The following is a 54115-nucleotide window of genomic DNA, read 5'->3' on the forward strand; positions in this document are numbered from 1 at the left end:
ACCGGAAGGTGCGGCTGGATCACCTCCTTTCTAAGGAGCACATGGCCGACTGCAGGCAAATGTTCTGCACGGTTGCTCATGGGTGGAACGTTGACTACTCGGCACACTTGACCGGCTTGAATTCCTAGTACTGCTTCGGCGTGGAACGGAAGGAAGAGCGGCGAGGGTGTCGGGCACGCTGTTGGGTATCTGAGGGTACGGCCGTTGGCCTGCTTTCAGTTGCCGGCCCCAGTGCACTCGGGATGTAGGTTCCGGGGTGATGGGTGGTTGGTCGTTGTTTGAGAACTGCACAGTGGACGCGAGCATCTGTGGCCAAGTTTTTAAGGGCGCACGGTGGATGCCTTGGCACCAGGAACCGATGAAGGACGTGGGAGGCCACGATAGGCCCCGGGGAGTCGTCAACCAGGCTTTGATCCGGGGGTGTCCGAATGGGGAAACCCGGCAGTCGTCATGGGCTGTCACCCGCTGCTGAACACATAGGCAGTGTGGAGGGAACGCGGGGAAGTGAAACATCTCAGTACCCGCAGGAAGAGAAAACAACCGTGATTCCGGGAGTAGTGGCGAGCGAAACCGGATGAGGCCAAACCGTATACGTGTGAGACCCGGCAGGGGTTGCGTGTGCGGGGTTGTGGGATCTCTCTTTTACGGTCTGCCGGCCGTGAGACGAGTCAGAAACCGTTGATGTAGGCGAAGGACATGCGAAAGGTCCGGCGTAGAGGGTAAGACCCCCGTAGTCGAAACATCAGCGGCTCGTTTGAGAGACACCCAAGTAGCACGGGGCCCGAGAAATCCCGTGTGAATCTGGCGGGACCACCCGTTAAGCCTAAATATTCCCTGGTGACCGATAGCGGATAGTACCGTGAGGGAATGGTGAAAAGTACCGCGGGAGCGGAGTGAAATAGTACCTGAAACCGTGTGCCTACAAGCCGTGGGAGCGTCGGGATGGAGCTTGCTCCATCCTCGTGACTGCGTGCCTTTTGAAGAATGAGCCTGCGAGTTTGCGGTGTGTTGCGAGGTTAACCCGGGTGGGGAAGCCGTAGCGAAAGCGAGTCCGAACAGGGCGATTTTAGTAGCACGCTCAAGACCCGAAGCGGAGTGATCTAGCCATGGGCAGGTTGAAGCGGCTGTAAGAGGTCGTGGAGGACCGAACCCACCAGGGTTGAAAACCTGGGGGATGACCTGTGGTTAGGGGTGAAAGGCCAATCAAACTCCGTGATAGCTGGTTCTCCCCGAAATGCATTTAGGTGCAGCGTCGTGTGTTTCTTGCCGGAGGTAGAGCACTGGATAGGCGATGGGCCCTACCGGGTTACTGACCTTAGCCAAACTCCGAATGCCGGTAAGTGAGAGCGCGGCAGTGAGACTGTGGGGGATAAGCTCCATGGTCGAGAGGGAAACAGCCCAGAGCATCGACTAAGGCCCCTAAGCGTACGCTAAGTGGGAAAGGATGTGGAGTCGCACAGACAACCAGGAGGTTGGCTTAGAAGCAGCCACCCTTGAAAGAGTGCGTAATAGCTCACTGGTCTAGTGATTCCGCGCCGACAATGTAGCGGGGCTCAAGCGTACCGCCGAAGTCGTGTCATTGCAGCATATACGGCCAACGCCGGCTGTGATGGGTAGGGGAGCGTCGTGTGCCGGGTGAAGCAGCCGCGGAAGCGAGTTGTGGACGGTTCACGAGTGAGAATGCAGGCATGAGTAGCGATACAAACGTGAGAAACGTTTGCGCCGATTGACTAAGGGTTCCTGGGTCAAGCTGATCTGCCCAGGGTAAGTCGGGACCTAAGGCGAGGCCGACAGGCGTAGTCGATGGATAACCGGTTGATATTCCGGTACCCGCTGTGAAGCGTCAAACATCGAGCATCGTGATGCTAAGGCCGTGAAGCCGCCCTGATCTCTTCGGAGTTGAGGGGAGTGGTGGAGCCGCCGAACCAAGCGGTTAGTAGGTGAGTGATGGGGTGACGCAGGAAGGTAGTCCATCCCGGGCGGTGGTTGTCCCGGGGTAAGGGTGTAGGCCGTGCGGTAGGTAAATCCGTCGCACACATGGCTGAGACCTGATGCCGAGCCGATTGTGGTGAAGTGGATGATCCTATGCTGTCGAGAAAAGCCTCTAGCGAGTTTCATGGCGGCCCGTACCCTAAACCGACTCAGGTGGTCAGGTAGAGAATACCGAGGCGTTCGGGTGAACTATGGTTAAGGAACTCGGCAAAATGCCCCCGTAACTTCGGGAGAAGGGGGGCCACACTCGGTGACCGGATTTACTCCGTGAGCTGGGGGTGGCCGCAGAGACCAGCGAGAAGCGACTGTTTACTAAAAACACAGGTCCGTGCGAAGCCGTAAGGCGATGTATACGGACTGACGCCTGCCCGGTGCTGGAACGTTAAGGGGACCGGTTAGCTCCATTTCGGTGGGGCGAAGCTGAGAACTTAAGCGCCAGTAAACGGCGGTGGTAACTATAACCATCCTAAGGTAGCGAAATTCCTTGTCGGGTAAGTTCCGACCTGCACGAATGGCGTAACGACTTCTCGACTGTCTCAACCATAGGCCCGGTGAAATTGCACTACGAGTAAAGATGCTCGTTTCGCGCAGCAGGACGGAAAGACCCCGGGACCTTTACTACAGTTTGATATTGGTGTTCGGTTCGGCTTGTGTAGGATAGCTGGGAGACTTTGAAGCTCGCACGCCAGTGTGGGTGGAGTCGTCGTTGAAATACCAGTCTGGTCGTGCTGGATGTCTAACCTGGGTCCGTGATCCGGATCAGGGACAGTGTCTGATGGGTAGTTTAACTGGGGCGGTTGCCTCCTAAAGAGTAACGGAGGCGCCCAAAGGTTCCCTCAGCCTGGTTGGCAATCAGGTGTTGAGTGTAAGTGCACAAGGGAGCTTGACTGTGAGACCGACGGGTCGAGCAGGGACGAAAGTCGGGACTAGTGATCCGGCGGTGGCTTGTGGAAGCGCCGTCGCTCAACGGATAAAAGGTACCCCGGGGATAACAGGCTGATCTTCCCCAAGAGTCCATATCGACGGGATGGTTTGGCACCTCGATGTCGGCTCGTCGCATCCTGGGGCTGGAGTCGGTCCCAAGGGTTGGGCTGTTCGCCCATTAAAGCGGTACGCGAGCTGGGTTTAGAACGTCGTGAGACAGTTCGGTCCCTATCCGCTGTGCGCGTAGGAGTCTTGAGAAGGGCTGTCCCTAGTACGAGAGGACCGGGACGGACGAACCTCTGGTGTGCCAGTTGTCCTGCCAAGGGCATGGCTGGTTGGCTACGTTCGGGAGGGATAACCGCTGAAAGCATCTAAGCGGGAAGCCTGCTTCGAGATGAGGACTCCCACCCCCTTGAGGGGTTAAGGCTCCCAGTAGACGACTGGGTTGATAGGCCGGATCTGGAAGCACCGTGAGGTGTGGAGGTGACCGGTACTAATAGGCCGAGGGCTTGTCCTCAGTTGCTCGCGTCCACTGTGTTGGTTCTGAAACCACGAACAACCCCACGTCCACAGCGTGGTGCGGTTGAGTGTTTCATAGTGTTTCGGTGGTCATAGCGTAGGGGAAACGCCCGGTTACATTTCGAACCCGGAAGCTAAGCCTTACAGCGCCGATGGTACTGCAGGGGGGACCCTGTGGGAGAGTAGGACGCCGCCGAACAATCATTGCGAGGAGACCCCGCACCGGGAACGGTGCGGGGTTTTCTGCGTTTTACCCCCGTTTTCTAGCCCACCAGCTTTGTGTCATAGGCCAGGATGACCGCCTGGACGCGGTCCCGCGAGCCCGTCTTGGCCAGGATCCGGCCCACGTGTGTTTTGACCGTGGACTCGGCGAGGTGGAGGCGCTCGGCTATCTCCGTGTTGGTCCAGCCCTGGCCCATCACCCGCAGGATCTCGGTTTCGCGTTCGGTGAGTGGGGCCAGGCGCGGATCGGGGGATCCGGGCGCATGGTCCGGTGCGGTGGTGGCCGGCAGGTGATGGACGTAGGCGTCGAGCAGACGGCGGGTCAGGCTCGGGGCGACCACCGCGTCGCCTGTGGCCACCGAGCGGATGCCGGAGAGGAGTTCCTCCGGCTGGGCGTCCTTGACCAGGAAGCCGGAGGCGCCGGCCCGCAGGCCGGAGTAGGCGTACTCGTCCAGGTCGAAGGTGGTGAGGATGAGGACGCGGCTGCGGCCGCCGCCCGCGACGATGCGTCGGGTCGCCTCGATGCCGTCCAGGCCGGGCATGCGGACGTCCATGAGGACGACGTCGGGGTGGAGTTCGGCCGCCATCCGGGTCGCTTCGGCGCCGTTGGACGCCTCGCCCACGACCGTCATGTCGTCCTGGCTCTCCAGGAGCATGCGGAAGCCGAAGCGCTGGAGGGGCTGGTCGTCGGCTATGAGGACGGTGGTCACTGCGGGGATTCCTCCGGTAGGTGCAGATGGACGCGCCAGCCCTGCTCGGGGGCGGGGCGCGGGCCGGCCTCAAGTGTGCCCCCGTACAGGGAGGTCCGTTCCCGCATTCCCGGCAGGCCGCGGCCGCCGGAGGGGGTGCGGGAGGGGAGCGGGGCGGGTCGGCCCGTGTCGGTGACGGTGAGGGTGGCTGCGCCGCCCGCACCGTAGGACAGCTCGATGTGGGCGGTGGCGTCGGGGCCGGCGTGTTTGAGGGTGTTGGTGAGGGCTTCCTGGATGACGCGGTAGAGCGTGAGCTGGCGGCCCTCGGGGAGGGCGGGCTCCCCCTTGACGGTGGTGCGGACGGGGAGACCGGCCCGGCGCACGCCGTCGAGGAGGCGGTCGAGGTCCGTGAGGGCGGGCTGCGGGGCCAGTTCGGGCGCCGGACCGGTGCCGTCCTGGTCGTCGTCGCGCAGGACGTCCAGGAGGCGGCGGAGTTCGCCGAGGGCCTGGCGGCTGGTGGTACCGATGGCGTCGAGGGCCTGGGCGGCGCGGTCGGGGGACTTGGCGGCGGCGTAGCGTCCGCCGTCGGCGAGGCCGGTGATGACGGAGAGGTTGTGGCCGATGATGTCGTGCATCTCCCTGGCTATGCGTGCGCGTTCGGCGGCGGCGGCGAGCCGGACCTGCTGGTCGCGTTCGGTCTCCAGGCGGCGGGCGCGGTCCTCCAGGGCTTCTGTGTAGTCGCGCCGGGTGCGCACGGTGATGCCGATGAGGGCGGCCACGCCGATGGCGACGAGCTGTGAGCCGAGCTGCTGGTTCCAGGAGCCCGCGCTGTCCCCGTAACGGGCGACCGAGACACAGGTCGGCGCGGTCACCACGGCCACCGCCCACCACAGATTGCGCAGCGGCAGGCGCAGGGCGATGTGGTGGACGAGGAGGAGCTGGAGCAGGGCGGCCTGGAGGGCGGCGCCCGACCACGTGCTCACCAGGGCCGCGGGCAGCGTGAGCAGAAGGGCGCCCCGGGGGTTGCTGCGGCGCCAGACGACCGGGACGGAGAGGGCGAGGCTGAGCACGACGACGAGACCGACGGGGACGCCGGGGTCGTGGGCGACGCTGCGCCAGCCGTCGCCGGTCCCGTCGATCAGGGCGGCCAGGACCCAGAAGCCGGTGAGGAGGAGGTCCCACAGGAGCGGATGGCGGCGGTCGAAGGCGCGGATCCGCCGGTTGACGCGCTGGACGTACTCGGTGAGGGGTTCGGCGGCTCGGTCTTCCGGCACCGGCTTCACGGGCTCCATCCGACCATGGTCGGGGGTCCGGGCGCGACGGGCGTCCGTCCGGGGGCCGTATATGAGATGAGGGGCGTAGTACCCGGGTATTACGGTGACCGGCATGAGTGCCTCGGTCCCCGGTGACTACGTGATCCGTTCCATACGCGCCGACGAGTGGCCCGCGGTGAAGGAGCTGCGGCTGCGTGCGCTGCGGGACCCGGTCGCGAATCTCGCGTACCTGGAGACGTACGAGGAAGCCGCCCTGCGGCCGGACTCCTTCTGGCGGGAGCGGGCGGCCGGAGGCGCCGAGGGGGCCTCCGGGGCGCGGCAGCTCGTTGCCGTGGGACCCGGCGGGCTGTGGCTCGGCACGCTGACCGTGCTCGTGGAGGAGGCCGGGACGACGGACTGGGCCGGGTTCCCGGTGGAGCGGCGGCAGGGACATGTCGTCGGGGTGTTCGTCCGGCCCGAGTGGCGCGGGAGCGGGCTGACCAAGGCGCTGTTCGACGCCGGTCTCGAGTGGGCGTGGGCGAACGGCGTCGAGCGGATGCGGCTAATCGTGCATCCCGACAACGGGCGGGCACAGGGGGCCTACCGGAAGGCGGGGTTCGCGCCGAGCGGGCGGACGGTGCCGCTGGAGGGCGGGCCCGGGGACCACGAGTTGGAGTACGTGCTCGAGCGCTGACCCGGTCTGGCGTCCTTCCGTCCTTTCCCGTCAGACGGGGAGCTCGTCGTGGGGCCAGCGGGCACGGCCCTGTTCGCGGGAGCGGAGCAGGGCCAGGGTCGGCAGGCCCACGTCCGTACCGTCGGCGAGCAGTTCCGGGAGCTGGGGCAGCGGGGCCACGGCCGCGACATCGTCCAGGACGAGCGTCAGTGGTGGGTCGAGGCGACCGGAGGATGACCGTTCGGCCATGCGCCGGCCGCGCTCGACCACGCTGGAGACGAGCGCCGTCAGCAGCGGCATCGCGCCCGGGCTCGTGCGGGGGTCCTCGATGGATTCACCCACCACGTAAAGGGTTCCCTGTTCGTGGACGAAGGAATCCAAGGCGAGGGCATCAGTTCGGTTGGGAGTGCACGCCTCGCGGATATTGACCGTGGAGAGCGCGGCGAGGGCCCGGGCGGTCAGCTGCTGGGCCATGTCCCGGCGCTCGGGGTGGGCGGTGAGGGACCCTTCGAGTTCGCCCGCGGAGCCGGGGGCGGCCTTGGGGTGGGTACGCAGGATGCGGACGGCGTCCTGGACCTGGAGGCCCTGGGACCAGCGGTGGACGTGGCGGATGGTGCGGCCGTCGATGGCGGCGGCGTGGAGGTAGCTGCGCAGCAGCAGTTCGGCGGTGTCGCCGAGCGCCTGGTCGAGGCGTGCGGTGGGGCGGACGGGTGTGAGCAGGGCGGCGGCTCTGGCGGTGGCGGTCTGTCTGTCCTCGCAGCCCGCGGTGGGGGACCAGTGGATGCGGGCGGGGGTGTCGCAGAGGTGGTTCGGGTCGTAGAGGTGGGTGGGGCCGAGTTTGGCGCGGGCGTCCTTGGTCTCGGACCAGAGGGCGGGGTTGGAGGTGATGACGAGGGCGGCGCCCTCCGCGTCCCGCAGGGCGCCGGTTGCGGTTTCGTGGCGGCTGGCCTTGGGGCCGTAGTGCACCGCGCCTTCGGCGCGGTGGGCATCCCACCCACCCACACGTTCGCCCTTGAGCAGAGAGGCTGAGGGGTGGTCGGTCGCCTGGGTCGGAGTGTGTGGAGTCACGGGGTCCTGCTGCGGCGCCCTCGGGGTGGGTACCTCGTGCACCGGCACGTCCTGGAGCAGGGTCTCCCGGACCGGCGTCTCCTGCGCCACCGGCGTCGGCACTGATGGCGGCGGCCCCTCGCGTCGTCGCTTCCGTACCGCTCGCCACCGCGCCAACGTGCCCATCACGAACACTGTCAGCACCACCAGCACCATCAGCTGGCCGATGAACAGCCCCCAGAACAGCCCGTACCCGGACAGCGCCCCCTCCGGGGCGTCCGGCCACGCGCCCGGGATGTCGTGGGGCTCGGCGATCAGTTGGCGCATGGCCTGCGGGGTGCCGGTGAAGCTGACGCCGGCGGGCCAGGAGCCGTGGGCGAACAGGGCGGACAGGCCGGTCGCCGTCCACACCAGCAGGGTCATACCGAGGATGAAGGCCAGTATGCCGATCAGCAGGCCGTCGGGGATGCCGCCCTGGGCCGGCCGCTGGTCGCGACGGTCGTCCGGTCTCATGCGTCCGGTGCCTCTCCGTGTCTCCTGCGCCGGGCCCCGCCCGACGTTCTACGCCACCGTCGATTCCGACGAGTCGCCGATGTGCTGCTCCATGAACGCCGCCGCCCGCTCCTCCGCCTCCAGCTCCGCGGCGCGCAGGGCGTCGTCGGTCAGGTGGTCGGAGGAGGACTCGGTCATCGCGCGGTCGGTGAAGACCAGGGGGCGTTCGGTCTCGGTGATCAGGTGCTTGACCACCTGGACGTTGCCGTTGACGTCCCAGACCGCGATGCCGGGGGTGAGGGAGGGGATGATCTCCACCGCCCAGCGCGGCAGGCCGAGGACGCGGCCGGTGGCCCGCGCCTCGTCGGCCTTCTGGGCGTAGATGGTGCGGGTGGAGGCCATCTTGAGGATGGCCGCGGCCTCTCTGGCCGCCGCCCCGTCGACGACGTCGGACAGGTGGTGGACCACCGCCACGAAGGACAGACCCAGCCGGCGTCCGAACTTCAGCAGCCGCTGGAACAGCTGTGCCACGAAGGGGCTGTTGATGATGTGCCAGGCCTCCTCGACCAGGAAGATGCGCTTCTTCCGGTCGGGGCGGATCCAGGTGTGCTCCAGCCAGACGCCCACGATGGCCATGAGGATCGGCATCGCGATGGAGTTGCGGTCGATGTGCGAGAGGTCGAAGACGATCAGCGGGGCGTCGAGGTCGATGCCGACGGTCGTCGGGCCGTCGAACATGCCCCGCAGGTCACCGTCGACGAGCCGGTCCAGGACGAGCGCGACGTCCAGGCCCCAGGCCCGTACGTCGTCTATGGCGACGTTCATCGCCTCGGCGGACTCCGGCTCGGGGTGGCGAAGCCGCTCGACGATGTCGGTGAGGACCGGCTGGCGTTCGACGATCGTCTCGTTGACGTAGGCGTGCGCGACCTTGAGGGCGAAGCCGGAGCGCTCGTCCAGGCCGTGGCCCATGGCGACCTCGATGATCGTGCGGAGCAGCGCCAGCTGCCCCGTCGTCGTGATCGCCGGGTCGAGCGGGTTGAGGCGGATGCCGTGGTCCAGGGCGGCCATCGGGTCGAGGCGGATGGGAGTTATGCCCAGCTCCTCGGCGATGAGGTTCCACTCGCCGACTCCGTCCTCGCCCTGGGCGTCCAGGACGACGACCTGACGGTCGCGGAAACGCAGCTGGCGCAGGACGTACGTCTTCTCCAGGGCCGACTTGCCGTTGCCGGACTCGCCGAGCACCAGCCAGTGCGGGGCGGGGAGCTGCTGGCCGTAGAGCTGGAAGGGGTCGTAGATGTAGCCCTTGCCGGAGTAGACCTCGCGGCCGATGATCACGCCGGAGTCGCCGAGGCCGGGGGCGGCCGTCGGCAGGTAGACGGCCTGGGCCTGGCCGGTGGACGTGCGGACGGGGAGGCGGGTCGTCTCCACCTTCCCGAACAGGAAGGACGTGAACGCGTCGGTGAGGACGGACAGCGGGTCCCGCATCAGGCTCAGCCCCTACCTTCGGATGCCGGTGGCGAACGGAAGAGTGTTCACGAAGGCGCGATGGTGCTCACGGTCGCACCACTCCAGTTTCAGGTACGACTTTCCGGCCGACGCCCTTATCGTCCGCTTGTCGCGGGCCAGGGCCTCGGGGGTGCGGGAGGAGACGGTGATGTAGCCGACCAGGTTGACGCCGGCCGCGCCGCTGGCGAGGTCCTCGCCGCGCTGGTCGAGGCGGCCGTGGGCGGCGATGTCGCGGGGGTCCACGGTCCGGTTCATCTTGGCGGCGCGGGACGCCTCGGCGTCGTCGTTCGTCTTCTCGGTCAGCATGCGCTCGATGGCGACCTCGGTGGGTTCGAGGTCCATCGTGACGGCGACGGTGCGGATCACGTCCGGGGTGTGGACGAGGAGGGGGGCCAGGAAGTTGACCCCGACCGGCGTCATCGGCCACTCCTTGACCCAGGCGGTGGCGTGGCACCAGGGGGCGCGGGTGGCGGACTCGCGGGTCTTGGCCTGGAGATAGGTGGGCTCCATGGCGTCCAGCTCGGCCGGCCAGGCGTTGCGCTTGGTCATCGCCTGGATGTGGTCGATGGGGTGGTCCGGGTCGTACATGGCGTGGATCAGGGAGGCGAGCCGGCCCTGGCCCAGCGGCTGGCGCACGCGGATGTCGGCTTCCTGGAGGCGGGAGCAGATGTCGGTCAGCTCGCGCGCCATGACGATCGCGAGTCCGGCGTCCCGGTCCAGCTTGCGTCCGGAGTGCGGGCGGGCGGCGCGGGCCATGGTGTGGGCCTCGGCGGCCAGCTCGCGGTTGTAGTGCATGCAGGCGATGAGATAGGCGCGGTGTTGCTCGCTGCTGGTGGACACCATCGACTGGAGCTGGTCGTACGACTGCCGCAGCCACGGCGGTGACTTGTCGTCGCCGCGCTGGGAGACGTCCTTGGCGTGCGCGTCGGGGTCGGCCGGGAGGGTGCGGGCGAGCATCTGGATGCGGGTGACGAAGCCGTCGCCGTTGGCCACGTGCTTGAGCAGGGTGCCGAACCGGTCGACGAGGGCTTCCTGGTCCTCGGAGTCGCGCAGGCCGACGCCGGGCCCCTCGATCTCGATGGCGGCCGTCACGGTCTTGCGGTCGGCGTGCAGCAGTACGGCGATCTCGTCGGGCCCGAAGGGCGCCGCCAGCCAGGAGATGCGGCCGATGCCGGGCGGCGGGCCGACCTCGATCTCGCGGCCGTCGATCCTGGTACCGGCCTCGATGGCGCCGGAGCGGTACGTGGTGCCCCTGCGGAGGGTGCGCTTGTAGCTGCGGTTGATCTCGAACCACCGGTAGAACGTCCGGTGGTTGTACGGCACGTAGACCGCCGCCAGGGCGAGCATCGGGAAGCCGCAGAGCAGCACGATGCGCAGGGTCAGGACGGGGACGAGGAGCCCGCACATCATGCCGAGGAACGCGCCCGCGACGATCAGCGCGATCTCACCGGTCTCGCGATTGCGGCCGACGATCGCGTTCGGCCGGGCGCGGCCGATCAGATACGTACGGCGGGGCGTGACCGTATGGGACATGTGGGACTCGGTCGTCAACGCCCGTCACCTCCTGTGCTCTTGCTGTTGCGGGTGTTGCTGGCGTGCGGCGTGTTCACCGGGCTGCCGGTGCGCGGTGCGGGTGCGGCGGAGGGGACATTTCCGCCGCCGCCGTTCGAGGGGCGCGAGCTGTGCGCGGCGACTCCGCCGGAGGCGGGGTTCGAGGGGCGGGGGGCGGCGGAGGACGAGGACTGTCCGCCGCCGCTGTCGCCGTTGCTGCGGCTGCTGTGGGTTCTGATTCCCTGGGCGACCAGGTTCGCCGGGGAGCTGATCACGGCGGCCGCCTTGCCCTCGGCGCCCTGCATGATGCGGTTGTTGCGGCCGTTGGCGATCTCGTCGCCGAAGCCGGGGACGAAGCGGTAGATCATCGCCGAGGCGAAGATCGCGAGCAGGATGATGGCCAGGCCGGACACGATGGCGGCCACGGAGTCGGGGCCTTCTTCCGTGGTCAGCGCACCGGCGAGGCCCAGCACGATCACGATCACCGGCTTCACCATGATCACGGCGATCATGATGCCGGCCCACCGGCGGACATGGCCCCACAGGTTCTTGTCGACCAGGCCGGCGTAGACGACGACGCCGAGCAGGGCGCCGACGTAGAGCAGGACGGCCCGCAGGTACAGCTCCAGGTAGAGGACGCCCGCGGCGATGATCGACACGAACGACACCAGGATCAGCATGATCGGGCCGCCGCCGATGTCGTTGCCCTGCTGCAGCGCCTGGGAGAACGTGCCGAAGAACGTGTCCGTCTGGTCTCCGGTGCCCTTGGCCAGGACGTCGGTGACGGCGTCGGTGGCCGACACGACCGTGTACAGGATCAGCGGCGTGAAGGCCGACGCCAGGACGGTGAGCCAGAGGAACCCGACGGCCTCGGACAGCGCGGTCGTGAGCGGGACGCCGCGGACGGCACGCTTGGCCACCGCGAGCAGCCACAGGATCAGGGTCAGGAACGCGGACGCTGCGAAGACGACGCCGTACTGCTTGAGGAACGTGTCGTTCGTGAAGTCCACGTCGGCGGTGTTCTTCACGGCGTCGCTGAGCGTGTCGACGGTCCAGGCGGCGGCGTCTGCACAGCCCTTGGCGAGGGAGGAGAGGGGGTCGAGGGTGGAGGGGAGCGTGTCGGGCGTGCCCCCACCACCCCCGGAGCCACCGCCTCGTTCGCAGTAGTCTTTGGCGGGGCCGTGGATCAGGTCGCAGGGGTCGTTGCTCGGCGAAGGCGTCGGGGCGGCGAAAGTGCGGGTGGCGAAGAGGAAGGCCGCCGTCTGCACGGCCGTGACGACAGCGGTCAGTTCGAATACGCGGCGGTTAGCGCGCATACGTGAACCCTCCGTACTCCTGGACGGCTTTGGCCATCTCGTCCGCGCTGGATGCCTTGTCGTCGCCGGGAATAGGCGCCGGGCCATCCTTCTGCGAGTGCGTCACGATCTTCCAGTCATCATTGACCCACGCAAGCTGCATGGTGATGGTGAACCAGCTGCTCGTGACCGGGACAGTGGAGTTCCGACCCGCGAGCCCGAGAAGGCCGCTGCACCACACCTCGACGGTCGTGCTGTCGGCCGAGCTCTGGGTGGCCTTGGTACCGACCGGGCTCGTGCGAGACACGAAGGTGTAGCCCTTGGGCGTCGAGCCGTCCTTGTTCAGGCCGACGTTCTGGTTGAACTCCGGGCTGTATGCCTTGTCCAGGGTGGCCTCGAAGTCTGCCACTCTGTCGGGAACGATGATCGCCTGCAGGATGGGGTCCCGCTTCGCCTTGTCGAACATCCCGTCAGACCCCAGCGCCACCGCGTAGTTCGCCGCCGCGCTCTGGGCCCCCTGCGCGTCATGGGCGAAGCCCGACTGCACCGGACGTGTCCCCGAAGGCGCCGTCGCCGAGGTCTTCGGGTTGTCTCCGTCCCCGCCCTCCCCGGACGCGGAATCGTCTCCTCCACGGTTCGCGAAGGCGATCGCGGCGATGAGGAGGACGACGACGCCGACCACGGTGACCAGGCTGCGCGAGGAGGAGCGGCCGCCGCGTCGGGGGCCGCCTTCGTCCTCGGGCAGCCGGAGCCGGGTCTGGCCGGCGCCGCCGTAATCGCCGGACGACTGGTGATCGTCTCCGAGACTCATGCCGCGTACGCCCCCTCGACGTCGGGTCGGCCGTGTACGTACGACGGTAGCCGTGCTGGGTCCCGCTCGGGCGCGGTGTTATGACTCGACATCAGGGAAACGCAACCTCAGCCGGTTGGCACGACGGGCGGGTGGGATGGAGGGGGAGGAACGGTTGCGTGCCGGGGCTACACGGCCATCCCGTACACGATGGTGAAGAGCGTGCCGAGTGAGCCGATGATGAACACGCCGGTCAGACCGGCGATGATCAGGCCCTTGCCCTGTTCCGCGCTGAAGGTGTCCCGGAGCGCGGTGGCACCGATGCGCTGCTTGGCGGCGCCCCAGATGGCGATGCCGAGGCAGAGCAGGATGGCTACGGCCATCACCACCTCGATCATCACCTTGGCCTCGTTGCCCAGGCTGCCGAAGGGGCCCCAGTCCGGAGCGATCCCCCCGATGATGGTGTTGATGTCTCCCTCGTCGGCCGCAAAGAGCATGTAAGTCACCGCCCCTGTTGGGTAGTTCCGCGCCCTCTGCGGGCATGCAGAGGTCAAGCCTCATTGTCGCCGACAATGGCACCGTCGCATGTCGACTTGGCGTCATTGGTTGGCGGGTTTCGTACCAATAGCTTGCCACCGGTCCGCACCGGCTCCTTGCCGGGTGGTGCGGATCGGTGCGTGAAGAGTCGTATGGTCACTCTGTGTATCACGTGAGGTTACGCCGGGCAATGATGCGGGGCGCAACCTGGCGCGTGGTTGCGTCGTTGGACCCCTCTCGGGTGTTCGTGGCCGTGGGGCCGGTCGAGGCGGGCGGTGCCGAGGTGAGGTGCCGTCAGGTCGGTGGCGACATGGCCGGGAAACGTCACTGAACGGTGCGGCCATGGGGGATGGTTGGACCATGCGCAAGATGTGGGTCGGTGCCGGTGTCACGGTTGCCCTGGGGATGGGCTTCGTGATGCTGCTCGTCGTGGGTGTCTACCTCGTCGCCGGGAACCTGGCCGGCGGTGCGGGCGGCGGCGGGGCCAAGAAGCTCGCGAAGGGGAGCGTGCCCGCGGTGTACCAGCCGCTCGTGCAGAAGTGGGGCAATCTCTGCCCGGCCATCAACCCCGCGCTGCTCGCCGCCCAGTTGTACCAGGAGAGCGGGTTCGACCCGAAGGCCCGGAGCGCGGCGACGGCGCAGGGGATAGCGCAGTTCATTCCCGGGACGTGGGCCGTCCACGGTGTCGACGGCGACGGGGACGGCGACCGGGACGTGTGGGATCCCGAGGACGCGATTCCGTCGGCGGCCTCGTACGACTGCTCTCTCGCCTCCTACGTGAAGAGCGTGCCCGGCAGTCCGACCGAGAACATGCTGGCCTCCTACAACGCGGGTCCCGACGCGGTGATCCGATACCAGGGCGTACCGCCGTACGCGGAGACCAGGAACTACGTCAAGACCATCACCACGCTGGAGAAGAGTTTCGCCGCGCCCACCACCCGGGTCGATCCGTCCGAGCAGGCCGCCGGTGCCATCGCCTACGCGCAGGAGAAGCTCGGGACGCCCTATCTGTGGGGTGGGAACGGGACCGCCGACCAGGGAGGTCGGTTCGACTGTTCGGGGCTGACCAAGGCGGCGTACGAGAACGTGGGGATCAAGCTGCCGCGGGTCGCCAACGACCAGTACAACGCGGGGCCCCACCCGGGGCGGGACGAACTGCTGCCGGGGGACCTGGTGTTCTTCTCGGACGACCTCACCAACTCGCGGGCCATCCGGCACGTGGGGATCTACGTGGGCGGCGGGTACATGATCGACGCGCCGCGGACGGGGGCCGTGATCCGGTTCGACCCGATCGACACCCCCGACTACTTCGGGGCCACCCGGGTGACCGAGGATGGCGCGAAAGCGCTGCCCACCACGGTGTGAATGGGAGGGTGTGAACCCAGCGTGAAACCCTGCCCTGAGCTGCGACGACGTGTCTCTCTTCGATAACGTCTGCGTGATCATTCAGTGGAGTGTGGAACGTATCAACGGGGACCGTGCGTTCCTGTTGACGTACAGCTGACCACGGGGGTGGCAGAAGAGGCGTGCGTTCGGCGCGCCGGAGGACATGACGAAGGGGCCGCAGCACCATGGCTGGACTCGCCGAATCCGGGTCGAACCCCGACGTCGAGCTGCTCTACGACATCAACGGCCTGGCCAAGGACGCGCCGCACTGGTTCGACCGGGTCATGGAGTTCGTCGGTGAGTACGGACTGCTGTTCGCGATCGTGCTGCTGGTGCTCTGGTGCTGGTGGGGTGTGCGGCGGCGGGGCGGCGAGGACGCGGCCCCGAGTGTGGCGGCCCTGGTGTGGGCGCCCCTCGCGGCCGGGGTCGCGGTGCTGGTCAACGTGCCGATACGGGGTTTCGTGGAGCGGCCCCGTCCCTTCAAGTCCCATGAGGGGCTCGAAGTGCTGGTGGAGGGGAAGAACGACTTCTCGTTCGTGAGCGACCACGCCACGCTCTGCATGGCCCTGGCGGTCGGACTGTTCGTCGCCAACCGGAAGTTCGGGATCGCCGCCATCGTGCTGGCGCTGTTCGGCGGCTTCGCCCGGGTCTACATGGGCGTGCACTATCCGACGGACGTCGTCGGCGGCTTCGCCCTCGGTACGGCCGTCGCGCTGCTGCTGTCGCCGGTGGCCATGGCCCTGCTGACGCCGCTGACCCGGGCCGTCGAACGTTCGCCCCGGGTGGGGTGGCTGGTCAGCGCGCGCGGCCGGGCGGGTGCCGCCGGGCGCGGCGCCGTGATTCCGGGTGCGCGCAACGGGAGTGCCTCCGAGGCGTCGGGCGAGCGGGACCTCGCCGCCTGACGCTCACAGTGCCTGGGGGTAGGTGAACACGCGGTCCGGGTCGTACTGGTGCTTCAGACGCGCCAGGCGCGGGGCCGCGTCTCCGTAGTAGGCGCTCCGCCAGTCCTTCAGGGCCGGGTCGGTGTAGTTCTGGTAGGCCGCCCCCGAGGCGTACGGGCGCATCGCGGCATGGGCGGAATCCAGCCAGGACCGGGCCGCCTCGCCGCTCGTACCCGGACGCCACGACGCGATGTACTGGGCCAGCGTCCGCGAACGCCGGTGCACGAACGCGGTGGCCGTGGGCGAGACACGGTTCACCGCTCCGCCGAGCGCCGTGAACGCGATGCTGCCGGCGCCACCGCGCACCGGGGTGAGCCGGGAGAGCAGCGCCTTGACGCCGGCCGGCGGGAGCGAGCGGTCGAAGAAGTCCGAGCGGGCCGCGTACGTCTCGCGGCCGAGCGAACCCTGGGGCGAGTGGCCGGGAGCGGGGCCCGGGAGGTGGCAGCGGCCGTCGGTCGAGAAGGACGAGCAGCCCGCGTACATCTCCATCGACTCCTCGTACGTACGGCGCTTGAGGGAGACGTGGCTCGCGGAGGCGCCGATGCGGTCGGCGAGACGGTCCACGGCGTTCTGGAGTTCGCCGTAGGTGCCGAGGGAGAAGGCGGCGACCGAGACGGTCGGGGTGCGGCCGGGGGCGGCGGCCAGGTGGAGGGAGGACCAGATCTCGTCGGGCTGGTCCGGGCCCCACTCCTGCCAGGCGCGGACGACCGCGGCGGCCTTCCGCCAGGGCCAGGTGAGGTACGCCGACACCGCCCGGGGGGCGGGGTGGGTGCGGAAGTGGAACTCCGTGACGATGCCGAAGTTGCCGTTGCCCGCGCCGCGCAGGGCCCAGAAGAGGTCCTTGTGCTCGCCTGTCGCGTCGGCGGTGATCTCCTTGCCGTCGGCGGTGATCAGGGTGGCCCGGGTGAGGCTGTCGCAGGTCAGGCCGTAGGCGCGGGAGACGACGCCGTGGCCGCCGCCGAGGGTGAGGCCGGAGATGCCGACGGTGGGGCAGGAGCCGGCGGGGACGGTCACGCCCTTCGCGGCGAGGGCGCGGTAGACGTCGATCAGCTTGGCGCCGGCGCCGACGACCGCCTCGCCGGCGGAGGCGCGGACGCGGTTGAGTTTCGAGACGTCGATGATCAGACGGCCGTCGCCGGAGGACCAGCCGGCGTAGGAGTGGCCGCCGTTGCGGATCGCCACGGGGATGTGGTGGGCACGGGCGTAGGAGAGGGTGGTGCGGATGTCGTCGGGGTGGGCGGCGTAGGCGACGGCGGTGGGTTCGAGGGTGTCGAAGCGGGTGTTGTAGAGCTGGTGGGCCGATTTCCAGGTGCGGTCGCCGGGCCGGATCAGTGGGCCGTCCAGGGATGCGGCCAGGGCTGACCAGGTGGCCGGGGTGGGGGTGGGGGTGGTGCTGCTGGCGGAGGTGCGTGCGGTGCGCGTTCCGGTTGCGGTGCCTTTGGAATCGGTGTCGGGGGGCCGGTCCTTGCCCGTGCAGGCGGCTGTGGTTGCCGCCAGGGCGGCGGCCGTGGTGGTGGCCAGGAATGTGCGCCGGTGCATGTCGCCTCCGCGTCCCGTGGGGGGTCGTGGAGGGAGACGGGGGTGTGGGGGCGCGGGTTCCCGGGGTGGGGTGGGTGCACAGGTGTACGGCGTTGGAGGCGTCGCGGGGGTGGGGGCGCTGACCGGCGCTGGGCGGGTGCCGCTGCGCCCACCCGTGCCGCCCCAGCGGCACGACTGCCCGCAGCTACGGGGGGCACGACTGCCCGCAGCTACCGGGGGCTACGTCAGGGTGTGGGTCTTGGCGTCGGTGCGGGCCTGGCTTCTGGCTCTTCGGGCCGGGCCTCGCCAGCCGCAGGTGCAGCGGGCCAGACAGAAGGGGCCTTGTTCGACCGTTGTCGTGAGGTGTTCCGGGGCGTCCCCGGGGGCTTCGAGACCGTCCTGCTGCGCCACGCCCACAACGTTACCGGGGTTGCCTGCCCCTCGTTAAGCGGGACGGCAGGGGGTCCGGAACGGGCGTACGGCTTGGGATAGCAGGTGGCGATGGTCGGGCGGGAGCGTGAGCGGGAGCGGGAGCTGCGGAGTGGGAGGACGGGCGGCGGCCTCGCCCTCGTCGGCGGTGCGGTCTGCGTCTGTCTGGCCGCTGCCGGGTGTTCCGGTTCCGGGCAGGGGGCCTCCGTCCAGGGAGCGGGCGGCGGCGATCCGGTCGCCGTGCTGCACCGTGCCGCCGACCGGCTGGTGGCCGCCGGGAGCGCCAAGGCGCGTACCGCGATGCAGATGGCCAGCGGCGGGACGCGGGTGACCATCCGGGGCGAGGGCGTGTACGACTTCGCGGAGCGGCTCGGGCAGTTGAAGGTGCGGCTGCCGCAGGATCCGGCGGGGGCGAGTGAGCACCGGCCGATCACCGAGCTGCTCGCCCCGGGGGCGCTGTTCATGAAGAACCGGGGCGCCGGTGTCCCCGACGACAAGTGGGTGCGGGTGGAGACCGACTCGCTGTCCGACGGGAACCTGGTGACCGGCGGGGCGACGGATCCGTTCGCCGCCGCCGAGGTGCTGCGGGGGACGCGGACGGCGACGTTCGTGGGGCGCACCGAGCTGGCCGGGACCGAGGTGCGGCACTACCGGGGGACCGCCGATCTCGCGCGGGCGGCGCGCGGTGCCTCGGAGGGCAACAAGAAGGCGCTGGCCGCGGCGGCCGAGGGGTTCGCCACCGCCGAGGTGCCGTTCGACGCCTATCTCGACGACGAGGGCCGTATCCGCAAGGTCCGGCACCGCTTCAGCTTCACCAACGGGCAGGCGGACGGCACCGGCATCGTGGACGTCGCCTCGACGACGCTGCTCTACGACTTCGGCGCCGCCGTGCGCGTACGGTTGCCCGAGGACCAGGACATCTACGCCGGCAAGATCGCCGCCGAGCCCGGTGAGCGGGGCGTGGACGGCAAGAACTAGCCCTTCCGTGCCATGCGCGGTGCGTAGGCCGCTCCCTACTCTAGGAAGTCGGTGACGGCAGAGACGAGGTGACGCGTGTGGCTCCGGTCGGCGGTACGGCGGTTCAGGACCACGTGGCCCTCGCCGAGATCGAGCTGTGCGGCGAGCTGATCATCGCGGCGTCGGCCGCCCGGGAGCGGCTCAGCCTGGAGAGCATCGACGAGGTGCTGCGCGTGGCCGAGGAGCGCTCACGTGCGCAGTAGCCTGCCGATGGCCTTCGTCGCCTCTTCCACCTTCGCGTCGATCTCGGTACCGCCCTTGAGGGCCGCGTCCGCGACGCAGTGGCGCAGGTGCTCCTCCAGCAGTTGCAGCGCGAAGGACTGCAGGGCCTTCGTGGAGGCGGAGACCTGGGTGAGTATGTCGATGCAGTAGACGTCCTCGTCGACCATCCGCTGCAGGCCGCGGATCTGGCCCTCGATGCGGCGCAGGCGTTTGAGGTGCTCGTCCTTCTGCTTGTGGTAACCGTGCACGCCGCGGTCGTGGTCGGTCACGATGTCCGTGCCGTCCGTCTCCGCCGGGGGCACCGCCCGGTCCACGGCGGAGGAGGGCGCACCCGCGCCGGCCTCGGTGGTCGTCATCGCGTCCTCCTGCTGGACTGGTGATTCGGGGAATAGCGGACATATACCCCTGGTGGGTATATGGTAACGAACTTTCCCGGGTATGGGGCCCTTGCCGGAGCGGCCGACGTCGCCCCCCTGCTCATCACTCTGCCTGATGGGCGACACTGGGGAAGGCCCGTTAGCAGTGGCCGGATGATGCGCCTAGCATCAGCCTGACCGAAACCCATGCACCCCGAGGACCCCACGTGCGCTTTCGTCTGACCCCCAGGGAGACGAGCTTCTACGACATGTTCGCCGCCTCCGCGGACAACATCGTGACGGGCTCCAAGCTCCTGATGGAACTGCTCGGGGCGGACGCATCCGCCCGGGCCGAGATCGCAGAGCGTATGCGGGCCGCCGAACACGCGGGTGACGACGCCACGCACGCGATCTTCCACCAGCTGAACTCCTCGTTCATCACGCCCTTCGACCGCGAGGACATCTACAACCTCGCCTCTTCCCTCGACGACATCATGGACTTCATGGAGGAGGCCGTCGACCTGGTCGTCCTCTACAACGTCGAGGAACTGCCGAAGGGCGTCGACCAGCAGATCGAGGTGCTGGCGCGGGCCGCCGAGCTGACCGCCGAGGCCATGCCGAACCTGCGCACCATGGACAACCTCACCGAGTACTGGATCGAGGTCAACCGCCTGGAGAACCAGGCCGACCAGGTCCACCGCAAGCTGCTCGCCCACCTCTTCAACGGCTCGTACGAGGCCATCGAGGTGCTGAAGCTGAAGCAGATCGTGGACGTGCTGGAGGAAGCGGCCGACGCGTTCGAGCACGTGGCGAACACGGTGGAGACCATCGCCGTCAAGGAGTCCTGAGCCGTTCATGGACACCTTTGCTCTGGTCGTGACCATCGGGGTCGCGCTCTTCTTCACGTACACCAACGGTTTCCACGATTCGGCCAACGCGATCGCCACCTCCGTGTCGACGCGGGCGCTGACCCCCCGCGCGGCGCTCGCCATGGCCGCGGTCATGAACCTGGCCGGCGCGTTCATGGGATCCGGGGTCGCCAAGACCGTCAGTGAGGGGGTCATCGAGACCCCCGAGGGTTCGAAGGGGATGGGGATCCTCTTCGCGGCGCTCGTGGGCGCCATCGTCTGGAACCTGATCACCTGGTACTTCGGGCTGCCCTCGTCCTCGTCGCACGCGCTGTTCGGCGGCATGGTCGGCGCGGCGCTGGCCGGGAGCACGACCGTGTACTGGCACGGGGTCGTCGACAAGATCGTCATCCCCATGTTCGTGTCGCCGGTGATCGGCCTGCTCGCCGGTTACCTGGTGATGACCGCGATCATGTGGATCTTCCGGCGGGCCAATCCGCACAAGGCGAAGCGCGGCTTCCGCATCGCGCAGACCGTGTCGGCGGCGGGCATGGCGCTGGGGCACGGCCTGCAGGACGCGCAGAAGACGATGGGCATCGTGGTGATGGCACTGGTCATCGCCGACGTCGAGGACTACGGCGACCCGATCCCGGTGTGGGTGAAGCTCGCCTGCGCGCTGATGCTGTCCGCGGGGACGTACGCCGGTGGCTGGCGGATCATGCGGACGCTGGGCCGGAAGATCATCGAGCTGGACCCGCCGCAGGGGTTCGCCGCGGAGACGACGGGCGCCTCGATCATGTTCGGGTCGGCCTTCATCTTCCACGCGCCGATCTCCACGACGCACGTGATCACCTCCGCGATCATGGGCGTGGGGGCGACGAAGCGGGTCAACGCCGTGCGGTGGGGGGTCGCGAAGAACATCATCATGGGGTGGTTCATCACGATGCCCGCCGCCGCGGCGGTGGCCGCGGTGTCGTTCTGGATCGTGAACCTGGCGGTTCTGTAGCAAGCGCCCCGTACGCGATGGGCCCGCCCCCGGTTTCGGGGGCGGGCCCTTGTGCTCCTCGCGGTGGCACCGCCATGCAGCACCGCGAGGGGTCCGGTGGGGCGGGACCGGTCTAGCCGAAGCGGCCGGAGATGTAGTCCTCCGTGGCCTGGACCGACGGGTTGGAGAAGATGCGCTCCGTCTCGTCGATCTCGATCAGCTTGCCGGGCTGCCCGACCGCCGCCAGGTTGAAGAACGCCGTACGGTCCGAGACCCGCGCCGCCTGCTGCATGTTGTGCGTCACGATGACGATCGTGAAGCGCTCCTTCAGCTCGCCGATCAGGTCCTCGATCGCCAGGGTGGAGATCGGGTCCAGGGCGGAGCAGGGCTCGTCCATCAGCAGGACGTTCGGCTCGACCGCGATGGCCCGGGCGATGCACAGCCGCTGCTGCTGGCCGCCGGAGAGACCGGAGCCCGGCTTGTTCAGGCGGTCCTTGACCTCGTTCCAGAGGTTGGCGCCCCGCAGCGACTTCTCGACCACGTCGTCCAGCTGGGACTTCTTGTACTTGCCGTTCAGGCGCAGGCCCGCCGCCACGTTGTCGTAGACGGACATCGTGGGGAACGGGTTGGGGCGCTGGAAGACCATGCCGACCTCGCGGCGCACGGCCACCGGGTCGATGCCCGCGCCGTAGAGGTTCTCGTCGTCGAGCATCACCTTGCCGTCGACGCGACCGCCCGGGGTGACCTCGTGCATGCGGTTGAGCGTGCGCAGGAAGGTGGACTTGCCGCAGCCGGAGGGGCCGATGAAGGCCGTCACGGAGCGGGGCTCGACGGTCATCGAGATGTCCTCGATGGCCAGGAACGAGCCGTAGTAGGCGTTGAGGCCGCTGACATCTATGCGCTTGGCCATGGGTATCACTGCTTCTTTCGGTCCGAGTCGCTGACTGTTCTGCGTCGGTCGCGTCAGCGACCTGCCACGCGGCGGCAGCCGCTCGATGTCACCGTGGGGCCTTCCAGCGGGCGATGCCGCGGGCCGCGAGGTTGAGGATCATGATGAAGGCGATCAGCGTCAGGGCCGCCGCCCAGGCACGGTCGTAGGCCGCGTCGGAGCCCGCGCCGTACTGCAGGTAGATGTACATCGGCAGCGACTCCTGCGGGTCCTGGAAGGGATTCGCGTTGATGAAGTCGGTGCCCCAGACCAGCAGCAGTACGGGGGCCGTCTCGCCGGTGATGCGGGCGACGGCCAGCATGACGCCGGTGACGATGCCGCCGATCGAGGTCGGCAGGACCACCTTGATGATCGTGCGCCACTTGGGCACGCCCAGGGCGAGGGACGCCTCGCGCAGCTCGTTCGGGACGAGCTTGAGCATCTCCTCGGTGGAGCGGACGACCACGGGGATCATCAGGATGCACAGGGCGAACGAGCCGGCGACGCCGGACGGACCCATGTCCAGGATCAGGACCCACAGGCTGAGCACGAACAGGCCCGCGACGATCGACGGGATGCCCGTCATGACGTCCACGAAGAAGGTGACGGCCTTGGCGAGCCGGCCGCGACCGTACTCGACCAGGTAGATCGCGGTGAGCACACCGATCGGCACGGAGATCAGTGTGGCGAGGCCGACCTGCTCCAGGGTGCCGAGGATGGCGTGGTAGATGCCGCCGCCGGGCTCGGCGTCGCCGACCACGCCCATCGAGTGGGTCAGGAAGTAGCCGTCGAGGACCTTCACGCCCTGCTTCACGGTCTCCCAGATCAGGGAGACCAGCGGGATCAGGGCCAGCAGGAAGGCGACCCAGACCATGCTGGTCGCGACCCGGTCCTTGGCCTGCCGACCGCCCTCGACGCCCGCCGAGATGCCGTACGAACCGCCGACGAAGAGGACCGCGGCGATCAGGGCCCACTGGATGCTGCTGTTCAGCCCGGCGGCGGCGCTGATGCCGAGGCCGAGGAGGACCGAGCCGGCCGCGACCGCCCAGGGGAACCACTTGGGCAGGGTTGCGGCGCGCAGGGAGCTGCGGTTCTTGGGGGCGGGGGTCAGGGTTGCGTTGCTCATGCGTTGGCCCCCGAGTACTCCTTGCGGCGGGCGATGATCATGCGGGCGCCGCCGTTGACCAGCAGGGTGATGACGAACAGGACCAGACCGGAGGCGATCAGGGCGTCGCGGCCCATCTGGGTGGCCTCGTTGAACTTGCTGGCGATGTTCTGGGCGAAGGTGCCGCCGCCCGGGTCCAGCAGGCTCGCGGTGATGTCGAAGGTCGGGGAGAGCACCATGGCCACGGCCATCGTCTCGCCGAGCGCGCGCCCGAGGCCGAGCATCGAGGCGGAGATGACGCCGGAGCGGCCGAAGGGCAGCACCGACATCCGGATGACCTCCCAGCGCGTGGCGCCGAGGGCCAGGGCGGCCTCCTCGTGCATGCGCGGGACCTGCCGGAAGACCTCACGGCTGACGTTGGTGATGATCGGCAGGATCATGATCGCCAGCAGGATGCCCACGGTGAACAGCGAGCGCCCCGCGCCGCCGTTCCACTCGAAGATCCCGGTCCAGCCTAGGTACTCGTCGAGCCAGCCGTAGAGCCCGTTCAGGTGCGGCACGAGGACGAGCGCGCCCCACAGGCCGTAGACGATCGAGGGCACGGCGGCGAGCAGGTCGATCACGTAGCCGATCAGGCCGCCCAGCTTGCGCGGCGCGTAATGCGTGATGAACAGCGCGATGCCGACCGAGACCGGGACGGCGATGGCCATGGCGATGATCGACGACACGACGGTGCCGTAGGCCAGGACCGCGATGCCGAACTCCGGCGGGCTGCCGGTCGGGTTCCATTCGAAGCTGGTGAAGAAGTTCGCCTCGTCGTCGCTGATGGCGAGGACGGCGCGGTAGGTGAGGAAGGCCGCGATGGCGGCCATGATGACCAGCACGAGGATGCCGGACCCGCGGGAGAGCCCGACGAAGATCCGGTCGCCGGGGCGGGTGACGCCGCGGCCGGCGCGCGCGTCCTTGGAGGCGGGCGGCTGGGGTGTGCGGGAGGGGGCTGGCTGCTGGGTGTCCGTTGTTATGTCCATCGGGTTCTCCGGTCTGCGGAGCCGTCGTGGTCGGCGGCTCGGGCGGAGCCCCGGTCGGGGGCTCCTGGCGGCGGTGCACCGGACGGTGCGGTCCGGCCCCCGGCGGGGACGCTGTCGGTCCCGGGAGGGACGCTGTCGGCTCCGCGTGGGGACGCTGTCGGCTCCGCGTGGGGACCGGACCGCACTCGGGTCAGCTCAGGCCCGAGATGTTCTCGCGGACCTTGGTGATGATCTCGGCGGGCATCGGGGCGTAGCCGGCGTCAGACAGCAGGCCCTGGCCGTCCTCCGAGGCCATGTAGTTCAGGAAGGACTTCGTGGCGGGCAGGGTGTCCGCCTTGTTGCCCTTGTCGCAGGCGATCTCGTACGTCACCAGGACCAGCGGGTAGGCGCCGGCGGCGTCCGGGGTGTAGTCCAGCTCCAGCGCCAGGTCCTTGCCGGTGCCGACGACCTTGGCCGCGCCGATGGCGGCGGTGGCGTTCTCGACGGTGGCCTTGACCGGCTCGGCGGCCGCGGTCTTGACGTCGACGGTCTTGATGCCGTCCTTGGCGTAGGACAGCTCGAAGTACGAGATGGCACCGGGGGTCTGCTTCACCAGGCCGGCCAGGCCGGAGGAGCCCTGCGCGGACTGGCCGCCCTTGGCCTCCCAGGACTTGCCGCCCTCGTACTTCCAGTCGTCGGGCGCGGCGGCCTTCAGGTACTTGGTGAAGTTGTCCGTGGTGCCGGACTCGTCCGAGCGGTGGGAGGCCTGGATCTTGAGGTCGGGCAGCTTGGCGTCGGGGTTGAGCTTCTTGATCGCCTCGTCGTTCCAGTTGGTGATCTTGCTGTCGAAGATCTTGGCCATCGTCGGGGCGTCCAGGACGAGGGTGTCGACACCCGGGACGTTGAAGCCGACCGCGATCGGGCCGCCCACCATCGGCAGGTCGATGGCCTGACCGTCCTTGCAGACCTTCTTCGAGGCCTCGATCTCGTCCGGCTTCAGCGCGGAGTCCGAGCCGGCGAACGCGGTCTGGCCCTGCGTGAAGGCGGTGATGCCCGCGCCGGAACCGGTCGGGTTGTAGTTGATCTGCACGCCGTTGCAGGCGGCGACGTACTGCTTGACCCAGGCGTCGATGGCGTTCTTCTGGGCGGACGAGCCGGAGGCCTGGAGCTGGCCCTTGGCGTCGTCGCACTTGATGTTGCTGTTGGCGGCGGCGGAGCTGGAGTCGCTGCCGCTGTTGCCGCCGGTGTCGTCGGAGCCGCACGCCGTGAGGGCCAGGGCGCCGGAGACGGCGAGAGCACCGAGAGCGAGGGCCCGCCGGTTCATGCGCTGAAGCTTCACTTGAGGGAGTTCCTTCCAGGAGCCGCCGTCCTGAATTCGGCGGCGTGCGAGGAGTGGTAAGGCCGAAATTAGGCAGATCAGATGAAGGCGCCGAAGGGCGTAAATGAACGCCGGGTGAACCCCTGTGGACGGTGCGGTGAGGTCACGGAACGCTTACGTCGAGGACACGGGCCGGTTCCGGAGGGGGAGTGAAGGCTCTCAGGCTTCGCCGCGTGCTCCGGGCGCTCCGGGAAGGCGCGTGGCGAGCAGCTCGCCGACCAGGGCCCGGTCCCGGGGCTGGGTGAGGCGGGCGCGGGCCGCGTCGGGGGCCAGCCACAGGATGCGGTCGACTCGTCGGAGGGGGTGAAGACCGCCGGTGGCGGCCGCCGTGCCCGGCGCGGCGACGTACCCCGTCTCCTCGGCGACCTCGCGCAGGGAGCCCGCGAGCGTCCTTGCCGGGAAGCTTGCCCTTCGGGTGTAACGGTTTCTGTAGCATCGCTAGTAACGGTGCAATAGGGTCGGCGTGTGATCGATACGCGGAACCCGGCGCGGCCGTCCAAGACGTTCTCTCGCACCTACGTCGCCCCTGACCTCCAGGCGCATCTGGACGACGGCGGCACTGTTGAAGACTGGATCGACGGGCGAATCCCTCTGATCTCATACGCCCGGATCTCCGCCGATCGTCTGCAGGGCGACGGAATCGGTGTGGGGCGTCAGCACAAGAACAACGCCAGGAACGCCGAGCAGCATGGTTGCGTGATCGTCCTCCACTACGAGGACAACAACCTCACCGCTGCCAAGCGTGAGGTGAAGCGCCCCGCGTTCCTGCAGATGTGCCGTGACATTGCGCATGGCAAGGAGGAAGAGACCGGTGTGCCGGTCAGGGGCTGTGCGGCTGTCGAACGGGAACGGGTCTACCGCTTGCCTCGCGACTTCATTGCCTTCCAGGACGCGCTTGTCATGGTCAGTGATGGTGACGGTGATGGGGTATTCATCGAGGACAAGAGCCTTCTGGATCTCGTCGACGACGATGGCACGGTGATCGCGGGCCTGGTCACTCCGGGGACAGGAGAGGCCGAGGTAGGGAGGATCCGTAGGCGCACTGTGCGGAACGCCGTCGACAGGGCCGAGGAAGGCAAGGTCTATGGCGGTCCTCGCCGCTTCGGTTGGCTCGGGGCGTGCAAGGAGCCCTACCGGCTTGGGAATAAGCACAAGTGCACAGATGAATGGCCTTACTTGGTTGACATGATCAAGGCGCGCTGCGCCGGCAGGTCATGGCGTGCCATCACGGGAGAGATCAACAAGCGGGGAGTCGTGACGGCACGTGGCGGTCGGTGGACGGAGCAGGGAGTCAAGGCGCTTGTCACCAACCCCGCATGGTGGGGTGGCCGTGTTCTCGGCGGTGACGTTGTGATGGACCGCAAGACCGGCGATCCGGTGATCGGCGACTGGGATCACGCCACCGAGGAGAGCGACGGGGTCGGGTACGAGGCGTGGAAGAGCATCATGACCGGCGTCAAGGCGAATCGGCTGCACCGGGGGATGAGGCGCGCTGCGGAAGCGCCGCACCCTGAGGGGGAACTGCGCACGCGAGGCTACATGTTCTCCGGGACGCTTCGATGCGGTCGTGTCAACGATTTCGAAGAGGTCTGCTACTCGAAGCTGTCGGGGAACAAGGCCTCGGGGAAGAATGCGAAGTACGGGGACTACTACCGTTGTGGAGACGCCAATTGCAAGGGCGTCGGTCGTATGGTTGAGTCAGTTGACCACTACCTCGAAGAGATTCTTCTGGCGTACTTGGACAAGCACTTCACAGGTACCGAGGTGCAGATGATCCCGTGGCGTGGCAAGGACAAAATTGCCGCTGTGCGAAAGCAGCTCCGGGACATTGAGGACTCGGTTTCCTCAGGTGAGTCCGACTGGAGCGACGTGCATGACCTGATCACGCGCCTCAACCGCAACATCCAAGCTCTGGAGCGGGAGGAGAAGGATCATCTCACGGCTGAGTGGAAGCGGAACCTGCTTCAGGGGTGGAGTCGAGAGAAGTGGGGGCAAATGGAGTTGGGGGAGAAACGCGAATTGATCGCGCAGGTGTTCACTTCCGTTGTGGTCATGCCGGTTCCCAAGGGGGTCAGCGACAAGGCCCCGTTCGACCCCAATTTGTTGAAGGTGACCTGGCGTAAGGACAAGAGGGACGGTCAGAGCGGGGACGGGTAGACGACTACGAGGAGACCAGCACGGACGAGTAGGCATCCCTCACGTCGATAGCGGTCGCCGGCCGTCAGTCAGGTGGCGTCGGCGGAGGCGGGTGAAGGCGGTAGGGGTGGTGCGCCGAGCTCCCGCTTACTGCGCATCGCGTTCCGACGTCGTGATCTCTAGGCCCCGGAGTGAGGGCCCCCAGCAGAGCGTCGACCAGCTCCTTGTCGAGCTTCTGGGTCAGCCGGTGTCGGGCGGCGGCGGGGGAGAGCCACAGGAGCCGGGACACCTCCCTGTTCGGCACGAATGCGCCGCCCGTGGCCTCCGCCGCCCAGTAGCGGACTTCTTTGGGGCGTCCATCGACCAGGTAACGGGCAGTGGGCAGCTCAGGTCCCGGCTCGCACGTCATCCCTGTCTCTTCCAGGACTTCGCGCAGAGCGCCTTCGAGGGCACTCTCGTTGTGCTTCAACTTGCCCTTCGGGTGAGACCAATCTGCCCACTTCGGGCGATACACCAATGCAAGCTCGATGCCGTCGCCAGAGAGCGAGCGTCGCCACAGCAGGCAGCCTGCCGCACGGATCGTTGAGTCAGACATGGCGACACCTCGGAATGAAACAGTCTCTTAGCTGCAATTTCGTTGATCTTTGTCTGCGATCATACGAGTCATCGCATTCCGGTAGTGCTTCGTCGTCCTGCCTCGTTCCACATCGTCCAGTGCAGACCTGCTTCGTCCTACGACAGCCTGATCGGTTCCTTGCGCCAGCTGTGCTGGAACGCGTACCGCGCGGCCTCCACCTCATGCCGCTGGTCGGCGTGGAGCACGCCGAGCGCGTACGCCGTGGCCGGGGCGATGCGCGGGGTACGTGCGGCCTGGGCGGCGGCCGCCGCGGCCTCGGAGGCGTCGCGGTGCCGGTCGAGGGCCTCACCGGCCGCGAGAAGGCGTACGTCCACCGAGTCGGCGTCGGCGTCGGCGTCGGCGTCGGCGTTGGCGTTGGCGGTCCCGGTGTCCGCGCCGGTCAGCGCCTCCAGGGCGTAGCGGTGCAGGCGCAGCAGCAGGCGGACCTGGTGCCACGGGGTGTCCTGGGGGTGCGGGGCGGGGTCCGGGGAGAGCCCGTGGACCAGCGCCTCGGCGTTGTACGGACTGCCCGCGGTGACCAGCGGGAGGGCGGCCACGGCGTCCGTGAGGCGCTCCTGCGCGGCGGCGGCCAGCGGGCGGAGGTCGACGGGCGCGATGCCGGGGGCGGCGGCGGAAGCGGCCCTGCGCCCGGCGTTGCTCAGGGGGACTTCGCTCGCCAGTAAGGCGACCTTGTCGGCGACGGCGTGGAAACGGCTGCTGCCCAGGGCCTGGAGGGCGGTGGAGTGCGCCCGGGTGCGGGCCAGGGTCAGCTGCCGGTCGAGCAGCGCGCCCGCCTTGGCCGCGCCCACCGTGAGGTTGCCGCGGTTCGCGGACGCCGGGTGGGCGGTGGGTGCGGCGGGCGGCACGGCCGTGGTGGTGGCGGTGGCCCGGCCCACCGGGCGCGGGGCCGGGAACGCCGTCGAACCGGAGAGCCGGTGCAGGGCCTGGAGCAGGCGCTCCAGACGCGACGCGTACGCGTGCTCCAGGGCCAGCGTGCCGGACAGCCAGGCCAGCTCGGGGCGCATCTCCTCCGCCCAGCCGGCGTCCAGCAGCGGCTGGAAGGTGTGCAGGGTGCCGCTGATGCGGCGGGCCGCGCGGCGCAGGGCGCGGGCCGCGTCCACGTCGTCCGCGGGCGGGGCCGCCCGGCCCGGTTCGCCGAAGGCGCCGTTCGCACCGGTCGCCGTTCCCGCCCCCGGGCCGGTGGCCGTTCCCGGGCCCGCGCCCGGCCCCGACTCCCGGTGGCGGCGCAGGGCGCGCAGGAACTCGGTGGCCTGGGCGCGCAGGTAACCCACGAGTGCGTCGGTGCCCGCGTCGGCGTGCGGGGCCGCACCGGCGTTCCCGTCCGTGTCCGCGTGCGCGTGCGCGCCGGTCGAGGCGGGTTGCGGCGGTCCGGCGGTCGCCGGGGGTTCCGTCGGGGTTTCCGCCGGGGTTTCCGTCGGGTCAAGGTGTCGCTGTGCCACGCCGGCGCCTCCGGGCGTCTATGAGCATCTCCTGGATGTTGCGCAGGGGCTGGCCGTCCGCGTCGGTCGCGTGCCGGGTCCACTCGCCGTCCGGGCCGAGGTGCCAGGAGGCGGTGCCGTCGGACATGCCGTTCTCGAGGAGCCGGTTCAGGGCCGCCCGGTGGGCCGGGTCGCTCACCCGGACCAGGGCCTCTATCCGGCGGTCGAGGTTGCGGTGCATCATGTCGGCGCTGCCGAGCCACACCTCGGGCTCCCCGCCGTTGCCGAAGGCGAAGACCCGCGAGTGCTCAAGGAAGCGGCCGAGGACGGAGCGGACCCGGATGTTCTCCGACAGGCCGGGCACGCCCGGGCGCAGCGCGCAGATGCCGCGCACCCACACGTCGACCGGCACCCCCGCCTGGGACGCGCGGTAGCAGGCGTCGACCACGGCCTCGTCGACCATCGAGTTGACCTTGATGCGGACGTGGGCGGGGCGCCCGGCGCGGTGGTGCTGGATCTCCTTGTGGATGCGGGAGACGAGTCCGTCGCGGAGCGACTTGGGCGCGACGAGGAGGCGGCGGTAGGTCTCGCGCCGGGAGTAGCCGGAGAGGCGGTTGAACAGGTCGGAGAGGTCCGCGCCGACCTGCGGGTCCGAGGTGAGCAGGCCCAGGTCCTCGTAGAGGCGGGCCGTCTTCGGGTGGTAGTTGCCGGTGCCGACGTGGCTGTAGCGGCGCAGGGTCTCGCCCTCCTGCCGTACGACCAGGGAGAGCTTGCAGTGGGTCTTCAGGCCCACCAGGCCGTAGACGACGTGGCAGCCGGACTCCTCCAGCTTGCGGGCCCACTTGATGTTGGCGGACTCGTCGAAGCGGGCCTTGATCTCCACCAGGACGAGGACCTGCTTACCGGACTCGGCGGCCTCGATGAGCGCGTCGACTATGGGGGAGTCGCCGGACGTCCGGTACAGCGTCTGCTTGATCGCCAGGACGTCCGGGTCGGCGGCGGCCTGCTCCAGGAACGCCTGCACGGAGGTGGAGAAGGAGTCGTACGGGTGGTGGAGCAGCACGTCCTTGGTGCGCAGGGCGGCGAAGATGTCCGGCGCGGAGGCCGACTCGACCTCGGCCAGGTCGCGGTGGGTGCCGGCGACGAACTTCGGGTACTTCAGCTCGGGCCGGTCGATGCTGTGGATGCGGAAGAGGCCGGTGAGGTCGAGGGGGCCGGGCAGCGGGTAGACCTCGGCCTCGCCGATCTTCAGCTCGCGCACGAGGAGGTCGAGGACCTCGCGGTCGACCGACTCCTCGACCTCCAGGCGGACGGGCGGGCCGAGGCGCCGCCGCATCAGCTCCTTCTCCAGGGCCTGGAGCAGGTTCTCGGCGTCGTCCTCCTCCACCTCCAGGTCCTCGTTGCGGGTGAGGCGGAAGGTGTGGTGCTCCAGGACCTCCATGCCCGGGAACAGCTCCTCCAGGTGGGCGGCGATGACGTCCTCGACGGGGACGTAGCGGCCCGGGGAGGCCTCCAGGAAGCGGGAGAGCAGCGGGGGGACCTTGACGCGGGCGAAGTGGCGGTGGCCGGTGACGGGGTTGCGGACCACGACCGCGAGGTTGAGGGAGAGGCCCGAGATGTAGGGGAAGGGGTGGGCCGGGTCGACCGCGAGGGGGGTCAGGACCGGGAAGATCCGGTGCCGGAAGAGGGTGAACAGGCGGGCCTGCTCCTTCTCGGCCAGCTCGCTCCAGCGGACCAGGTGGATGCCCTCCTCGGCGAGCGCCGGGGCGACGTCCTCGTGGAAGCAGGCGGCGTGCCGGGCCATCAGCTCACGGGAGCGGGCCCAGATCATGTCCAGCACCTCACGGGGCTGGAGGCCGGAGGCGGAGCGGGTGGCGACGCCGGTCGCGATGCGGCGCTTGAGGCCGGCGACGCGGACCATGAAGAACTCGTCCAGGTTGCTGGCGAAGATCGCGAGGAAGTTGGCCCGCTCCAGGAGGGGGGTGCCCGGGTCCTCGGCGAGTTCGAGCACGCGTTCGTTGAACGCGAGCCAGCTGCGCTCGCGGTCCAGGAAGCGGCCCTGCGGGAGCCGGGCGCCGCCGTCCTGGGACTCCTCCGACTCCTCGTACGCGTCGAGGTCGGCGTCGATGTCCGGCTCCAGTCCGGAGACCGTGGCGGCCACGGTGTCCGGGCGGTGCGCCGCGATGGAACCCACGGAGGGCTGCGTGTGCTGGACCTCGGCCTGAGTGTTCGGCTGCCTCATGAACCCATTCTTCCGCGCCGCGCGCGCGTCAGGCGCGTCGGAGGGCCCGAAGGGCCCGGAAGGCTGTGGCTCGGTCGGCTTCATTCGGTGAGCCTCGCAAGGCTGTCTGAATCGATGGTTACGGGGACATGACGTGTGGGATAGCTGCGGGTCTCCGAAACGTCGCCGTGAGCCGCCCTGAGATCGTGTGAACCGGTCGGGTCGGCTCGTGCGATGAGGAGATGTGAGCGAAACGAGAAGCGACGGGGAGCTGCTGCGGGCCGTCGCGGCGGATGCCGACCGGCGCGCCTTCGAGGAGCTGTACCGCCGGTACGCCCCCTGGCTGACCGCCCGCATGCGCGGCCGCTGCGCCGACGCCGCGGTGGTCGACGACGTCGTGCAGGAGACCTTCCTCGCGGTGTGGCGCGGCAGCGCGCGCTACCGGGAGGAAGGAGACGTGGCGGGGTGGCTGTGGCGGATCGGGTCGCGGCGGCTGATCGACGCGCTGCGCGGCGAGGGGGCGCGCGGTCGGCTGCGGCAGGCGCTGGGTCGGCTGCGGCACCGGGACGAGGTCTCGGCGGAGGAGCGCGTCCTGGCCGGGGTCGAGCACGGCGACCTCGCCGGCGCCCTCATACGGCTCTCACCGGAGCTGCGCGCGGTGCTCCAGGCCACCGTCGTCGACGGGCTGACCACCCGTGAGGCGGCCGTCCTGCTCGGCATCCCGCCGGGCACGGTCAAGACGCGGGCGATGCGGGCCCGCCGGCAGCTGAGGGAGGCGCTGGCATGAGGATCGAGGAAAGCCGTCCCCGGGACGCCTGGCACGTGGACGAGGACGACCTGCGGGCCTACGCCCGGGGAGACCTCGCGGCGCCCGCGCTCTGGTCCACCGACGCCCATCTGACCGCCTGCGCCACCTGCCGGGGCGTCCTCGCGGAGGTGAGCGACGCCGCCGCGCTGGACGCGGGGTGGGCACGGCTCGACGCCGAGCTGGACGCGCCCCGGCCGGGGTGGTTCGAACGGCTGCTGGTGCGGTGCGGCGCGGGCGACGGCACCGCGCGACTGCTCGCGGCCACCCCCATACTGCGCCGGTCCTGGTTCGGCGCCCTCGCCGCCGTGCTGCTCGTGACCTTCCTCGTGGCCGTCACGGCCGGTGCCGCCGGCCGGCCCACGCTGTTCCTGGTCTGTGCCCCGCTGCTGCCGCTGGTCTCGGTGGCGCTCGCCTACGGGCCGACGCTGGACCCCACGCACGAGATGGCCGTCGTCTCGCCCATGCACGGCTTCCGGCTGCTGATGATCCGTACCGTCGCCGTGCTCGTGGTGGCGCTCGGGGTGGGCGGCCTGGCCAGCCTCGCGCTCCCGGGCTTCGGACCGGCCGCCCTGGCCTGGCTGCTGCCCGGACTCGCCCTCACCGCGACCGGGCTCGCGCTGACGCCCCGGCTGGGTCCCGTGCTCGCGCCGTCCGTGCTCGTGTTCGCCTGGGCGGCGGTGCTGCTGGCCGCGGACGCGGCCCGCGCGTCCACGGAGGGCCCGCTGGCGCCGTTCACCGCGGCCGGGCAGGGCGTGTCCGGGCTCGTGGCGGTCCTGGGCGCCGGGCTGCTGTTCCTCTTCCGCGACCGGTTCGACGTCTCCGCGCGCGGCGTCGCATGAGCCCCTCCTCCTTCTCGACCCCCTTTACGTACGGGAGTGCCGTATGACCCCCACCGTTTCCGCCTCCGGGCTGAGCCTGCACTACGGGCGCACCCGCGCCCTCGACGACGTGTCGCTGCGGCTGACCCCGGGCGTCACCGGGCTGCTCGGGCCCAACGGCGCCGGGAAGACCACGCTGCTGCGCGTGCTCGCCACCGCCGTGCCCGCCGACCGGGGGGCCTTCACCGTCCTCGGGCACGCCCCCGGGAGCGCGCGCGGCCGGCAGGAGGTGCGGCGGCGGCTCGGCTATCTGCCGCAGGCGCCCGGTTTCCACCCGGACTTCACCGCCTTCGAGTTCGTCGACTACGTGGCGATCCTCAAGGAGCTGGCGGACCGCCGGGAGCGGCACCGTGAGGTACGGCGCGTACTGGAGGAGGTCGACCTCGGGGACGTGCGCGGCCGCCGGATCAAGAAGCTGTCCGGGGGCATGCGGCAGCGGGTCGCGCTCGCCGCGGCGCTGGTGGGCGACCCGGGGTTCCTGGTGCTGGACGAGCCGACCGTCGGCCTCGACCCCGAGCAGCGGATGCGGTTCAGGGAGCTGATCGCCGGGGCCGGGGAGGGGCGGACGGTGCTGCTGTCCACCCACCAGACCGAGGACGTGGCGATGCTCTGCCACCGGGTGATCGTCATGGCGGCCGGGGCGGTGCGCTTCGACGGGACTCCGGCCGAGCTGACCGCGCGGGCCGCCGGACGGGTGTGGAGCAGCGCGGAGAAGGACCCCGGCGCCAAGGCTGGCTGGCGCACCGGCACCGGCTCCTTCCGGAACGTGGGGGACCCGCCCCCGGGCGCCGAGCCCGCCGAACCCACCCTGGAGGACGGTTACCTCCTCGTCCTCGACGGCGCGGGCAGGACCGGCACGGCCGGCACGGAGGTGGCCGCGTGAGCGCCGTACTGACGGAGGAAGCCGTGCCCGCGCGGGCGCCGGCCCAGGACGGGCCCGACCGTGGGACGCGGGCCGTGCTGGCCCTGGCCCGGTTCGAGGCCCGCAGGCTGCTGCTGAGCATCCCCGTCCTCATCGCCTTCGCGGCCTACGTCGCGTGGATCGTGTGGCGCACGAGGACTTCCTGGGACGGCAGCCCCGCCCTCCAGGACGTCGACCGCGAGACCCAGTCCATGCCGATGCTCGTCGGCCTCGCCGTCCTGCTGTGTGCCGCCCGCGCGGTCATACGCTCCGAACGGCACGGCACCGAGCACCACTTCTCGGTGCTGGTCCTGCCGCCCTGGCGCCGTACGGCAGCCCACGCGCTGTCCGTCGTGCCGGCCGCTCTGCTCACCGCCCTCTGCGTGGCCGGGCAGTTCACCTGGGAGGCGCTCAAGCCGGGCGCGATCGGGCACGGTTCACCGGCCGAGCTGGCCGTGGGACCGCTGACGGTGCTGGTGTTCGGGACGCTCGGGGTGCTCCTCGGCCGACTGGTGCGGTCGGCGCTCGCCGCGCCCCTGCTGGTGGTCGTCCTGCTGTTCGTCTTCGTCCTCGGCACCGGGTCGAGCGAGGAGGGCGGGCTGTCCTGGCTGGCCCCGGTCGTCTCCGTGACCGGCCCGGACACCCTGCCCTCCGATCTGCTGGGGCGGCCCGCCGCCTGGCACGCCCTGTACCTGGCGGGCGCCGCCCTGTGCGTGGCCTTCCTCGCCATGGCCGTCGCCGGCGGGCGCGGCATCTTCGTCCGGGCGGGCCTCGCCCTGGGTCTGGCGGGGGCGGTGACGGGCGGGGTGCTCCAGGCCGGAGGCGTGACACCGTCGCCGGAGCTGACCGCGGCCCGTGAGCGTGCCTCGGTGCGCCCCGAGCTGACCTGCTCCGAGCACGGCCGGTCGAGGTACTGCGCCTTCCCCGAGTGGGCGCCGCGCACCGGCACCTGGGCCGCGGTCGTGGACCACGTCCAGTCCCTGGCCGGCGGCTCCGCGCACGACCGGCCCCTCGTCGTACGGCAGCGGATCGACGCCCGCTACGGGCTGGGCACCGACACCGCGATCCCCGCGTCGACCGAGCCGCACCGGGTCACCGTGGGTACCGCCTGGGGCGGCAACCGGGTCCCCGAGTTCTCCAGTGCCGTCGCCGCCGTCCTGGTCGCGGGCACGGAGGAGGCCGGGGGCGAGTTGTGCGACGGGCGGATGGTCACCGTCATGTGGCTCTCGCTCAGCTGGCAGGACGACCCGATGGACGCGCTGCGCCGGGTCCGCCTCGACGACAGTGTGACGGGCTCCGCGATCGTCCTGTCGCCCACCAATCCGCTGTCCATGACGGAGGGCCAGACGGACGTCGTACGCCGCTTGCTGGAGGACCCGCCCACCGGGACCGGGGCCCGGGTCAAGGAGCACTGGGCCGAACTGACCGCACCGGGTGTCACGACCGCCCGCGTCGCCGAACTGCTCGGCGTGGCCGGGCCGGAGAAGGCGGACTCGTGCGAGGACTGACGGCGGCCGGAGGAGCGACGACGGTGGATCTGGCCGGCGCGCTGTGGCGCACGCTGCCCTGGCGCGCCCTGGCGGCGGCGGGAGCCCTCGGCCTGCTGGTCGCCGGCGCCCCCCTCGCCACCGGCGCCGAACCGACGTCCTGGCAGACGCTGTTGCTGCTGCGGGGCGTCGCGCTGATCGGCGCGCTCGGCCTGGCCTTCCTGCTGGACGACCCGGCCCGCCACCTGACCGTGCCCGTGCCGACGCCGAGGCTCGTCCGGCAGGTGCTGCGGGTGGTCCTGGTCGCGCCGGTCGCCGTGCTGTGGTGGACGGCGGTCCTGCTCCTGACTCCCTCGGCGTCCCGGCCTCCGGCCGGCGGGGTCACCCTGGAGGCGGCGGCGGTGGGCGCCCTCGCCCTCGCCGCTGCGGCCCTGGCCGTACGGTTGTCGGACGAGGCCCGTCCGGGCCCGTTCGTCGCCGCGTCCCTGCTGCTCACCGCCGTTCTCGTGCCCCTGCTCGTCCCGGAGGACTGGGCGTTGTTCGTCCAGGCGGACGATCCGCGCTGGTCCGTCGCGCACGAGCGGTGGGCGGTGCTGGCGGCGGCGGTGGCCGTGGCGTGGGCGGTGTGCGGGCCGGAGCCGTTGGGGCGAAGATGTGGTCGGTGACCGGGTTCGGGTACGGGACGACGGCTCAGGTCTCCGTGCGGTACATCAGGTCCGTCTCGTGGGTGGTGAAACCGAGGCGCTCGTAGACGGCCACGGCCGCCTTGTTGTCGGCGTCGACGTACAGCATCGCCGTGGGCAGACCCTGGTCCTCCAGGTGGCGCAGGCCGATCGTGGTCAGGGCCTTGCCAAGGCCGCCGCCCTGGGTGTCGGGACGGATACCGAGGACGTAGACCTCGCCGAGCCCCTCCTCGGCGTGCACCTTGGTCCAGTGGAAGCCGATCAGTTCGCCGTCCCGCTCGGCGAGGAAGAATCCCGCCGGGTCGAACCACGGCTCGGCCTTGCGGTCGTCGAGGTCGCGCTGGGTGAGCGAGCCCTGCTCGGGGTGGTGGGCGAAGGCGGCCGCGTTCACGGCGAGCCAGGCCGTGTCGTCCCGGCCGGGCACGAAGGCGCGCACACTCACGCCCTCGGGCAGTCGCGGCTCCGGCAGATCCAGGCCGGCCAACGGGCGCCGCATCTGGCGCAGTTCCCGGAAGAGGGAGAGCCCGAGCACCTGGGCGAGATGCCGGGCGGCGGAGTGCCCGCCGTGCGCCCACACCCGCAGCCGCTTGCCGGAGGCGGCGAGCAGCGCTGCGCCCAGGGCCCGGCCGTGGCCCTGGCCCCGGTGCGAGGGGTGGACGACGAGCTCGGCGGCCGGCGGTTCGACCGGGTCGGTGCCCTCCAGCTGGGCGTAGCCGACGAGTTCGCCGCCGTCGACGGTGAGCAGGAGGTGTACGACGCCCTCCCGGGCGGGGCCGCGCAGTTGCAGCCGGCCCTGCTCGGACACGGCGTGCTGACCGTCGTTCCGGGCCGCCTCGGTGAGCACGGCGAGGACGGCGGCGGTCTGCTCCGGGGTGAGTTCGGCGAGGGTCTCGATCGAGCGGGGGCGGCCGGGCCGCACGGTGTCGTCGCTGGTCATGCGTACGAGAGTAAGGGGCGGGCGGGGCAAAGTGGCGGCAGTGGGCGAGGACGAGGAAGGGGGCGAGGAAGGGTGCGAGGAAGGGGGTGAAGCTAAACCAGGCTGTAACCCGGAAGCCCCTGTCGCGCTACGCGCGTTGACTCTAGGCTGCTGCGCCGACGAGCCGTCTCCTCAGCGGCTCGCGCCACGCACACCCACAGGGGGGCGCATGCCAGCCACAGCACAGTCGCACCAGCCGCGTCGCAGACGCCGTACGAGCCGTCTCCTCGTCGCCGCCGCCACCGTCGTCACCGCCGGGGCGCTCGCCGCGGCGGCCCTGCCGGCGTCGGCGAGCGCGGGCGGAAACGACCGCGGCCACGGCGGCCACGGACACGGCCACGGCCACGGTCATGGCCGCTACCAGGACGTCCAGCTCCTCTCCTTCAACGACCTGCACGGCAATCTGGAGCCGCCCGCCGGTTCCTCCGGCCGGGTCACCGAGGTCCAGCCGGACGGCACGACGAAGACGATCGACGCGGGCGGCGTGGAGTACCTGGCCACCCACCTGCGCGAGGCCCGCAAGGGCAACCGGTACTCCATCACCGCCGCGGGCGGCGACATGGTCGGCGCCTCCCCGCTCCTGTCCGGTCTCTTCCACGACGAACCGACCGTGGAGGCGCTGAACAAGCTCGACCTGGACGTGACGAGCGTCGGCAACCACGAGTTCGACGAGGGCGCCAAGGAACTGGCCCGCCTGCAGAACGGCGGCTGCCACCCCACCGAGGGCTGCTACACGGACAAGGAGTTCAAGGGCGCCGACTACCCGTATCTGGCGGCGAACGTCCTGGACGAGAAGACCGGGAAGCCCCTCCTCAAGCCCTACTGGGTGTGGAAGCAGCGGGGCGTCAAGGTCGGCTTCATCGGCGTGACCCTGGAGGGCACCCCGGACATCGTCTCGGCGGACGGCGTGAAGGGCCTGAAGTTCAAGGACGAGGTCGAGACGATCAACAAGTACGCCAAGGTGCTGCAGCGCCAGGGCGTGAAGTCGATCGTCGCGCTCATCCACGAGGGCGGCTTCCCCGCCTCGTCCTCCTACAACTACGACTGCGACTCCCCGGGCGCGGGCGACGGCATCTCCGGCCCGATCGTCGACATCGCCAAGAACATCACCCCGCAGGTCGACGCGCTGGTCACCGGCCACACCCACAACGCGTACGTCTGCACGATCCCCGACCCGGCGGGCAACCCGCGCATGGTCACCTCGGCCTCGTCCTTCGGCCGTCTCTACACGGACACCACGCTGACCTACGACCGCCGCACGGGTGACATCGCCCGTACCTCGGTGAAGTCGGCCAACCACGTGGTGACGCGGGACGTCCCGAAGGCGCCGGACATGACCCGGCTGATCGACAAGTGGGGCACCCTCGCCGCCCCGATCGGCAACCGCCCCATCGGCTACCTCTCCGCCGACATCAACCGCGACGGCACCGAGTCCCCGCTGGGCGACCTGATCGCCGACGCGCAGTTCGCGTACGGCAAGGAGCGGGACCCGGAGACCGACCTGGCGCTGATGAACCCGGGCGGCATCCGGGCCCCGCTGACCTACACGGCCTCCGGCGCCGAGGGCGACGGTGTCGTCACCTACGCCGAGGGCTTCACGGTCCAGCCCTTCGCCAACACGGTGAACCTCAAGGACTACACGGGCGCGCAGCTGATCCAGGTCCTCAAGGAGCAGGTGAGCGGCCCGAACGAGGCGGCACCGAAGATCCTCCAGGTCTCCTCCGGCCTCACCTACACCCTGGACCTGACCAAGTCGGGCGCGGACCGCGTCGTCACGGACTCCATCCGGCTGAACGGCTCGCCCCTCGACGAGAACGCCACCTACCGCGTCGCGTCCAACAGCTTCCTCGCGGGCGGCGGCGACGGCTTCACCACGCTGGGCGAGGGCACGAACGAACTCGTCGGCGCGGACGACCTGGCCGCCTTCGAGCAGTACCTGACGGCCAACTCCTCGGCGACGGCCCCGATCGCGCCCCCGGCGGCGGACCGGATCACGGTCGTGGAGTAGGCGACGGCCGGCTGCTCCGGGCAGGGGCCCGGCACGTCCGACGGTCGGGGGACCGCGGGTGTGCCGGGCCCCTCGCCGTACGGGGACGGGGCGGAAGTCAAGCGGCGGGTGCGGTGTGAGCGCCTTCTCCACCCGCCGGGGTTCCTCACCGCCGACATCGGTGCCCCCGGCGTGCTCGGCCTCCGCTGACGCCGCTCAGGCGTCGAAACGCTCCCGTGCTCCCTCGATGTGGCCGAGGTGGCGCTGGGTCCAGTCGCAGATCGCGTCGACCGTGGCGCGCAGGGCGCGGCCCGGTTCGGTGAGGGTGTACTCGACCTTCGGCGGCACGGTCGGATGCACCGTGCGGTCGACCAGGCCGTTGCGCTCCAGCATCCGCAGGTTCTGGGTGAGCATCTTGTGACTGATGCCCTCGACCTCGCCGCGCACCTCGCCGAAGCGCAGGGTGCGCTCGCCGAGCGCCTCGATGATCAGGAGCGCCCACTTGTTGGCGACGTCCGAGAAGATCTCCCGCGCCAGGGAGTCCGCGCGCCGCAGGTCCGCGTCCTCGGGCAGGCCGTTGAGCAGTTGTTTGGTCACCATCAGGTTCCTCAGTCACCGAGAAGTGCGTTCTTCCAGTTCAGCCATCACTCTCCTACAGTTCCCGAGTAACCACAAGAGAGTGAACCGGAAGGGCGAGCACCATGACCACCCACGATGTCTTCCGCTTCGACGTGCCGGCCGAGGACGACTTCGGTTACTCCCAGGCGATCGGGTCGGGCGAGCTGGTCCACGTCTCCGGGCAGCTCGCGTTCGACGAGGCGGGCGAGTTCCCCGACGGGGGCGACTTCGCCGCCCAGCTCCGGCGCACGCACGCCAACATGGACCGGGTCCTGGACCACTACGGAGCCACCCGCAACCAGATCGTGTCGCAGACCCAGTACGTGGTGGACCTGCGGCAGCACGCCGCCGCGGCGGCGCGGGGCAATCTGGCGTACTTCGGCGAGCACCGCCCGGCCGCCACGGTCCTGGGCGTGACCGAGCTGACCCTGCCCGGTCAGGTCGTCGAGATCGGCTTCGTCATCGATCTTCGGCTGCCTGCCTGAGGTCTCCCTCCGGAGGCGGCACCGGCGCCCCGGGCAGACGGATCGTGGCGGTGGTGCCGCCGCCGTCGGCCCGGCTCAGGTTCACCGTGCCGCCCGCCTGCTGCACCGTCCGCGCCACGATGGACAGGCCCAGTCCGGAGCCGGGCAGGGCGCGGGCGCTGGGGGAGCGCCAGAAGCGGTCGAAGACGTGCGGGAGTTCGTCGGCGGGGATGCCGGGCCCGTGGTCGCGGACCGTCAGCACACCGTCGGTGAGGCGCACGTCGATCGTGCCGCCCTCCGGGCTGAACTTCACCGCGTTGTCGAGCACGTTGACGACCGCGCGTTCCAGCGCGGCCGGTTCCGCCCGTACGTACCAGGGGCGGACGTCCGCGTCGATCGCCAGCTCCGGGCCGCGCAGCCGGGCGCGGCGCAGCGCCGACTCGACGACGTCGTGCCAGGCGAGGATGCGGGTGCGGCCCTCGTGCTGGCCGGTGTCGGGGCGGGAGAGTTCCTGGAGGTCGCCGATGAGCACCGCCAGTTCCGTCATCTGCGCCTTCACCGAGGCGAGGAGCGCCTTGCGGTCGGCCTCCGGGATCGGGCGCCCCGTCTCCTCGCTGCGGGTGAGCAGCTCGATGTTGGTGCGCAGCGAGGTGAGCGGGGTGCGCAGTTCGTGGCCCGCGTCGGCGATGAGCTGCTGCTGGAGGTCGCGGGAGTCGGCCAGGGACGAGGTCATGCTGTTGAAGGAGCGGGACAGGCGGGCGATCTCGTCGTCGCTGTCGTCCGCGACGGGGATGCGCACGGTGAGGTCCTCGGTACGGGCGACGTGTTCGACGGCCCGGGTCAGATCGTCGACGGGGCGCAGGCCGGTGCGCGCCACCCACAGCCCGGCGGCGCCGGCTCCGACGACACCCGCGCCCGCGACGATCACCAGCACCAGGGCGAGGTCGTTGAGGGAGCGGTTCACCTCGCCCAGCGGCCGCGCGGCGGAGACGGCCACGCCCAGCTCGGGCAGCACGCTGTAGGTGTAGACCCGGTACTGGGCGCCGTCGGCTCCCGTGGCGTCGTGCAACGCGTCGGTGGACTCGCCCTCGGCCACGGCGTGGTCGGCGTCGCTGAGCGGGACCTCCTGCGTGCCGATGATGAGGCAGCTCCCGCCCTTGCCGTCCACCAGCTGCACGGACGAGCCGAACGGGTTCTGCTCGTGCGTGACGGGATCGTGGGCGCACTCGCCGGTGCGCAGGTTGACGTACTGGCTCACCTGCTGCTTGGTCATGCGGTTCGCCTTGAGGGCCTCGTCGAGCGAGCTGACCAGCACGCTCTTGACCACGAACCAGCAGGCGACCGCCGCCGCCGCCACCGCGAACGCCACCGCCGCCGCCACCAGCAGCGACAGCCGCGCCCGGATCGGCAGGGCGCGGACCCGGCGGACGAGACCTGTCACTCGGCGCCGCCCTGCCGCAGGACGTAGCCGACGCCGCGGACGGTGTGCACGAGGCGCGGCTCGCCGCCCGCCTCGGTCTTGCGGCGCAGGTACATGACGTACACGTCGAGGGAGTTCGACGACGGCTCGAAGTCGAAGCCCCAGACGGCCTTCAGGATCTGCTCCCGGGTGAGGACCTGGCGCGGGTGCGCCATGAACATCTCCAGCAGGGTGAACTCGGTGCGGGTCAGCTCCACCGGGCGTCCGGCCCGGGTGACCTCCCGGGTCGCCAGGTCCATGGTCAGGTCGGCGAAGGTGAGGGTGTCGTCGTCCTCGGTGGTGGCCTCCACGGCCGCCGCGTAGGAGCTGCGGCGCAGCAGCGCGCGGATGCGGGCGAACAGCTCGTCCAGCTCGAACGGCTTGACCAGGTAGTCGTCCGCCCCCGCGTCCAGGCCGGTCACCCGGTCGCCGACCGTGTCGCGGGCGGTCAGCATCAGGATGGGGGTCAGGTCACCCGCGCCGCGGATGCGGCGGGCGGCGGTCAGGCCGTCCATGCGGGGCATCTGGATGTCCAGGACGACGAGGTCGGGCCGGTACGCCGCCGCCTTCTCCAGCGCGTCGGCGCCGTCGACCGCGACCTCGGTGTCGTACCCCTCGAAGGCGAGGCTGCGCCGGAGCGCTTCGCGGACCGCCGGCTCGTCGTCGACGATCAGGATGCGCTGGATCTCGCGGTCGCGGTCGCGGTCGGCGTCTGCGGGGCTCATGGGCTCGGGTCCTCGGATGCGGTCGGGTACGGGCACGGGGTGTCAACGCATTCAGCGTCGCACGTCTTCGCACCCGCTCAGTCGCTCGTCAGTCGCTCGTCAGTCGCTCGTCAGTTGCTCGCGCCCGCCCGCAGCTCGGGCAGGTCGGCCTTGACCGTGTTGATCGGGATGGCGAAGCCGAGGCCCACGCTGCCTGCGCTCGCGGACGACTCGGTCGCGGAGTACATCGCGGAGTTGATGCCGATGATGTTGCCGTTCATGTCGATCAGCGCGCCGCCGGAGTTGCCCGGGTTGAGGGAGGCGTCGGTCTGGATCGCCTTGTACGTCGTCGTGGACGAGCCGGTGTCGCCGTTGAACTGCTGCCCGCCGAACTCGAACGGCCACTGACCGCCCTGCCGCTGCTGCTGTTGCTGCTGGCCCTCGTCCGTCGAGACGGTCACGTCGCGGTCGAGGGCGGAGACGATGCCGCTGGTCACGGTGCCGGTCAGGCCCTCGGGGGAGCCGATGGCGACGACCTGGTCGCCGACCCCGATGCCGGCGGAGTCGCCGAGGGTGGCGGCCTTCAGGCCGGCGGCGTTCTCCAGCTTGATCAGCGCGAGGTCCTTCTTGCTGTCGGTGCCGACGACCTCGGCGGTGTACTGCTTGCCGTCGTTCGTCGTCACCTTGACCGAGGAGGCACCGGCGACGACGTGGTTGTTGGTGATGATCTCGCCGTCGTCGGTGATGATCACGCCGGAACCGGTGGAGGACCCGGCGTTCGAGGTGGCGTTGATCTCGACGATGCTCGGGCTGACCGCCTTCGCGACCCCGGAGACCGTGCCCTTCTGGCTGGAGGGCACCACGTTGGTGCTGGTCGAGCTGGAGGCGACGGTGTCGCTGCCGGTCAGCTCCTGGATGCCGTACGCCGTGCCGCCGCCGACGGCCGCCGCGACGATCGCCACGGCCACCAACAGGGCGGCGGGGCCGCGCCGCCGGGCCGGGCGCCTGCCGTGCGGCGGCTCGGGCAGGGGCTGCGTGGGGTGGTTCCCGGGCGGCTGCGCCGGCGGGGGCGGCCATTCCGGGTTGACGGGAGAGGAGGCGTGCTGGGGGGTTCCCTGGTACGGGTTCGCGTGCTCGTACTCGCCGTTGTGGCGGAGGCTCTCGGTCATGTCCATGAGCTTCCCGCCCGCGGATGAGAGCGGCCTGAGTGCTGCCTGAGAAGCCCGGCAGAACCTCGTATGCCCGATATAAGGGCGTCCGCCGGGGCGGTGCTACGCGCAGCCGCAGGACTGCCGTACGACCAGCTGCGACGGGAACACCTTCAGCCGTTCGCGGCGGGAGCCCGCCACCCGCAGGCCGTCGTCCAGGACCAGGTCCACGGCGGCCCGTGCCATCGCCGACCGGTCCGAGGCGACCGTCGTCAGCGGCGGGTCGGCGAGATCCGCCTCCTTGATGTCGTCGAACCCGGCCACCGCCAGCTCGCCGGGGACGTCGATGCGCAGCTCGCGGGCCGCGCGCAGCAGGCCGATCGCCTGGTCGTCGGTGGAGCAGAAGATCGCGGGCGGGCGCTGCGGCCCGGAGAGCAGTTCCAGGCCCACGCGGTACGCGTCGTAGCGGTTGTACGGCGCCTCGAAGAGCCGGCCCTCGGTGGAGAGCCCGGCCTCCTTCATGGCGCGCTTCCAGCCCTCGACGTGGTCGGAGACCGGGTCGCCGACGGACGGCGTCTCGGCGGTGCCGCCCATGCAGGCGACGTACTCGTACCCGTGCTCCAGCAGGTGGCGTACGGCGAGCTGGGCGCCGCCCAGGTCGTCCGTGACGACGGCGACGTCGTCGATGGCCTCGGGGCGCTCGTGCAGCAGGACCACCCGGGCGTCCCAGGCGTCGATCTCGGCGGCGGCGTTGTCGTTCAGCGCGTGGCTTACCAGGATCAGGCCGGAGACCCGCATGCCGAGGAAGGCGCGCAGGTAGTGGACCTCGCGCTCGCCGACGTAGTCGCTGTTGCCGACGAGCACCATCTTGCCGCGCTCGGAGGCGGCCCACTCGACCGCGTGCGCCATCTCCGCGAAGAACGGCTGGCGCGCGTCGGGCACGATCAGGCCTATGAGGTCCGTGCGCCGCGACGCCATCGCCTGGGCGACCCGGTCCGGGCGGTACCCCAGTTCCTTGATCGCGGCGAGGACACGCTCGCGCGTGGCCGGGGCGACCGGCCGGGGTCCGTTGTTGATGACGTAGCTGACGACGGCGGTCGAAGTCCCCGCCAGTCGCGCCACATCATCCCGAGTCACCTTGGCCACGCGCGGAGTCTACGCGGATGGACCCGCTCCGGGCAGGGCGTATCACACCTTGGATGACCTTGCGGGCGCCGCCTCGGTCTTCTCGGCGGCCGCCTTGTCGGGCTCCTCGGCCTTCTCGGTCTTCTCGGTTTTCCCAGCCTTCTCGGCTTTCTCGCCCTTCTCGGGCTTCTCCGGCGTCACGAAGCGGTAGCCGACGTTGCGGACGGTGCCGATCAGCGACTCGTGCTCGGGGCCGAGCTTGGCGCGCAGCCGCCGTACGTGCACGTCGACCGTGCGGGTGCCGCCGAAGTAGTCGTACCCCCACACCTCCTGGAGCAGCTGCGCGCGGGTGAACACGCGGCCGGGGTGCTGGGCGAGGTACTTCAGCAGCTCGAACTCCTTGAAGGTCAGGTCGAGGACCCGGCCCTTCAACTTGGCGGAGTACGTCGCCTCGTCCACCGACAGGTCGCCGTTGCGGATCTCCATGGGGGAGTCGTCGCCGCCGAGCTGCTGGCGGCCCGTGGCCAGCCGCAGCCGCGCCTCGACCTCCGCCGGACCGGCGGTGTCGAGGAGTACGTCGTCGATGCCCCAGTCGGCGGTGACGGCGGCGAGACCGCCCTCGGTGACGATGAGGACCAGCGGGCAGCTGAGGCCCGTGGAGCGCAGCAGCTGGCACAGGCTGCGGATCTGGGGGAGGTCGCGGCGGCCGTCGACGAGGATGACGTCGGCGCCGGGGGTGTCGACGAGGGCGGGGCCCTCGGCGGGGGCGACGCGTACGTTGTGCAGCAGCAGGCCGAGGGCGGGAAGCACCTCCGTCGACGGCTGGAGGGCGTTGGTCAGGAGCAGCAGAGAGCTCATCGCGCCCCACCTGCCTGGGACGGTTTGTGGTCGTGCCCGGTTCGCTCGCCCATAACGTCTGGTTCCTCCTGGGTCCCGGCGATGGGGGTACCTCCCACGCCCTTAAGGCAGTGGGGGAGTTTGCGGCACTGCTTCTTACTGGTGGCGTCCGGGAGGTGAACGCCGGGCGCCCGCCCGGCATCGCTCCCGAAAGCACAAAAGGACCCGGGGGCTACGTTGCCCGAGTCCTCTGCCCAGCAGAATAGCCGACATGAGCAACCGACCGCCGGGTCATGTGGCGCGTTCCACCCGTGGTCCAGCCAATCGTCCGCATCCCGAGACGCCCCGGGGAGCGCCGCGCCGCACGCCCGCGCGCACCTTCCTCCGTACGGCCGACGGTGTCCTCATCGACGCCGTGTACGAGCCGGGACCGGGCGGTCGCGAGCCTGCTGACCTGGTGTTCGTCGTCGCGCACGGGTTCACGGGCAACGCCGACCGGCCCCACGTGCGGCGGATCGCGGCGGCGTTCGCGCGGCACGGTGCCGTGGTCACGTTCTCCTTCCGGGGGCACGGCGCGTCCGGCGGGCGGTCCACCGTCGGCGACCGCGAGGTGCTCGACCTGGCCGCGGCGGTCGCGTGGGCGCGCGGCTTCGGGCACGCGCGCGTGGTGACCGTCGGCTTCTCCATGGGCGGCTCGGTGGTGCTGCGGCACGCCGCGCTGTACGCCGACGACGACGCGGCGGGCACGGACACCGTCGTGTCGGTCAGCTCCCCCGCCCGCTGGTACTACCGGGGCACGGCACCCATGCGCCGGCTGCACTGGCTGGTCATGCGCCCCGCCGGGCGCCTGGTGGGCCGCTACGGCCTGCGCACCCGGATCCACCACCGGGACTGGGACCCGGTGCCGCTGTCGCCGGTGGAGGCGGTGGCACGGATCGCGCCGACGCCGCTGCTCGTCGTGCACGGCGACCGGGACGGCTACTTCCCCCTCGACCACCCCCGGATGCTGGCCGAGGCCGCCGGTGACCACGGCGAACTCTGGCTGGAGCCCGGCATGGGCCACGCCGAGAACGCCTCGGACGAGACGCTGCTGCACCGCATCGGCGACTGGGCGGTGGCCCGGGCGGGCTAGCCTGACGTTGTTCATCGCCGAGACGAAGGAACGAGATGGCAAAGGTCACGGTGCGCTACTGGGCCGCCGCGAAGGCCGCGGCGGGGGTGGCCGAGGAGCCCTACGAGGCGGCGACGCTCGCCGACGCGCTGGGCGCGGTCCGCGAGCGGCACCCCGGCGAACTCACCCGTGTGCTGCTGCGCTGCTCGTTCCTCGTCGACGGCGACCCCGTGGGCACCCGCGGGCATGAGACGGTACGGCTGGCCGAGGGCGGCACGGTCGAGGTGCTCCCGCCGTTCGCAGGAGGGTGAGCGATGACCGACCAGCCGCATCAGTCGTACCAGCAGTACGACCCGAATCAGCAGTACGACCCGAATCAGCCGTACGACCCGAATCAGCCGTACGACCCGAGTCAGCAGTACGGCCGGGACCAGCAGTACGAGGGGTACGACGCGCAGGCGTGGCCCGGGCAGCAGCCGTACCAGTCGTACCAGGGATACGGGGAGCAGCAGCCGGACCCGAACGCCGGCCAGTACACGCAGCAGTGGCAGGGGCAGACCTGGGAGACGCAGGTGCAGCCGCCGGTCTCCGCGGAGGAGACGGCGTACCTGCCGCCGCACACCGCGCAGCCGCAGCCGCAGCCGCAGCCGCAGCCGCAGCCGCAGCCGTATCCGGCACGGGGACAGGCGTACCAGCCCCAGCCTCAGACGTACGCACCCCAGCCCCAGCCGCAGCCCTATGAGCCTCCCGCGCAGTCGGCGCCTGCCGCCGCGGCCGCCGCGGCCGCCACGGCCCCTCCCGCCTCCGGCGACCCCGGCTACGGTCCCGCGACCGTCGCCGGGAACACGCGGATCACCGACGCGCAGCGGGCCCGGGCCGAGGGGCGTTCGCCGATCATCGACCCGGGCATGCAGCCGGCCGGTCTCACCGCGGTGCTCGGGCTGCTGCTGTCCGGCGCGGCGGCGCTCGGCACGTACGCCCTCCTCGTCCCGCTCGTCGCCCTCCAGGCGGTCACCGCGGCGGGCTGGTTCCGGCTGAACGGCATGTGGCCCGCCCGGCAGGGCATCGCGCTGGGCTTCGCGGGTGCGCTCGCCGCCGACGCGGCACTGCTGGTGTCGGACCGCTCCCCGGCGGCGATCCTCGGCACGCTCGGGGTGTGGGTGCTGCTCTCCCTCGTCCTGCAACTGCGCTCGCACGCCGATCCCGACGAGCGGATGTACGGCCTGATGGCGACCATCGCCGCCGCGGCCCTGGCCGTGGTCGCGGGCGGGTACCTCGCCGCCGACGCGGACGCGGTGACGGTCGGCGGCATCGCGGTCGCCGTGGCGGCCGTGGCCCGCGCGCTGCCGCTGCCGACCCCGGCGTCCGTGGTCGTCGCCCTGCTCGCGGCGGCCGGAGCGGGGATCGCGGCCGGCTCGATGACGGACTTCGGGGCGTCGGGCGCCCTGCTCGGCGCGGGCGCGGCGGTCTGCGCGCTGATCGGCCTGCGGGTGGCGGCCTACGACTACCCCTCCCGCTTCGTCCACTTCACGGCGGGCGTGGCCCTGCCCCTCGCGGCGGCGGCCCCGGCCGTGTACCTCCTGGGCCGCGCCCTGGCCTGAGCCCTCCGCCCGCGCGGCACCCCCCTGTCACAGCTGTTCGACAAAACCCGGGGGGTGCCACCGGCCCGCGTTACGCTCACGCTGGACGGCCGCCGGTCGTCGGGTCCGCCGCCGTCGAGCGTCCAGGGTTGGGGAAACACCGCATGCGTGCACTGCGAATACTGTTGATCGTCGTCGTGATCCTGGGCGGCCTCTTCGTGATCGCCGACCGTGTCGCCGTCAACTTCGCCGAGGACGAGGCCGCGGACAAGCTGCGCAGCACCGAGAACCTCGCCTCGACGCCGGACGTCTCCATCAACGGCTTCCCCTTCCTCACCCAGGTCGCCGGCGGTTCCCTGGACGACGTGGAGGTCGGCATCGACGACTACGAGGCGTCCACCGGCAACGGCGGCGAGAAGATCCGCATCGCGGAGCTGCGCGCGCACATGAAGGGCGTCGAGTTCTCCGGCGACTACAGCTCCGCCACCGCGGCCACCGCCACCGGCACCGCGACCGTCGGCTACGACGAGCTGATGAAGGCCACCAAGTCCGAGCCCACGCAGATCGCGCCGGGCGTCGACGCCAGGGTCATCGGCCTCTCCGACGGCGGCAACGGAAAGATCAAGGTGTCCCTGAAGGCCACGGTCCTCGGTGTCGAGGTGCCCGAGCCGGTCGAGGTGCTCAGCTCGGTCAAGGTCAAGGACGACGATGTCGAGGTCGTCGCCGACGGCCTGCCGGAGATCGGCGGCAGGCAGCTCGCCGAGTCCCGGATCCGGGCCATCACGGACTTCCAGCAGACCATCGACGAGCTGCCGGGCGGCATCGAGCTGGACAAGGTCGAGGCGGCGAAGGACGGCGTCGAGATCACGGTGAAGGGTTCGAACGTCAAGCTGGCCGGGTAGGACCAAAGCCGGTGCCGCGCGGACCGGCGACGCCCATGTCCGACAGGCGAGACGGCGCTGTCCGTACCGCAGATGCGGCGAGGCCGGCGTCCGCCCGGGCGGCCTTCCGGGGGTGAGGTGACGGGCCTTCTATCCCACATCTTGGACGATCGTGTCTCATCATGCGACACGTCGGTGACACGGCCCGCCCTCAATCCCTACGATCGGGACTTATGAAGCGACAGGCGGACCTCACGAAGCGGCGGGCAGTGGACCTGTGCCGCGTTGCCGCCATGCTCTGTCGCACCTTCTGAGACGGGCGGCGACGTCGCCGTCCGTGTCCCCCTCATCCTCGCCCCGCACCGTCGTGGGCACCCGCGCGCGCCGCGGCACGGCCCGAGCGCGCACCCCGTCCCACCGCACGCCCCGCCGCAACTGCCCCGGAGGAGAAAACATGAGTCGCAGCGACGTCCTGGTCGACGCCGACTGGCTGCAGGACCACCTGGACGACACCGACATCGCGATCGTCGAGGTGGACGAGGACACGTCCGCCTACGAGAAGAACCACATCAAGAACGCGATCCGGATCGACTGGACCCAGGACCTCCAGGACCCGGTCCGCCGCGACTTCGTCGACCAGGAGGGCTTCGAGAAGCTCCTGTCGGCCAAGGGCATCGCCAACGACACGCTGGTGGTCCTCTACGGCGGCAACAACAACTGGTTCGCGTCGTACGCCTACTGGTACTTCAAGCTCTACGGCCACGAGAACGTCAAGCTCCTCGACGGCGGCCGCAAGAAGTGGGAGCTGGACGCCCGCGAGCTGGTCCCCGGCGACGAGGTGCCCCAGCGTGCCGCCACCGACTACAAGGCCAAGCCGCAGAACTCCGCGATCCGCGCCTTCCGCGACGACGTGGTCAAGGCGATCGGCGCGGAGAACCTGGTCGACGTCCGCTCGCCCGACGAGTTCTCCGGCAAGCTGCTCGCCCCGGCCCACCTCCCGCAGGAGCAGTCGCAGCGTCCGGGTCACGTCCCGTCCGCCCGCAACATCCCGTGGTCGAAGAACGCCAACGACGACGGCACCTTCAAGTCGGACGACGAGCTGAAGCAGCTCTACACCGACGAGCAGGTCGACCTGGCGAAGGACACCATCGCCTACTGCCGCATCGGTGAGCGCTCGGCCCTGACCTGGTTCGTCCTGCACGAGCTGCTGGGCGTGGAGAACGTCAAGAACTACGACGGCTCCTGGACCGAGTACGGCTCCCTCGTCGGCGTGCCGATCGAGCTCGGCGCCGCGAAGTAACCCGCCCGGGTACGGCAACCGACCGACCTTTCCCAACACCTCAGGAGTAACGACATGTGCGGAGCGAAGGCCGGCGGCCCCGACGCCTCGACGATCAAGCCCGGTGAGACCACCATCCAGGGTCAGGTGACCCGCGACGGCGAGCCGGTGACGGGCTACGTCCGTCTGCTGGACGCCACCGGCGAGTTCACGGCGGAGGTCCCGACCTCCGCGACGGGCCAGTTCCGCTTCTACGCGGCCGAGGGCACCTGGACCCTGCGGGCGCTCGTCCCGGGCGGCACCGCCGACCGCACGGTCGTGGCCCAGCAGGGCGGCCTGGCGGAGGTCGCGATCGCCGTCTGACGGCAGACGACGGCCGAGGGGCCGCACCCGCCGGGTTGGACGCCTGGGGTGCGGCCCCTTCGGCGTGTCCGGACGGGGGGCCGGACGGGGGGGGTCCGGACCTACTCTGGAGGTATGTACGCGCGGCGGCGGCACGTCTACTTCGCCATGATGGGGACCTGCATCGTCCTCTTCGTCCTGGCCTGGGGAGTCGTGCGCCTCTGGTCCGTCCCGGCGGCCGTCGGCCTGTGCGTGTTCACGATGCTCATCCCCCCGGTGGCCGCGATGGTCGCCAACCGGCGCGGCCCGGACGACCGCTGGTGGGACGACCCGTCGGGCGACGCCCAGTCCGACGAGTGGTGGGACGAACTGGACGGCAGGAAGCGCCCGCACTGAGCGTGAGCCTCGTGGTTCGGCGTCCGGTGGCCGGGCAGGATGGCGGGCATGTCCCCGACGAAGCTGTCCACCGTCGTACTGGACGCGCACGACGCCCGTGAACTCGCCGGCTTCTACCTGCGGCTGCTGGGCTACGTGGTGCGCGCCGAGGAGCCGCACTGGGTGCTCATCGGCCCGCCGCCCGGCACCGAGGGCACGTCCCTGGCCTTCGAGACGGAGTCGGCGTACGTGCCGCCCGTCTGGCCGGCCCGGCGCCCGGGCGACCAGCAGATGATGCTGCACCTCGACATCGAGGTCGACGACCTTGCGGCGGAGACCGCACGGGCCGTGGCTGAGGGCGCCCGGCTCGCCGCCCACCAGCCTCAGGAGGACGTACGCGTCCTGCTCGACCCTTCCGGGCACCCCTTCTGCCTGTGGGCGCGGACACCACCTGGTAGCGCAGCGGCTCAGTAGACGAGTGCCTGCGTGTCGCCGGCCAGGGCCTCCTGGACGAAGACCTGCGCGCCCGCGATGCGCACGCCCTCGATGACGTCCTTCTCGGTGAGGTCGCGCCGGGCCGCGCACTGGGTGCACAGCGTCACCCGGCCGCCCGCCAGGAGCGAGTCCAGCAGGTCGGGCAGCGGCGCGGCGTGCGGCAGCTCGAACTCGGCCGCCCGCCCCGGCACCGCGAACCACGCGGACTCACCGGTCAGCCACAGCGACACGTCGACCCCACTGGCCACGGCCACCGCCGCCACCGTGAACGCCTGAGAACACCGCTCGGGCGCGTCCGCCCCCGCCGTCACCTTGATCACGAGCCTCTTCGCCATGCCGGAAGCGTAGCCCTCGCGGGCGGCGTCAGACCGCGAAGGTGATCGTCGCCAGCAGCGTCGCGACGCACGGGACGGTCAGCAGGCCGCTGACCGTGGCCCCGTCCAGCCGGGCGCGCCGCCGGGGCCGGGCCCTGTGCCTCGGCGCGGGCGTGGGCGGATGGTCGGGGTGGAACGGGGGCATCGCGAAGTCAGGGCGGGCTCACGGGCGTTGAGCTGGACAAGCAGGTGGCGGCACGTATGGGCCGCCGTGAACCGCTGCTGGCCGAGGGCGGGCCGCAGTTCCGGGCCATCCTCTCGGAGACGGTGCTGCACAGTTCGCTGCGGAGCACGGCTGAGTGGCATGCGCAATTGCGCCATCTCGTGGCGATGGGCGCACGCCCCAACATCAGCGTCCAGGTGGTCCCCTGGGCGGCGGGACTGCATGCGCTGACCAACACCCACACGATGTTTCTGCATGGCGCGGGCCGGATCGTCGCCTGGGTCGAGACCGGCTACTCGGGCGAACTGGTCCAGGAAACTACGGCAGTCGACCAGCTTCAGCTCCGATACGATCGAGTGCGCGATGCGGCCCTGTCCCCGGGCGAATCGCGGAGGTTCATCGAGCGGATGCTGGAGGAAGCGCCATGCGAGCCATCGATCTGAGCACGGTCACCTGGCGCAAGAGCAGCTACAGCAACCAGGACGGCGGCAACTGCGTCGAGGTCGCCCCCGGCGTCCCCTCCCTCGTTCCCGTGCGCGACAGCAAGGACCCCGCTCGCGGTGCGCTCCTGTTCGCCGCGCCCGCGTGGGCCGCGTTCGTGGGCGGAGTCCGGCGAGAAGAGCCGAGGTGGGCCGCGTAAGCTGGGGGCGGCCCTGTCGTATGCCCCCCGCTCAAGGAGCACCCCGTGGAGATCTTCTTCGAAGCCCTGCTGGTCCTGGTCTGCGTCGGCGTTCTCGCCTTCGCCGGTCTGACCGTGAAGAAGCTGTACCAGGGCCAGCGCTGATCACCGACGCCAGGAAGTACCGCTCATGATCGAGATCCCGTCCGACCTGCACAAGGACCTCGTGCCGCTCGTCTTCCTGCTGGGTGACTGGGCCGGCGCGGGTGTGCACGACTTCCCCGGTGCCGAGAAGTGCAACTTCGGCCAGGAGGTCTCCTTCACCCACGACGGCAGGGACTTCCTGGAGTACCAGTCCCACACCTGGGTGCTGGACAACGACGGCAACAAGGTCCGCCCGCTGGAGTCCGAGCACGGCTTCTGGCGCATCGACGCCAACCGCAAGGTCGAGGTGACGATGACCCGCGACGACGGCGTCATCGAGATCTGGTACGGCGAGCTGGCCGACCAGAAGCCCCAGATCGACCTGGTGACGGACGCGGTGGCCCGCACCGCGGCTTCTCAGCCCTACACGGGTGGCAAGCGGCTGTACGGCTACGTCAAGAGCGACCTGATGTGGGTCGGCGAGAAGCAGACCCCCGAGGTCGAGCTGCGCCCGTACATGTCGGCGCACCTGAAGAAGGTCGTCACCCCGGAGGACGTCGAGCGCTGGGCCAAGGCCCTCCCGGACGACATGCCGGACGACGGGATCGCCTTCTTCAAGTAGTTGCCCGTTCGGCTGGTCATCCGTTCCAGACGA

53 protein-coding genes, 3 rRNA genes and 2 pseudogenes (2 of these 58 cut by a window edge) are annotated in these 54115 nt (G+C 70.2%); 29 read left to right on the top strand and 29 right to left on the bottom strand.

The features are described from left to right. The 3 genes from C4J65_RS17740 to rrf all read left to right on the top strand — a co-directional run. A 16S ribosomal RNA gene (locus C4J65_RS17740) occupies window positions 1-30 on the top strand; it begins 1497 nt to the left of the window's first position. A 280-nt stretch (window positions 31-310) separates the two neighbouring features. Beyond that, window positions 311-3433, top strand: a 23S ribosomal RNA gene (locus tag C4J65_RS17745). Between the two features lie 84 nt (window positions 3434-3517). Next, window positions 3518-3634, top strand: a 5S ribosomal RNA gene (gene rrf, locus C4J65_RS17750). Together the 16S, 23S and 5S rRNA genes form the textbook arrangement of a ribosomal RNA operon. 64 nt (window positions 3635-3698) lie before the next feature. Here the strand turns inward: rrf and C4J65_RS17755 are convergent. Together C4J65_RS17755 and C4J65_RS17760 are read right to left on the bottom strand one after the other, a co-directional pair. Then, window positions 3699-4367 (bottom strand): response regulator transcription factor, encoded by a 669-nt coding sequence (locus C4J65_RS17755; protein ID WP_115743282.1) that lies wholly within the window; start codon window positions 4365-4367, stop codon window positions 3699-3701. Beyond that, window positions 4364-5638, bottom strand: a complete 1275-nt coding sequence (locus tag C4J65_RS17760) for a sensor histidine kinase (protein WP_162833227.1) — start codon at window positions 5636-5638, stop codon at window positions 4364-4366. Before C4J65_RS17760 ends, C4J65_RS17755 begins: the two co-directional genes overlap by 4 nt. 94 nt (window positions 5639-5732) lie before the next feature. Between C4J65_RS17760 and C4J65_RS17765 the strand changes: the two genes are divergently transcribed. Continuing rightward, on the top strand, window positions 5733-6293 hold the full coding sequence (locus tag C4J65_RS17765) for a GNAT family N-acetyltransferase (protein ID WP_205351028.1): 561 nt from the start codon (window positions 5733-5735) through the stop codon (window positions 6291-6293). A 30-nt stretch (window positions 6294-6323) separates the two neighbouring features. Here C4J65_RS17765 and C4J65_RS17770 read toward each other — a convergent pair whose 3' ends face one another. From C4J65_RS17770 to C4J65_RS17795, 6 genes are all read right to left on the bottom strand, one after another. Next, window positions 6324-7832, bottom strand: coding sequence for a type IV secretory system conjugative DNA transfer family protein (locus C4J65_RS17770; RefSeq protein ID WP_115743284.1), 1509 nt, complete (start codon window positions 7830-7832; stop codon window positions 6324-6326). A gap of 48 nt (window positions 7833-7880) precedes the next feature. Further along, entirely contained in the window at window positions 7881-9296 is a 1416-nt protein-coding gene (locus C4J65_RS17775; RefSeq protein WP_115743285.1) for an ATP-binding protein, read from the bottom strand. 12 nt (window positions 9297-9308) lie between these two features. Continuing rightward, complete coding sequence (locus C4J65_RS17780; RefSeq protein WP_162833228.1) at window positions 9309-10868, bottom strand: SCO6880 family protein; 1560 nt, start codon at window positions 10866-10868, stop codon at window positions 9309-9311. Beyond that, window positions 10865-12184, bottom strand: coding sequence for a hypothetical protein (locus C4J65_RS17785; RefSeq protein ID WP_205351029.1), 1320 nt, complete (start codon window positions 12182-12184; stop codon window positions 10865-10867). The genes C4J65_RS17780 and C4J65_RS17785 overlap by 4 nt, the downstream gene beginning before the upstream one ends. After that, on the bottom strand, window positions 12174-12974 hold the full coding sequence (locus tag C4J65_RS17790; protein WP_115743286.1) for a hypothetical protein: 801 nt from the start codon (window positions 12972-12974) through the stop codon (window positions 12174-12176). Before C4J65_RS17790 ends, C4J65_RS17785 begins: the two co-directional genes overlap by 11 nt. Window positions 12975-13141: 167 nt before the next feature. Beyond that, window positions 13142-13450 carry a hypothetical protein gene (locus tag C4J65_RS17795; protein WP_019526682.1) on the bottom strand — a complete coding sequence of 103 codons (309 nt, stop codon included), beginning with the start codon at window positions 13448-13450 and terminating at the stop codon, window positions 13142-13144. Between the two features lie 382 nt (window positions 13451-13832). On the opposite strand from C4J65_RS17795, the gene tgdA reads away from it, so the two are divergent. Both tgdA and C4J65_RS17805 read left to right on the top strand, forming a co-directional pair. After that, window positions 13833-14855, top strand: a complete 1023-nt coding sequence (tgdA, locus tag C4J65_RS17800) for a transglycosylase TgdA (RefSeq protein ID WP_115743287.1) — start codon at window positions 13833-13835, stop codon at window positions 14853-14855. Between the two features lie 206 nt (window positions 14856-15061). Continuing rightward, window positions 15062-15778 carry a phosphatase PAP2 family protein gene (locus C4J65_RS17805; RefSeq protein ID WP_115743288.1) on the top strand — a complete coding sequence of 239 codons (717 nt, stop codon included), beginning with the start codon at window positions 15062-15064 and terminating at the stop codon, window positions 15776-15778. 3 nt (window positions 15779-15781) lie between these two features. On the opposite strand, the gene C4J65_RS17810 is transcribed toward C4J65_RS17805, so the two are convergent. Then, window positions 15782-17356: an FAD-binding oxidoreductase gene (locus C4J65_RS17810; RefSeq protein WP_115743289.1), complete on the bottom strand. Its 1575-nt coding sequence runs from the start codon at window positions 17354-17356 to the stop codon at window positions 15782-15784. A gap of 219 nt (window positions 17357-17575) precedes the next feature. Next, window positions 17576-17746 carry a hypothetical protein gene (locus C4J65_RS36110; RefSeq protein WP_162832946.1) on the bottom strand — a complete coding sequence of 57 codons (171 nt, stop codon included), beginning with the start codon at window positions 17744-17746 and terminating at the stop codon, window positions 17576-17578. Between the two features lie 90 nt (window positions 17747-17836). On the opposite strand from C4J65_RS36110, the gene C4J65_RS17815 reads away from it, so the two are divergent. Both C4J65_RS17815 and C4J65_RS36355 read left to right on the top strand, forming a co-directional pair. After that, window positions 17837-18742 (top strand): hypothetical protein, encoded by a 906-nt coding sequence (locus C4J65_RS17815; protein WP_115743290.1) that lies wholly within the window; start codon window positions 17837-17839, stop codon window positions 18740-18742. 77 nt (window positions 18743-18819) lie between these two features. Continuing rightward, entirely contained in the window at window positions 18820-18984 is a 165-nt protein-coding gene (locus C4J65_RS36355; RefSeq protein ID WP_007451049.1) for a hypothetical protein, read from the top strand. Here the strand turns inward: C4J65_RS36355 and C4J65_RS17820 are convergent. Next, complete coding sequence (locus C4J65_RS17820; RefSeq protein WP_115743291.1) at window positions 18970-19359, bottom strand: metal-sensitive transcriptional regulator; 390 nt, start codon at window positions 19357-19359, stop codon at window positions 18970-18972. The two genes, C4J65_RS36355 and C4J65_RS17820, sit on opposite strands and share 15 nt — an antisense overlap. 227 nt (window positions 19360-19586) lie before the next feature. Here C4J65_RS17820 and C4J65_RS17825 point away from each other — a divergent pair, with 227 nt between their 5' ends. Both C4J65_RS17825 and pitH read left to right on the top strand, forming a co-directional pair. After that, window positions 19587-20207: a DUF47 family protein gene (locus tag C4J65_RS17825; protein ID WP_007451048.1), complete on the top strand. Its 621-nt coding sequence runs from the start codon at window positions 19587-19589 to the stop codon at window positions 20205-20207. Between the two features lie 7 nt (window positions 20208-20214). Further along, complete coding sequence (pitH, locus tag C4J65_RS17830; RefSeq protein WP_115743292.1) at window positions 20215-21213, top strand: low-affinity phosphate transporter PitH; 999 nt, start codon at window positions 20215-20217, stop codon at window positions 21211-21213. A gap of 112 nt (window positions 21214-21325) precedes the next feature. On the opposite strand, the gene pstB is transcribed toward pitH, so the two are convergent. From pstB to C4J65_RS36695, 5 genes and pseudogenes are all read right to left on the bottom strand, one after another. After that, window positions 21326-22102, bottom strand: coding sequence for a phosphate ABC transporter ATP-binding protein PstB (pstB, locus tag C4J65_RS17835; protein WP_003974830.1), 777 nt, complete (start codon window positions 22100-22102; stop codon window positions 21326-21328). A gap of 88 nt (window positions 22103-22190) precedes the next feature. Next, on the bottom strand, window positions 22191-23246 hold the full coding sequence (gene pstA, locus C4J65_RS17840; RefSeq protein ID WP_115743293.1) for a phosphate ABC transporter permease PstA: 1056 nt from the start codon (window positions 23244-23246) through the stop codon (window positions 22191-22193). Continuing rightward, window positions 23243-24253 (bottom strand): phosphate ABC transporter permease subunit PstC, encoded by a 1011-nt coding sequence (gene pstC, locus C4J65_RS17845; protein ID WP_115743294.1) that lies wholly within the window; start codon window positions 24251-24253, stop codon window positions 23243-23245. Before pstC ends, pstA begins: the two co-directional genes overlap by 4 nt. A 190-nt stretch (window positions 24254-24443) precedes the next feature. After that, window positions 24444-25571 (bottom strand): phosphate ABC transporter substrate-binding protein PstS, encoded by a 1128-nt coding sequence (pstS, locus tag C4J65_RS17850; RefSeq protein WP_205351030.1) that lies wholly within the window; start codon window positions 25569-25571, stop codon window positions 24444-24446. Window positions 25572-25769: 198 nt separating this feature from the next. After that, window positions 25770-26046 (bottom strand): annotated as a pseudogene (locus C4J65_RS36695) (hypothetical protein). Window positions 26047-26075: 29 nt separating this feature from the next. On the opposite strand from C4J65_RS36695, the gene C4J65_RS17860 reads away from it, so the two are divergent. Then, window positions 26076-27767 carry a recombinase family protein gene (locus C4J65_RS17860; protein WP_115743296.1) on the top strand — a complete coding sequence of 564 codons (1692 nt, stop codon included), beginning with the start codon at window positions 26076-26078 and terminating at the stop codon, window positions 27765-27767. A gap of 172 nt (window positions 27768-27939) precedes the next feature. Here the strand turns inward: C4J65_RS17860 and C4J65_RS17865 are convergent. The 3 genes and pseudogenes from C4J65_RS17865 to C4J65_RS17875 form a co-directional block, all read right to left on the bottom strand. After that, window positions 27940-28341, bottom strand: a pseudogene (locus C4J65_RS17865) (NUDIX hydrolase); the annotation flags it as partial. 137 nt (window positions 28342-28478) lie between these two features. Then, a complete protein-coding gene (locus tag C4J65_RS17870; protein ID WP_115746505.1) occupies window positions 28479-29654 on the bottom strand; it encodes a CHAD domain-containing protein in 1176 nt (391 codons plus the stop codon). 148 nt (window positions 29655-29802) lie between these two features. Further along, complete coding sequence (locus C4J65_RS17875) at window positions 29803-32043, bottom strand: RNA degradosome polyphosphate kinase (protein ID WP_162833230.1); 2241 nt, start codon at window positions 32041-32043, stop codon at window positions 29803-29805. Between the two features lie 223 nt (window positions 32044-32266). On the opposite strand from C4J65_RS17875, the gene C4J65_RS17880 reads away from it, so the two are divergent. From C4J65_RS17880 to C4J65_RS17900, 5 genes are read left to right on the top strand one after another with little or no spacing between them, the layout of a single operon-like run. Beyond that, a complete protein-coding gene (locus C4J65_RS17880) occupies window positions 32267-32809 on the top strand; it encodes an RNA polymerase sigma factor (protein ID WP_115743299.1) in 543 nt (180 codons plus the stop codon). Beyond that, complete coding sequence (locus C4J65_RS17885) at window positions 32806-33669, top strand: zf-HC2 domain-containing protein (RefSeq protein WP_115743300.1); 864 nt, start codon at window positions 32806-32808, stop codon at window positions 33667-33669. The genes C4J65_RS17880 and C4J65_RS17885 overlap by 4 nt, the downstream gene beginning before the upstream one ends. A gap of 43 nt (window positions 33670-33712) precedes the next feature. Continuing rightward, window positions 33713-34591 (top strand): ABC transporter ATP-binding protein, encoded by an 879-nt coding sequence (locus C4J65_RS17890; protein WP_115743301.1) that lies wholly within the window; start codon window positions 33713-33715, stop codon window positions 34589-34591. After that, the gene (locus C4J65_RS17895; protein WP_115743302.1) at window positions 34588-36117 is read left to right on the top strand and encodes an ABC transporter permease; all 1530 of its coding nucleotides are present in this window, start codon (window positions 34588-34590) and stop codon (window positions 36115-36117) included. Before C4J65_RS17890 ends, C4J65_RS17895 begins: the two co-directional genes overlap by 4 nt. Further along, on the top strand, window positions 36105-36761 hold the full coding sequence (locus tag C4J65_RS17900) for an ABC transporter (protein WP_162833231.1): 657 nt from the start codon (window positions 36105-36107) through the stop codon (window positions 36759-36761). Before C4J65_RS17895 ends, C4J65_RS17900 begins: the two co-directional genes overlap by 13 nt. 25 nt (window positions 36762-36786) lie before the next feature. Here the strand turns inward: C4J65_RS17900 and mshD are convergent, their stop codons facing one another. Next, a complete protein-coding gene (mshD, locus tag C4J65_RS17905; RefSeq protein WP_115743304.1) occupies window positions 36787-37716 on the bottom strand; it encodes a mycothiol synthase in 930 nt (309 codons plus the stop codon). A 208-nt stretch (window positions 37717-37924) separates the two neighbouring features. Between mshD and C4J65_RS17910 the strand changes: the two genes are divergently transcribed. Continuing rightward, the gene (locus tag C4J65_RS17910; protein ID WP_115743305.1) at window positions 37925-39763 is read left to right on the top strand and encodes a bifunctional metallophosphatase/5'-nucleotidase; all 1839 of its coding nucleotides are present in this window, start codon (window positions 37925-37927) and stop codon (window positions 39761-39763) included. 195 nt (window positions 39764-39958) lie between these two features. Here C4J65_RS17910 and C4J65_RS17915 read toward each other — a convergent pair whose 3' ends face one another. Beyond that, window positions 39959-40342 (bottom strand): helix-turn-helix domain-containing protein, encoded by a 384-nt coding sequence (locus C4J65_RS17915; RefSeq protein ID WP_115743306.1) that lies wholly within the window; start codon window positions 40340-40342, stop codon window positions 39959-39961. 101 nt (window positions 40343-40443) lie between these two features. Between C4J65_RS17915 and C4J65_RS17920 the strand changes: the two genes are divergently transcribed. Then, window positions 40444-40845, top strand: a complete 402-nt coding sequence (locus C4J65_RS17920) for a RidA family protein (protein ID WP_115743307.1) — start codon at window positions 40444-40446, stop codon at window positions 40843-40845. Here the strand turns inward: C4J65_RS17920 and C4J65_RS17925 are convergent. The 5 genes from C4J65_RS17925 to glnR all read right to left on the bottom strand — a co-directional run bounded on the left by C4J65_RS17925 (window position 40820) and on the right by glnR (window position 46118). Continuing rightward, window positions 40820-42265 carry a HAMP domain-containing sensor histidine kinase gene (locus C4J65_RS17925; protein ID WP_115743308.1) on the bottom strand — a complete coding sequence of 482 codons (1446 nt, stop codon included), beginning with the start codon at window positions 42263-42265 and terminating at the stop codon, window positions 40820-40822. The two genes, C4J65_RS17920 and C4J65_RS17925, sit on opposite strands and share 26 nt — an antisense overlap. After that, a complete protein-coding gene (locus tag C4J65_RS17930) occupies window positions 42262-43008 on the bottom strand; it encodes a response regulator transcription factor (RefSeq protein WP_115743309.1) in 747 nt (248 codons plus the stop codon). The genes C4J65_RS17925 and C4J65_RS17930 overlap by 4 nt, the downstream gene beginning before the upstream one ends. Window positions 43009-43118: 110 nt before the next feature. Beyond that, a complete protein-coding gene (locus C4J65_RS17935; protein WP_205351031.1) occupies window positions 43119-44156 on the bottom strand; it encodes a trypsin-like peptidase domain-containing protein in 1038 nt (345 codons plus the stop codon). A gap of 102 nt (window positions 44157-44258) precedes the next feature. After that, entirely contained in the window at window positions 44259-45281 is a 1023-nt protein-coding gene (locus C4J65_RS17940) for a LacI family DNA-binding transcriptional regulator (RefSeq protein WP_115743311.1), read from the bottom strand. Between the two features lie 42 nt (window positions 45282-45323). Then, window positions 45324-46118 carry a two-component system response regulator GlnR gene (gene glnR / locus C4J65_RS17945; protein ID WP_115743312.1) on the bottom strand — a complete coding sequence of 265 codons (795 nt, stop codon included), beginning with the start codon at window positions 46116-46118 and terminating at the stop codon, window positions 45324-45326. Between the two features lie 250 nt (window positions 46119-46368). Between glnR and C4J65_RS17950 the strand changes: the two genes are divergently transcribed. The 8 genes from C4J65_RS17950 to C4J65_RS17990 all read left to right on the top strand — a co-directional run bounded on the left by C4J65_RS17950 (window position 46369) and on the right by C4J65_RS17990 (window position 52139). After that, window positions 46369-47229, top strand: coding sequence for an alpha/beta fold hydrolase (locus C4J65_RS17950; RefSeq protein WP_205351032.1), 861 nt, complete (start codon window positions 46369-46371; stop codon window positions 47227-47229). A gap of 35 nt (window positions 47230-47264) precedes the next feature. Beyond that, window positions 47265-47519, top strand: coding sequence for a MoaD/ThiS family protein (locus C4J65_RS17955; RefSeq protein WP_115743314.1), 255 nt, complete (start codon window positions 47265-47267; stop codon window positions 47517-47519). Window positions 47520-47522: 3 nt separating this feature from the next. Then, entirely contained in the window at window positions 47523-48809 is a 1287-nt protein-coding gene (locus tag C4J65_RS17960; RefSeq protein ID WP_115743315.1) for a hypothetical protein, read from the top strand. 143 nt (window positions 48810-48952) lie between these two features. Further along, entirely contained in the window at window positions 48953-49690 is a 738-nt protein-coding gene (locus C4J65_RS17965; RefSeq protein WP_115743316.1) for a DUF2993 domain-containing protein, read from the top strand. Window positions 49691-50123: 433 nt separating this feature from the next. Next, window positions 50124-50969 (top strand): sulfurtransferase, encoded by an 846-nt coding sequence (locus tag C4J65_RS17975; protein WP_115743317.1) that lies wholly within the window; start codon window positions 50124-50126, stop codon window positions 50967-50969. A 54-nt stretch (window positions 50970-51023) separates the two neighbouring features. Further along, on the top strand, window positions 51024-51311 hold the full coding sequence (locus C4J65_RS17980; protein ID WP_115743318.1) for a DUF1416 domain-containing protein: 288 nt from the start codon (window positions 51024-51026) through the stop codon (window positions 51309-51311). Between the two features lie 114 nt (window positions 51312-51425). Next, window positions 51426-51686 carry a DUF3099 domain-containing protein gene (locus tag C4J65_RS17985; RefSeq protein ID WP_115743319.1) on the top strand — a complete coding sequence of 87 codons (261 nt, stop codon included), beginning with the start codon at window positions 51426-51428 and terminating at the stop codon, window positions 51684-51686. Between the two features lie 48 nt (window positions 51687-51734). Continuing rightward, window positions 51735-52139 carry a VOC family protein gene (locus C4J65_RS17990; protein ID WP_115743320.1) on the top strand — a complete coding sequence of 135 codons (405 nt, stop codon included), beginning with the start codon at window positions 51735-51737 and terminating at the stop codon, window positions 52137-52139. Here the strand turns inward: C4J65_RS17990 and C4J65_RS17995 are convergent. Both C4J65_RS17995 and C4J65_RS36115 read right to left on the bottom strand, forming a co-directional pair. After that, window positions 52133-52495 carry a DsrE family protein gene (locus C4J65_RS17995; RefSeq protein WP_115743321.1) on the bottom strand — a complete coding sequence of 121 codons (363 nt, stop codon included), beginning with the start codon at window positions 52493-52495 and terminating at the stop codon, window positions 52133-52135. The genes C4J65_RS17990 and C4J65_RS17995 overlap by 7 nt on opposite strands. A 28-nt stretch (window positions 52496-52523) precedes the next feature. Beyond that, a complete protein-coding gene (locus C4J65_RS36115) occupies window positions 52524-52679 on the bottom strand; it encodes a hypothetical protein (RefSeq protein WP_162833233.1) in 156 nt (51 codons plus the stop codon). Between the two features lie 56 nt (window positions 52680-52735). On the opposite strand from C4J65_RS36115, the gene C4J65_RS18000 reads away from it, so the two are divergent. The 3 genes from C4J65_RS18000 to C4J65_RS18015 all read left to right on the top strand — a co-directional run bounded on the left by C4J65_RS18000 (window position 52736) and on the right by C4J65_RS18015 (window position 54082). Next, on the top strand, window positions 52736-53140 hold the full coding sequence (locus C4J65_RS18000) for a DUF5753 domain-containing protein (protein ID WP_115743322.1): 405 nt from the start codon (window positions 52736-52738) through the stop codon (window positions 53138-53140). Further along, entirely contained in the window at window positions 53122-53337 is a 216-nt protein-coding gene (locus tag C4J65_RS18005) for a DUF397 domain-containing protein (RefSeq protein ID WP_115743323.1), read from the top strand. The genes C4J65_RS18000 and C4J65_RS18005 overlap by 19 nt, the downstream gene beginning before the upstream one ends. Window positions 53338-53506: 169 nt before the next feature. Continuing rightward, window positions 53507-54082, top strand: coding sequence for an FABP family protein (locus tag C4J65_RS18015; protein ID WP_003974791.1), 576 nt, complete (start codon window positions 53507-53509; stop codon window positions 54080-54082). Between the two features lie 16 nt (window positions 54083-54098). Here the strand turns inward: C4J65_RS18015 and C4J65_RS18020 are convergent, their stop codons facing one another. Next, a protein-coding gene (locus tag C4J65_RS18020; RefSeq protein ID WP_115743324.1) for a hypothetical protein crosses the window boundary here: on the bottom strand, window positions 54099-54115 show its 3' end. It continues 247 nt past the right edge of the window; the window shows 17 of its 264 coding nt (coding positions 248-264); the start codon falls outside the window, past its right edge; it ends in the stop codon at window positions 54099-54101.

The organism is Streptomyces sp. CB09001, from assembly GCF_003369795.1.
Taxonomy (GTDB): Bacteria; Actinomycetota; Actinomycetes; order Streptomycetales; family Streptomycetaceae; genus Streptomyces.

What these genes read in the sequence shown, in the direction of transcription:
- C4J65_RS17760 (WP_162833227.1), bottom strand. Translation starts at nt 5,638, where the DNA reads ATGGAGCCCGTGAAGCCGGTGCCGGAAGACCGAGCCGCCGAACCCCTC.
- C4J65_RS17765 (WP_205351028.1), top strand. Translation starts at nt 5,733, where the DNA reads ATGAGTGCCTCGGTCCCCGGTGACTACGTGATCCGTTCCATACGCGCC.
- C4J65_RS17770 (WP_115743284.1), bottom strand. Translation starts at nt 7,832, where the DNA reads ATGAGACCGGACGACCGTCGCGACCAGCGGCCGGCCCAGGGCGGCATC.
- C4J65_RS17775 (WP_115743285.1), bottom strand. Translation starts at nt 9,296, where the DNA reads ATGCGGGACCCGCTGTCCGTCCTCACCGACGCGTTCACGTCCTTCCTG.
- C4J65_RS17785 (WP_205351029.1), bottom strand. Translation starts at nt 12,184, where the DNA reads ATGCGCGCTAACCGCCGCGTATTCGAACTGACCGCTGTCGTCACGGCC.
- C4J65_RS17790 (WP_115743286.1), bottom strand. Translation starts at nt 12,974, where the DNA reads ATGAGTCTCGGAGACGATCACCAGTCGTCCGGCGATTACGGCGGCGCC.
- C4J65_RS17795 (WP_019526682.1), bottom strand. Translation starts at nt 13,450, where the DNA reads ATGCTCTTTGCGGCCGACGAGGGAGACATCAACACCATCATCGGGGGG.
- tgdA (WP_115743287.1), top strand. Translation starts at nt 13,833, where the DNA reads ATGGGGGATGGTTGGACCATGCGCAAGATGTGGGTCGGTGCCGGTGTC.
- C4J65_RS17805 (WP_115743288.1), top strand. Translation starts at nt 15,062, where the DNA reads ATGGCTGGACTCGCCGAATCCGGGTCGAACCCCGACGTCGAGCTGCTC.
- C4J65_RS17810 (WP_115743289.1), bottom strand. Translation starts at nt 17,356, where the DNA reads ATGCACCGGCGCACATTCCTGGCCACCACCACGGCCGCCGCCCTGGCG.
- C4J65_RS17815 (WP_115743290.1), top strand. Translation starts at nt 17,837, where the DNA reads ATGGTCGGGCGGGAGCGTGAGCGGGAGCGGGAGCTGCGGAGTGGGAGG.
- C4J65_RS17820 (WP_115743291.1), bottom strand. Translation starts at nt 19,359, where the DNA reads ATGACGACCACCGAGGCCGGCGCGGGTGCGCCCTCCTCCGCCGTGGAC.
- pitH (WP_115743292.1), top strand. Translation starts at nt 20,215, where the DNA reads ATGGACACCTTTGCTCTGGTCGTGACCATCGGGGTCGCGCTCTTCTTC.
- pstB (WP_003974830.1), bottom strand. Translation starts at nt 22,102, where the DNA reads ATGGCCAAGCGCATAGATGTCAGCGGCCTCAACGCCTACTACGGCTCG.
- pstA (WP_115743293.1), bottom strand. Translation starts at nt 23,246, where the DNA reads ATGAGCAACGCAACCCTGACCCCCGCCCCCAAGAACCGCAGCTCCCTG.
- pstC (WP_115743294.1), bottom strand. Translation starts at nt 24,253, where the DNA reads ATGGACATAACAACGGACACCCAGCAGCCAGCCCCCTCCCGCACACCC.
- C4J65_RS17875 (WP_162833230.1), bottom strand. Translation starts at nt 32,043, where the DNA reads ATGAGGCAGCCGAACACTCAGGCCGAGGTCCAGCACACGCAGCCCTCC.
- C4J65_RS17885 (WP_115743300.1), top strand. Translation starts at nt 32,806, where the DNA reads ATGAGGATCGAGGAAAGCCGTCCCCGGGACGCCTGGCACGTGGACGAG.
- C4J65_RS17890 (WP_115743301.1), top strand. Translation starts at nt 33,713, where the DNA reads ATGACCCCCACCGTTTCCGCCTCCGGGCTGAGCCTGCACTACGGGCGC.
- mshD (WP_115743304.1), bottom strand. Translation starts at nt 37,716, where the DNA reads ATGACCAGCGACGACACCGTGCGGCCCGGCCGCCCCCGCTCGATCGAG.
- C4J65_RS17910 (WP_115743305.1), top strand. Translation starts at nt 37,925, where the DNA reads ATGCCAGCCACAGCACAGTCGCACCAGCCGCGTCGCAGACGCCGTACG.
- C4J65_RS17915 (WP_115743306.1), bottom strand. Translation starts at nt 40,342, where the DNA reads ATGGTGACCAAACAACTGCTCAACGGCCTGCCCGAGGACGCGGACCTG.
- C4J65_RS17920 (WP_115743307.1), top strand. Translation starts at nt 40,444, where the DNA reads ATGACCACCCACGATGTCTTCCGCTTCGACGTGCCGGCCGAGGACGAC.
- C4J65_RS17930 (WP_115743309.1), bottom strand. Translation starts at nt 43,008, where the DNA reads ATGAGCCCCGCAGACGCCGACCGCGACCGCGACCGCGAGATCCAGCGC.
- C4J65_RS17935 (WP_205351031.1), bottom strand. Translation starts at nt 44,156, where the DNA reads ATGACCGAGAGCCTCCGCCACAACGGCGAGTACGAGCACGCGAACCCG.
- glnR (WP_115743312.1), bottom strand. Translation starts at nt 46,118, where the DNA reads ATGAGCTCTCTGCTGCTCCTGACCAACGCCCTCCAGCCGTCGACGGAG.
- C4J65_RS17950 (WP_205351032.1), top strand. Translation starts at nt 46,369, where the DNA reads ATGAGCAACCGACCGCCGGGTCATGTGGCGCGTTCCACCCGTGGTCCA.
- C4J65_RS17955 (WP_115743314.1), top strand. Translation starts at nt 47,265, where the DNA reads ATGGCAAAGGTCACGGTGCGCTACTGGGCCGCCGCGAAGGCCGCGGCG.
- C4J65_RS17960 (WP_115743315.1), top strand. Translation starts at nt 47,523, where the DNA reads ATGACCGACCAGCCGCATCAGTCGTACCAGCAGTACGACCCGAATCAG.
- C4J65_RS17965 (WP_115743316.1), top strand. Translation starts at nt 48,953, where the DNA reads ATGCGTGCACTGCGAATACTGTTGATCGTCGTCGTGATCCTGGGCGGC.
- C4J65_RS17975 (WP_115743317.1), top strand. Translation starts at nt 50,124, where the DNA reads ATGAGTCGCAGCGACGTCCTGGTCGACGCCGACTGGCTGCAGGACCAC.
- C4J65_RS17980 (WP_115743318.1), top strand. Translation starts at nt 51,024, where the DNA reads ATGTGCGGAGCGAAGGCCGGCGGCCCCGACGCCTCGACGATCAAGCCC.
- C4J65_RS17985 (WP_115743319.1), top strand. Translation starts at nt 51,426, where the DNA reads ATGTACGCGCGGCGGCGGCACGTCTACTTCGCCATGATGGGGACCTGC.
- C4J65_RS17990 (WP_115743320.1), top strand. Translation starts at nt 51,735, where the DNA reads ATGTCCCCGACGAAGCTGTCCACCGTCGTACTGGACGCGCACGACGCC.
- C4J65_RS17995 (WP_115743321.1), bottom strand. Translation starts at nt 52,495, where the DNA reads ATGGCGAAGAGGCTCGTGATCAAGGTGACGGCGGGGGCGGACGCGCCC.
- C4J65_RS36115 (WP_162833233.1), bottom strand. Translation starts at nt 52,679, where the DNA reads ATGCCCCCGTTCCACCCCGACCATCCGCCCACGCCCGCGCCGAGGCAC.
- C4J65_RS18000 (WP_115743322.1), top strand. Translation starts at nt 52,736, where the DNA reads ATGGGCCGCCGTGAACCGCTGCTGGCCGAGGGCGGGCCGCAGTTCCGG.
- C4J65_RS18005 (WP_115743323.1), top strand. Translation starts at nt 53,122, where the DNA reads ATGCGAGCCATCGATCTGAGCACGGTCACCTGGCGCAAGAGCAGCTAC.
- C4J65_RS18015 (WP_003974791.1), top strand. Translation starts at nt 53,507, where the DNA reads ATGATCGAGATCCCGTCCGACCTGCACAAGGACCTCGTGCCGCTCGTC.